Below are 47,989 nucleotides of genomic sequence, written 5' to 3'. Positions count from 1 at the left end.
AGATTTAATATAATTGTTTAAATTTTATTAACGTGCGTGCGATTAAACGATATGAAAAATATTTAAGTTTAATTTATAAGTATAAAAGACTGGAACTATTCTGTTTCTTGAGACTCACGTATTCTTTCTAGCCTAGCTTGTTCCTCTTCATAGGCTGCTTTAATTTCTTCTATGACATTATCTACATCAGCCGCTTTATTGTTGTCTTTAAACCTACCTGTGAGCTCAGTGTCAGGTGTTAGTTCGCTATTTTCATAAAGAAACCACATTTCCTCTGCATAACGACTTGAAAGTAAGTCAGGAGCAAATTGACCATAATAAGTCGTCATATTATCAACATCACGTTTTAGCATTTTACGGGCATTGTTATTTGCCGCAGCATCTACTGCCTGTGGTAAGTCAATAATCACCGGACCATATTCATCTACTAATACGTTAAATTCCGATAGATCGCCATGTATAACGCCAGCACAGAGCATGCGCATAATATAAATCATGACTATTTCATGATCTTCTCGTGCTTGCTCTGCGTCCATAACAACATCATTTAAACGAGAGGCTACATTACCTTCATCATCTGTTATTAACTCCATCAGTAATACACCATCAAAACATCCATATGGCTCTGGTACACGTACACCGGCAGCTGCTAAAAGGTACAAGGCATCAACCTCAGCATTTTGCCAAGCTTCCTCTTGTTGGCTTTTTCCGTATTTTGAGCCTTTTTCCATCGCTCTTGCTCGACGGCTATTTCTACTTTTACGTCCTTCCTGGTATTGCGCTGCCTTTTTAAAACTGCGTTTATTCGCTTCCTTATATACTTTTGCGCATCGTACTTTATTGCCACATTTTACGGTATAAACGGTTGCTTCTTTGCCACTCATTAATTGACTGAGCACTTCATCAATTAGGCCATCATCAATTAGAGGTTGTAATCGTTTAGGTACTTTCATTTAATCTCGGTAGTTAAGTTCAAGGGTTATAAATATAACCTCAGGGAAAAGCGCGATAGTATTTGTGTCATCGGTAATGATCATTTTGGCGAGTTGCTCCAAGGATCAACCGGCTTGTCTGTATTTGAAATTGTGACTTTCTGGTGTGTTTTTGAATAATTCGTTTGTTTTTTTACCTGCTCTTTATTGTTAAATGAACGATTGTCATTAACTTTTTTCGGTTTTGGTGAAGGAGCTTGTCCTAAAATTAATTGTTTAGGCTCACGCGGTTTTTGATGCGCAGGAATGATACGTTGACGTGGTGGAATTTCGTATTGCGTATCATCAGCTTTAGGTAAATTCTTATAATTGTAAAGATAAAAACGCTCTATTTTCTCCCGCGCCCATTCTGTTTTACGTAAAAACTTGAGACTCGAAGCTATAGTTGCTCGATTTTTGAAGCAATTTATATTGGTATATTCCGCCAGTATTTCAAAACCATAGTAACTTACTAATTCATTTAATAAGGTATCAAGTTTTAATCCATGTAATGGGTTATTTAACTGTTCGTTTTCGCTGGTCATAAATTTATTGATTATATTATTAAGTGAATGATTTAATTATATACTGCTAAGCTATTAAGATCAGAAAATGAAGTAAAATAAAAGTTAGAAAACTAAGATTAATTAGTTATGCTCATAGAAACGACGTCATAACAGGTTTTACCAATCATGGGTAATGTACTAAACAAAATGAAAATATATCAAACGTTACTCTTTGTACTCACACTGCTATTAAGCGTATTACTTTTAGGGTGTGAAAAACCTAATTTGTTACTTGCTAATGAACATCACCAACTTACGCAGGCGGCTTTAATTGATGGTGATTTGTCAAATGATGGTCAATATTCAGTTATACTAGATATTAAAAATAATCTATCACTTTGGCAAAACTCAAGTTATACGCTTATTAAACAGTGGCCGAGTTCTCTGTTTCCACAACAGCAATATTATGTGGTGTTATCGAATAATCAGCAGTGGCTTGCTGTTGCAGGTAAACACTCAGTAACACTACTTTCTGTTAACTCAAAACATAAACCGCTTACCTGGGAAGTTAATGGCTTTGATCGTGACGCTGAAATTAGTCAAATTTTAATTAACTCAATCGGTAATAAGGTTATTATTGGTTTAACGGAAGGCAGTGTCGTTGTTGTAGATATAACTAATGGTCTGAGATCTCAGTTCGCTTTACACGATGGGCCCGTTAATCATTTGATCTTTAGTGACAATGAACAAAAATTAGTATCTGCTTCACTCGATGGTCAAGCCATAAAGTGGGATCTAGCTTCTGGGAAAGTGATTTGGAGTAATGAGCAACCTTTTCGCATCACCAGTTTAGCGTTTGATGACTTATCACAGCGGTTATTTGTGTCAGATGCTCTCAATAATCAAACATTTTTTTCTTTAAATAAAGGTCAAGAAATTTCATCGTTGAGCTATTTCGAACGCAACCGATACTTTAGAGAAGCGATTTTCATCTCTGGAGCGAAAAAATTATTAAGCTCTTCATCAAAATATCAAATTTCTTTATGGGATGTCATGTCAGGTAACGAAATAAGCCAAGGAGAAATTAAAGCTTATAATTTTGGCAGTACCGTATTAGACTTTGCTGTAAATGAACAAAATGGTGTAATAACACTAAGTTCTGATGCTGTATTAGAGTTATGGCCAGCACCGTTATTTAAGTAAGTTATTGACTTTGCAAATTTCACATAAGAAAAATTTTTCGCTCAATGCTTTTTCGTTTGAACGCTCAATGTTTGTGAATGATTGCTTTTTTATCGACCAGTAATATTGTGTGATTTGCTTTTCAAAATAGATGAAAAGTAGTGCTAAGCTTAATGATAATACTGGGATATAGAGCAATGAATTGATAATGCTCGAAGGGTACATAACATTGAGTGTTATAGGTATAAAAACGATTAACGTTGATAACACGCGATAAAGATATTTAATCATTGATAAAAGCATAATTCCCTCTAACTTCACTTCAGTAATTTATTGATGCAAGTATGTTAGTGATAAATTAGACTAGTTTCAAAAGGATTATATTCACACTAAAGGTGAATTTCATTCACTTAATAAATGCTTAATATTACCCATCTGACTCAATCATATTTGGAGATTTAATCAACCAATTTAAGAAGCATTGAATATCATGCCTGTCTTTGTCTTCATCACGGTAAACTGCGTAGAGAGCTCGACCAAAAGGGACGGTTTTATTAAAAGGATCTATTAATACTTTTCGATTTACTAGCGAGTTTTCAATAGGCATTAATGCCAAACATAGTCCCAAGCCTTGCTCGGCAGCATGTAAGGATGATTCGTAACTGCTAAAGGTTAAATTATGCTCGACATTTATGTTTTCAAGACCTGCGGCCTCCGCCCAAGTTTGCCAAATGTTATCCATGCTAGTTAAATCAATTAAAGGAATGTTTTTTATTTGCTCTATCGATGTTAATTGATGTTTATCGGCAAATTCTTGAGAGCATAGAGCGGCAACTTTAATATCAAGCAGTTTTTTCATGCTGACATTTGGCCAATCACCGTTACCTATTCTAATCGCTAAATCAAAGTCTTCATAACGAAAGTCAGTGAGGTCTAATCCCGTTTCAATTCGAATTCCTATCTCTGGATGTGCTTGTTGAAATAATCCTAATTGGGGCAAAATGACGTTAGTTGCCATAGTGGCAAAGGTTGAAATTTTTAGGTTCGGAGATAAGTACTTTCGTTTAACTGCTTTTGTACCTTGTTCAATTTGGTCGAGGCCTTGTTGAATATAGTTTAAGTATAATTTTCCGGCTGAGTTTAATTTCACACCTCTGCTTTTTCGAATAAATAATGAGGTACCAATATATTCTTCTAATGATTTGATTTGGTGGCTAACGGCAGAAGGCGTTAGAAAAAGTTCTTCACTCGCTAATTTAAAACTTTCTAAGCGGGCAGAAGATTCAAATATCGAAAGCAAATGCAAGGGAGGGAGTTTTTTTGCCTTTGAAGTAGCCACCATTCAATTCCAATTTTAATTTAACAAAAAAGATTCAGTCAGTGTTTTTACCACACAATGATAGAAAGTGTGAAGGTTATTGATGAATTTAATTTATCTATTGAATTTACCTTTTTTGCTAGAAGCCGATCTAACAACAATCGGAAAGTTGTTTTTGTCTTATTCATGTTAGGTGTTATTTTATTGAAATTCGGATATTCTTTGTGTCACTAAATTTCAATGTTAACTGAGAAAGCCCAATGGCACGTTTGACGATAATTTTCATTTTTATCCCGTTGCTACTTATTTTACAAACAGGTTGTACTGTCGTTACGGCCACGGTTGGTGTTGCATCTGTCGTTGTAGGAGGGGCTATTGAAGTGGTTGATACCGTTACTCCTGATATTATCGACGATGACGATGACGAGGAAGAGGATGAAGATGAACAGAACAATATCGACCTTTAATATTAACTGTACGCTCATTAATACTTAAACGTGATAAAAGCGTATTAATATTTTTCAGTGCGCTTATTCCACTTTTATTCTCTTTTCATGATAAATTTTCATTCCCATTTAGTTGTGGTATTTAATCCAATTAAAATAGATCAGTTTGATAATCCACTTTTTAATCGCTAAACTCTCGAAAATTAATGCATCAAATCCGTATACATAAGGCGATAAATGAATAAACAGCAAGCTTACCCTATTGGTAAACAAGGAAAACCATGGGGAAATGAAGAGAAGCAGCAATGGTTTGCTCTTCAATCAGTGAAACGTTCATATTATGATGAAGTGATCACGAAAATTAATGCCTTAAAGAGTGATTTTGAGATTGAACAATATGGTGCTTTGCCCATTGATGAACAACGTTACCCCTTGTTTATTTTAAAAAGCAAAACATTTGATCACGCTAAAAAAACCGTGCTTGTCACAGGAGGAGTGCATGGTTATGAAACAAGCGGCGTACAAGGCGCTTTGCTTTTTGCTAAAGAACATGCACACAGATATGAGTCAGCTTTTAACTTTCTGGTTGCGCCGTGTTTGAGTCCATGGGGATATGAAACAATCAACCGTTGGAACCCTAATGCAATCGATCCAAATCGGTCTTTCTATAAGAACAGTCCAGCAGAAGAGTCTGCTGCTTTAATCTCTTACTTATCATCGTTAAAGGTTTCGTTATTTGCTCATTTTGATTTACATGAAACTACCGACTCTGATAATGCTGAGTTTAGACCTGCGCTTGCTGCTCGTGATGCGACTGTGCATGATAACTGGAATATTCCAGATGGTTTTTATTTAGTGGGAAATACGCTTGAACCACAAGCAGATTTTCAAAAAGCGATAATTGAGAATGTGAAAAAAGTTACCCATATTGCCGCTGCAGATGAAAATAATCAATTGATTGGCAGCCCCGTTACGCAACCTGGCGTGATAAATTATTCGGCAAGAGAATATGGATTATGTATGGGGTTATCTGATGCTAAATTTGTTACGACAACCGAAGTCTATCCAGACAGCCCTAAAGTTTCGAGTCAGCAATGTAATTTAGCGCAAGTGGCAGTAATCACCGGTGGTTTGGATTATATTTTGACTCATGAAACCGTTTAGTTTTTTATAGTAATAATGTCATTTTATTGATTTAAAGCATGTGAGAAATGCATTAGCGCTTGATAAAACAACTAAACGTGGTATTTTCCATTTAATTTATTTTATAGAGAAAAACTTTATGCCTAAGGCGAGTGATATTAAAAAAAATGCAGCGATTGAACACAATGGTAAAGTGTTAATTGTTAAAGACATTGAACGTTCTGTTCCACAAGGAAGAGCAGGTGGCAGTTTATATCGTATGAGAATGTACGATGTGGTCACTGGTGGAAAAGTTGATGAAACTTTTAAAGACTCAGACATGCTTAATTTTGCTGATTTAAGTCGTCGTGCGGCAATGTTCTCTTATATTGATGGTGATGAATATGTCTTTATGGATAATGAAGACTATACGCCATATAATTTGAATAAATCTTCGATTGAAGATGAAGTGGTTTTTATTACTGAAGCGACAGAAGGTTTGTCAGTTATTCTTGTTGATGGTTCACCTGTTGGTGTTGATGTGCCGGCAAGTGTTGAACTTGAAATTGTTGAAACCGATCCTTCAATAAAAGGCGGCTCTGCAACAGCTAGAACCAAGCCTGCTATTTTATCAACGGGTTTAACGGTACAAGTTCCTGAACATATATCTACCGGTGATAGAATTAAAATTAATACCGAAGAACGTAAATTTATGGGCCGTGCTGATAAATAACATTTTTATAGAATTATTAACTATGAAATTGATTGAAGGATATTTCTCAAAAGAAATATCCTTTTTTATTACTTAAAGCATGGATTACGCAATTTTGTCTGCTTTATAAACATTAAAATTCAATTCATTAACCTTGAAGCGTCCTAATAATGCGCCAATACTGAACAAGGCTAATACTTGAAAATAAAGACTATTTATTAACACTTCAAGAATATTTAATTCATAAATATTTACCCAAGAATGCATCATTAAATATATTGTCATAAAAATACTGATAAAAACAAAAGACTCTAATACAAATTTTGTTTGTTTATTTCTATCTGTATTCTCCTGGTATGGGTCACGTTTTTTACCGTATAAATTAGCCATACCAATTGCGATAAACATGATATTGGTGAGAGTCACTGTACCAATTTTAATTGCCGCATCAACATTTAATATAAAATTACATAGAAATAATTCATAAATGATAAAGCTTAAATAAGTTAATACTGCTAACGCTAAATAAAAAGGCGAGACAAAATTAAATAAAAGTCTTGGTTGCAACTCAGCAGTTCGATTTGTTTGCGTATTTTGCTGTCGCATTAACTTTAAATGTTTGTAGCCAAGTAGTTCTAAGATAAATAAGGGTATAAATTGCGCAATACCAAATAATAACGGTAAATCATCCAGAATATTGATGTGTGCTCTATAATCGGGAACGATATAAGTAAAATAAAAAATTAATCCTGCGCCAATCATCATAAATAAATAGTTCATCGTCTGATAAACAAGTTTAATAGTATGGATTCGTTTTGCAGGTACCGGATAGAGCTTGGGATAATCATGCTCAGGACAATGAGTTAACACATAGTTAATACGTTTAACTACTTGTTTTGGATAAAAATACGAGAGCAGCCAAACTTGGCTGATCACTACTAAAAGTAGAATAATAGACATGCTCATAATTGTTCCTTAATATTTGTTATTGTTCATCACATTAGTGAACGCTATTCTTATTTCGGAATCAGTTGCTCCTGATTTTTTAAGTAAAGCAACTGACTCTTCGAGTTGAGTTGTGATCCATTGATTAATATCAAAATCACTGTTTTTAACTGCATCTTCATGAATAAAAGTGCCTCGATAACCTTTCGCCTGTATAACAGAATCTCTTTCGAGCAATCGATAAGCTTTGGCAACGGTTTTACTATTTACTTCTAAATCATTGGCAAGTTGTCTAATTGAAGGTAATGGGTCACCGGGTTTGATTTTTTTATCTTTGACTGCTTGTTTTATTTGCTCAACAAGCTGAGTAAACAAAGGTGTTGGATCTTCAATATTTATTACTATTTCCATAATCACATTTTTTCTTTGGTGTACCTCTTGATGTAATGGTACAACTGGTTTTTTGATAATGCAATAAATAGTGCAAAGAAATTGGGAGAATGGCTAATAGGTGTTATAAGTACTTAGCAGTTTGAATTTTTATAGTTTTACTTATTGTAAATAAGGAATCGTGTGGCAGGCTCAAGTTTATTAGTACTCATTGATGATATTGCGACAGTTTTAGATGATGTTGCTATATTATCGAAAGTTGCGGCGAAAAAGACCGCCGGTGTATTAGGTGATGATCTTGCTTTAAATGCTGAACAAGTCTCCGGTGTGAAAGCAGATAGGGAGTTACCGGTTGTTTGGGCGGTTGCAAAAGGCTCATTTCTTAATAAGTTTATCTTGGTGCCAGCAGCATTATTAATTAGCGCGATATATCCCCCTTTAATTACCGTGTTAATGGTCTTGGGAGGGTTGTTTTTATGTTATGAAGGCGCTGAAAAAATAACCCATCAGTTCCTTTTAAATAAAGAAAAATTGCAAGAAGCTCACCAAGAGAAGCTAAAAAATATTGCTGACGAAAGTGTCGATTTAGTTGTGTTTGAAAAAAATAAAATTAAAGGCGCGATTAGAACAGACTTTATCTTGTCGGCAGAGATCATTGTGATTGTCTTAGGCTCTGTTAAAGAAGCGGCTTTTCAAACACAAATTATGGTCGTTTCTGGTTTGGCTATTGCATTCACTATCGGCGTTTATGGCTTTGTTGCTGCCATTGTCAAACTTGATGATTTGGGGTTATATTTATTAAGAAAATCAGTCTCTGGTAAGTTTAATGCACTGCAACGTAGTTTAGGGCGCACAATTTTAATGTTTGCACCAGTATTAATGAAAACCTTATCTGTTGTTGGCACTGTTGCAATGTTCTTAGTTGGAGGAGGAATATTAGTTCACAGTTTTACTTGGCTACATCATAAAGTAGAAGCTATGGTTCTTTGGACTCAACGTTTTGAATTGACGTTCTCAACTGTGATCGTACCCATGAGTATCGAAGGAATCATTGGGCTTTTAGCCGGATTACTCTTGTTTTTCCTCATGTATATTTACAAAAAATTTCAAGCACAGTAAGTACTTTTCACACAGGGATTGAGCCGACAAGTTTATTTTTAAGGGCACTTTAAGTGCTTACTGATAAAATAAATAATAAGGATTTACGGACTATCGCTATCAATAACAGATATTTTGCTCAAAGCTCTAGTGTCTTAAATAGTCATAGCGTCGTGTTTTTAGTATAAGTATGCTGTGCTGATAGTTAAAACTTGAGCTCTTTAGCATAATCGTAACTCTGGCTTGATTTATTAATTAATTGCGGCATGTGAGTTCTTTGTTCGCTATCCGATAAAATACAGCGTAAAATACCCATACGCCACGTTAGGCTCATACCAGTAGATTCTTTACCAAAATTATAGATAGGACTTTCATGAAAAAAACGTTTCAACTGACTCACCCTAAAATTAAACCGGCTCGTAGAGTTGATGCTATTAAAAGTGAAATTAAAAAATATATTAAAAGAGAGCGAAACAAAACCTTACCTGAAGGTGTTGATTATTGGGATTTTGATTGCAAATTTGGTTTAACTGAACCTACGGCGGATGTTGTGCACTTAGCTGCTATTAATAAATCAATTGATGAAGCAGTTGCAGCTGGCGCTAATTCTTTTTATGTTGAAGTGATAGTGAAAATGGCTAATCGCCAGTTTACAGCTCCTGATGAAGACTTAAGTGAAAGCCTTGATGAAGATGAAGACTAATACGTTATATTCATGAGCCATCTTGTTTTTGATCATTAGTCTAACTTATATTAGCATTTATTAAGTTTGCGATACCTTCCTGACAAGCAATAAGTAATTTATCACTCAATACTGGATCATTTATTGCTTTTGATAATGCTAAGCCACCAATCATCAATGTCGCGACTTGTAAGGCTTTTTGATCACATTTTATTTGTTGGTTGGTATTGTCAACAAAGCCTTTAAAAATATTGGTATAAGTGTCTTTAACTGTTTTATTCTGCTGATTAATATCAGTCACTAAAAATGCTAATGGACAAAGATGCTTAACTGTTTCATTGCGATGCTCACCACTTAAATAACGTTTAGTTATTCCCATTAAGCTACCGTCACAATGGCTAAGATGATCATTACTCGCTAATATTCCTGCTTTGGTAATAGCTTGGGCATATAACTCACTTTTAGAAGCGAAGTGAGCGTAAAACGCCCCACGTGTTAATTTAGCATTCTCCATGACTTGATTTATTGATACTTTTTCAAAGCCATAACGGGTAAATAAATCGGCTGCACTCGTCAGTATTTTATCTTTTGATTGTTTTTTGTGATGTTTATGCCACGCCATAATAGTGCCTTAATCAGATTTTTAAACAGTCTCTCATAAATTTAAAATATGTTCTTGAACATATTGTTAAAAGTTTTATCTTTGCTCTACATTCATCAATAAGACTTCACTTAATTAAGTTAAAGGAATAGAAAATGAACCAGCACTCTCAGGCTCCATCAAACGATAATAAGCAGATTGAAATTTTTGGCCCCAGTTTTTCAAATTTTGTTCGCAGCATTATGTTGTTATGTGAAGAATATCAGCTTGATTATTGCACAGGGTTACAGTTTTCAGGTGAGCTGGTGGAGCTAAAAAGCGAGCAACACTTTAAATTACACCCTTATGGAAAATTTCCCATTATTAAACATCAAGGGTTAATTCTCTGTGAAACTGCTTCGATTTGTCGTTATCTTCAAGCGACATTTATGCCTAAGGTGTCAACCTGTTTCTCGGCGCATCAAATGGCACGAATAGATGCGTTTAGTGCCATTATTTCTATCTATTTAGATAAAGCCCTTGTCAGAGATTATTTATTAGAGTTTGCTTTTCCTAAAGGAGAGCAGGGTAAAGTGAGACTTGATGTTGTTCAGTCAATGCAACAGCCAGCTCTGGATGCTCTGTCGATCATTGAAAATGAACTGGAGCACAGTGATACACTTAATAATGAGCAATTATCCATAGCAGATGCTTTAATTGCTCCGATACTTCATTATCTTTCAACATTACCAGAGCCTTTTAATTTGATTGATAGATATCCTTTAATCGTCAAGTATTTAAGCGCTTTAATGGTACGTGAAAATAGTAAAAAAGTATTAATTGCGCCGAAGAACTGGTGATCATTTCTCGAATCAAATAGCGAATAAATGTATGCGTACTCTTTTAATGTTATTTTAAGTAGAAAATTTTTATCGCTATGTTGATCACGGGCTATCCTTTCTTGAATAGAGGTGTTATTTTTAATAAAAATAACACTGTTGAGAGAGGATTAGTTTTATGTCTTTAACTGCTCATGAGTATGCCATTAAAGCGCAACAACTATGTGTATTACCTGATATTTATCTTAAACTTAAAGACATGTTAGCTGATGAAAGCACGACGCTTGCAGACATTTCTGCTTTACTCTCGTTAGAACCCGCTCTAGCATCAAGTTTACTTAAAATTGCCAACAGCGCGCTTTTTAATTTTCCAAAAGAAATAGACTCGATTGATCGAGCACTGATGATCTTAGGGATCAAAGAAGTTCAAACATTAATTGATACTTATGGCGTTACCGCGGCTTTTTCTGGATTAGATCCAACGATTTTAGATATGGATAAGTTTTGGGAAATTAGTGTTGATTGCGCATTATTGACCAAATTTTTAGCCAAAAAAATTAAACTTGAAAACGCTGATTCGATGTTCTTGTCTGGGCTTTTACATAATATTGGTGAATTAGCCATTGTTCACACCAGCCCCAAAAAAGTGCAGTATTGTGAAGGTTATGACAGAGAAGAAACGCCATGGGATCGTCAAATTGATACCTTTGGTTTTACGTTTTCTCAATGTAGTGCTGAGTTATTATCATTATGGCAGTTACCGACAAGTATTATTGAACCTATTGCCTTATATAAAGATGCTTATAACGAAGATCTTGATAAAAAATCGACGCTGCTTTTTATTACCACACGTTTAGCCTTGATCAACTCTCATCCTGGCATGTACTCAAAGAAAACATTTTTAGGGCAACATTTGTTAGAAGATTTATCATTAACCCTTGATGATATTGACCAAGCTCTCGAGTTTTGCAATGTGGAAGGTATGGCAATCATGTCTTCATTAAATGTTATTTAATGACTTAGTTTCGCTAATCGTCATTGATTGTTCATGTAATCGTAAAATAATTGTCATCTTTTAATTTTATCTTTCTCCTACAAATTATTGAGGAGTTCGAAAATGAATAAGTTTAATTGGGATGAATTTGATTTTATAAATGACGAAGAGTTTTCTGAAAAAGCAGTCAAAAATAAAGGTAAAACAAATAAGCGTAAATGGCGTGAAATAGAAACAATCAAAGAACAACGACGTTTGAAAAAGCAAATTGCTGAAATGGAACAATACTCTTTTTAAACGTTTAGTGTAGAGCGCTTTGTGCCATAATAAATGAAACTGAGAAGGCTCACTAATAGCAATATATATTTAACGGCATTGGGATGTTGCTGGTAAAAACTTGCTGTGTCATATATTGGTATATCAACAACAGAATAGCCATGTGTATTCTCTTTAATTTGAGAGCCTTCAACAATATTACCATAGGGATCTAAAACAGCAGTGAGCCCAGTATTGGTCACTCTTATTAGATATTTTCGATATTCAATGCTTCGAAAAAGCGAAAGGGCCATATGTACTCGTTTTCCTGAGGTATGATAAAACCAAGCATCATTTGAACTATTGATCAAAAACTCGCCCCCTTGAGCCATACCTTTGGCAACTTGCTCGGTAAAAACAGCTTCATAACAGATCAACGGAACAGCCTTGAAACTTATGTTTTGTGAGTTTTTAACTTCAAATAACGCAGATTGATTACCAGGTTTATAATTTGGTGCAAATGGAAATATCTCTCTTAGCCAAGGCAGTTGTTGCTCGAAAGGCAGATACTCACCAAACGGTAAGAGCACCTGCTTAGCATAGGTTTGTTCTACGGCATTATCGCCAAAAAGTTCCATGGTATTAAAATACCCAGCGTTATTATCTAAGGTTTCATTAAGGGGTTTAATTGTTGTTAGTAACAGCGAGGAGTTTTTTAATAATGGCTTAAAAAATACTTCATCTTCTGGGTAATAACGATAAGAAATAGGAACAGGAATTTCAGGAAAAACCACTAAATCAATGTTCTGTTCATTTTCTATTTGTAAAAGTAGTTGGTCAAGCTCTGCTTTTACCGTTAACCAATCATCCCGGGTCCTATTGGTTATATCGATATTAGGTTGGACAATTGCTACTCGAAGACTTTTTTCTTTCGATATCATTTTGGTAGATGTTGTACTGTTTGCTTGAATTGGGTAATCCCCAATCACTTCATTTTTTTTATAGTGTCCATAACCAATGTTTGCGAAAAACAAAACTAACGCCACGATAAAGCATTGCAACGCTTTTGTTTTATCTGTGTTGACTAAGGTAATACCATTGGCAATTAATAGGTTGATACAATGAATAAGGAAGAAGACTAACGCAACCCCCCCGATATCAGCTAATTGAGTGAATAACGGCTGAAGGTATAAAGCGTGTGCAAGGTTGCCTGGTAATATATGGGGAATGTAATTTACCACTACCGTAAAAAATGTTGCTGAAAAAAATGCTCCTGACAACGATTGCCCAAACTTAAAGCGTACGTGAAGCCAACAAGCACATGCATAAGGAATTGCTGAGATTAGACAAAATATAAAAACAAAAGGTAAAACAATATTCGGGGCAGATGAAGTAATTGCAGCTACGCCGTAAACTGCCCACCAAATGCTGCATAGCCAGCCTAAAGTAGCAGACAATAATCCCAACATAAAAGCATTACGTAACGTAACTTTATTGAGCGCAACAATAATTGGCACCATAGTAAACCAAGTTAAAATTGCATAACCACCGCTGGGGAAAGCGAGGTAAAAGAGCAAAACGGTGAATAGCCCCAGTAAAAGGCTATTAAATTGCTTATCAGTGTTGTGAGTATTTAATGAATTATCAGAGGATAATATAAGCGATAACCTATTTTTTATGGCGATAAAGAAAAGCGACAAAAGCCACAAGTATTAATTGCAAAACAGTATGAAGTACCGGCACGCTAGAGCCGCTGCTCGTTCCACCGCCACCGCCACCACCGCTTGCAGATACTAGTGAGGGGAAGGCCAAACATAAGATAATAAAAATGACTGCGATAATGTGATTCATTTTACGGTGCTTTGCTTCCAAGTATTCGTTCAACACCTACAATGACAAGTAGGGCGGTAACGAAGTTAATAATTTGCCAAATATACAGATGATAAAAATCAAAGTCATTATTTTCTTCTTTAATTTCATACATTAAATGGATAATGCGTAATATATTCTCTACATGTAATACCAGCACAGCCACAATCAACATGCAGATTTTATTATAAATTGGCTGGTTTAATGCCAAAACTACCGCACTAACGCTGGCGATAAGCATTAAACCGGTACATTCGTTATCGACAATTAAAAACCTTGTTGAATTGGTGTGTTTGAGCAAATTTCCGTCAACAATTATCGGCTCTGCAATTAATTGATATAGATAAGCGACACTATTGGAAAGCGCATGTTGTATGGTTTGAGATAGCCATAGATCACGATGAACCCAATAAACAATGCTTTGTAAAATAATGAGATAAAGTAAAAATCTAGGAAAATATTTTAACGCAAGTGATTGTTCATCTTGCTGGTTTACTTTTGATAATTTTGACATCACTCAGCGATTTTTTTGATGGTTTTTATTGCCACAGTGTATCTGTGAATTGATATAGGAAGCTAGGTAAATTTAATATTTATAGCTTTGTCGTGAAGCTTTTGAATTAATCATAAACACCTAGAGTTCTCCTCGATAAATTCAGAACAATTTAATACGGGTTAATAATGTGCCATGACAGCATTGATCCCATTTACTTATAAGCTTTCACTATAACCTTGAAATATTTATATACATTCGTTTTAAAAATAATTTGTTTTTACCATTGTTTTATTTTTGTAAGCCCCGAGTATATTTAATAGGCGCTAAGTCATACTGATTATCTCCTCAATATACTTTTAACTTTTAAGAAGGTTGTATTATGAAAATAACAATATCAGGTCACCATGTTGAAATTACCGACGCAATTAAACAAGCCATTGAAAGCAAATTTGCTAAAATAGCCAAACATTTTCCCGATTTAATGACAATCGATTCGGTTATTACCGTTGAGCCTCATGAACAAAAATTGGAAGTCACAACTTTATATGAGGGACAAAAAGTTTCAGTGAAAGCATCAGGCAAAGAACTATATTCTGCAATAGCTGCTGCTTCTAAAAAATTACAAGCTGCGCTGAAACATCGTAAAGGTGTGTTGAAAAAGAAATTAAATGAAAAATATCAGGTCAAACAGTCAGATGGGTTTATGCCTGTTTAACGTAAAGTAAAAAGGAATGTTAAAGTTAAAGGCTATTCAAGTGATTGAATAGCCTTTAATTTTTTAGATTTTTAGTTTGAGCAGACTACTTTTTAGGTTTAGTTGCCAATTAAACCATTGATATGCGCAACGGCGCATCGACCTAATGCCCCCAAGGAATAACCTCCTTCTAATACCGAAACAATTCGACCTTTACTGTATTGATCAGCTATTCGCTTTACTTCATCGGTGACCCAACGATAATCTTGTTCAGTCAAACTCACTTGCGACATTTCATCTTCAATATGCGCATCAAAACCTGCGGAGATGAAGATCATTTCAGGTTTGAACTTTCTAAGCGCGGGTAACCATTTTTCGGCAATTATTTCTCTAAATTCAGGCCCTTTGGTTGTGGCATCTAGTGGCGTGTTAATAATTGGTGGCGTATCACTTGCTTGCATTTCAAAAGGATAAAAAGGGTATTGGTATGAAGAACAAAACAAGGTACCTTTTTTATCTTTGATTATATTTTCAGTGCCATTACCGTGATGAACGTCAAAGTCGACTATAGCAACTCGCTTTAATTTATAATGTTTCTTGGCATATTCCGATGCAATGGCGATATTATTAAATATGCAAAACCCCATAGCTTTATCTCGTTCAGCATGATGGCCAGGCGGGCGGGTAATACAAAATGCTGATGATAAAGTATTAGACATTACTAAGTCTACGGCATCTTTAGCGGCTCCTGCGGAATAAAGCGCGGCCTCTAATGATTTTGAACTCATCGCGGTATCATCATCGAGTCTGAAAAGTCCTTCTTTAGGAACATGTTCAAAAATATGATCAATATAATCTTTATCGTGAGCGAGCAATAATAATTGACGATCGAGTGGCGTTGCATCAATTTGTTTCACGACATATTCTAAACCACTGCGAATTAATTGATCTTGAATAGCCCCTAGCCGAGCGGGAGATTCTGGGTGGTATTCGCCCATATTATGACCATTACAGCGATGATGACTCAGTAGTCCAACCGTCATTAAAATTCCTTAAAACATTTATGATTGTGAATGCTCGTTATTATTTTCTTTATTTTTATTGGTTTCGAGTAAATCAAAAGTTAATGCAACTTCATCGAAGTCTTCCGAATAACCTCGAATAAAGCCTGTATTTTCAAATACTTTTAACATTGGAGCATTATCTCGTCTAACACAGGCAAGCAATTTGGCAAGGCCTCGTTTTTTGGCTATTTTGATTATTTGAAGTAAAAGTGTTGTCGCCATGCCTTTACCGCGTTGACATTCTCTGATCACAAACGCCACCTCAGCGGCATTCGCTGATTCAATATAATAATATCGCCCGACTGCTTGTATTACCTCGCCAAGATGTTCTTGTTGAGTGAAACATAAGGCAAGATCTTTATGTTGGTCTACGCTGACTAAATTACAAGATTTTTCACGTGTCATTTGTGTTGCGTGGTGATTATATCGCATCATTAAGGTTTCTTTAGTATGAGAATAAAAAAACTCTTGAAGTTTACGTTCGTCAGCAGGGCCTAAAGGCCTTAAGATATATCTATCACCGGCAAAGGTGTATTTTTTAAATTCAATGGCGCCTAATTCGGGAACGGAAGTGGGCGTATTATCTTGGTATTCTGGCACCCAATAATTTTTACGAACGTCTTTTAATAATTGCTCTCTAAATTTAGGATGAGCTATTCTGATCAGCTCTAAGGCGCGTTCTCGAATACTTTTACCAATTAAATTTGCAATACCAAATTCTGTTACCACATAAGCTACATGTCCTCTTGAGGTAACGACTCCGCCGCCTTCTGTTACATGAGGGACAATACGTGAAATTTTACCATCTTTAGTTGTAGAGGGCAGTACAATAACAGGTTTTCCTCCTTTGCTTAGCCACGCTCCTCGCACAAAATCTACTTGTCCTCCAATGCCGCTATAAAAATGATAGCCGATTGAATCGGATACCACTTGGCCGGTTAAATCTACTTCAATAGCACTATTAATAGAAACCATGTTGTCATTTTTAGCGATATTTACCGGTGAATTGATGTGCTCTGAAGGGTAAAACTCAACATGCTGATTTTTATGTACAAAATCATATAACCTTTGTGAACCAATACAAAAAGTAACAACGGTTTTCCCTTTGTGAAAGGTTTTCTTTCGATTGTTTATTACGCCACTTAACATGAGATCTATGATGCCATCTGAGATCATCTCACTGTGAACACCTAAATCTTTATGGTTGGCCAAATAGCGTAAAACCGCAGCAGGAATTTTACCTATGCCAATTTGAATCGTTGAACCATTTTCAACCAACATTGCCGCGTACTGGCCAATTCGCTCGGAGACTTGGTCTATATCAGGCTCTGGTATTTCAGGTAAAGGTTCCTTGCCATCAAGCCAAGCATGTATTTGATTGATATGAATAAAGCTATGACCATTCGTGCAGGGCATATTGGGGTTTACTTGGGCAATAACATATTTGGCTGACTTTACCGCTGAGGCGACAACATCAACACTGACACCAAGTGAACAATAACCATATTCATCAGGTGGGCTCACCATTACTAAAGCCGCGTCGAGCGGTAAAATATTTTCCTTAAATAACGTGGGTATTTCTGAAATAAAGCAAGGAGTGTAATCTGCGCGACCTTCTGCAACAGCCTCTCGAACATTTTTACCGCCAATAAATAACGAATTGACCTTAAAGAGATCTTTGTGTTCAGGTAATGCCCAAACATTATCGGAGAACGTTAGGATGTGAACGGTTTCTATATCATGCAGCTTGGCACTGTGTTCAATGAGGTTTTGAATTAATAAATTGGGAACCGCAGCATTTGAACCAATAAACACCCGATTGCCTGACTTTAAAAAATCGCCCCATTGAACAGGAGTTCCCGCTTTATTTGTGAGTGACATAAATGTTCAAGTTCCAAAAGAGTTCAAAAGTATTAATGAACACAATACTAATCTGTTATATCAAGATTATACTTGATATAACACAAAGTTAAGACGTATTTTTATTGTTAACTAACTGTTTTCTATTCTAAAACCTATTTTAAGTGTTACTTGATAATGACCTACCGAGCCTTCTACTATATGACCACGTGTTTCAGTGACTTCAAACCAGTCCATGTTTTTAATGGTTTTATGACATTCTGCTAATGCGTTTTCAATGGCTTCTTCAATACTGTTTTTTGAAGAGCCAACCATTTCAACTTTTTTATAAGTGTGATGATCTGACATGGTAAATTCCTTAACATAAAGTTTAAACTACTTTAAATATAGTCAAAATTTATTAAAAGCCTAAGGTTGTTCAATCTAGACATTACGTTTCACAGGCTTTATGCTGGCGATAATATAACTGGTACGAACAGTAAGCTGATATAAATGTTCAGCGATAAAAAATTAAATAGGTAATCTATGACATATGCAGCAATTAAAGGTTGGGGGAAATGTTTACCTCCAGCTGTTTTATCAAATGACGATTTAGCGACATTTCTAGAAACGAATGATGAGTGGATCACCTCTCGAACAGGCATGAAAGAGCGGAGAATTTCCCACGTTCAAGTGAGTGAACTTGCCTATGTTGCATGCGAAAAAGCGTTAGCGGCTGCAGGTAAAGAAGCTGGAGATGTTGAATTGATTGTTTTTGGAAGTACTACATTTGATGAGTTATGTCCTAATGCTGCGTCTAATGTACAGCGTTTATTAGGCGCAAAAAATGCTGCTTGCATGGACGTAAATACAGCTTGTACAAGTGGTATGTATAGTTTAACGACGGCAACCGCTATGATTAAAAGTGGCGTGGTTAAATCGGCGCTAGTGATTGGCGCTGAAGCTATTTCGCCTATCATGGATTGGAGTAATAGAGATGTTGCTGTGTTATTTGGTGATGGAGCGGCTGCCTTATACCTTGAGGCAAGTGATGAGGAAGAAGGAGTATTAGCAGAGTCGTTAGGTTGCTTTGGCGAATCGCGTGATATTTTAGCCGTTGAAGGTTGGGGGATGAAATATGCCAATAAAGAAAGAGTACTGGGCGATGCAACCTGGGCTTTTCTAGGCCAAGAAATTTTTAAGAAAGCGGTTGCTGGCATGGCTCAAGGTTGTGAAAAGACGTTAAAGAAATTAAATTTTACTTCACAAGACATTGATTTAGTCGTTCCTCATCAAGCTAACTTGCGGATCATTGATTCGCTTGCCAAAAAACTATCATTAGATAAAAGTGATGTTTTTATTAATATCCATCGATATGGCAATATGTCTGCTGCCACCGCTTTGGTTGCTTTTGTCGAAGCCATTGAAGAAAAAAGAGTTAAAGCCAATAGCCATATTCTTTTACCCGCTTTTGGTGGTGGATTAACCTGGAGTGCACATATCATTAAATTTGGTCAGCGAATAACGCCTATTGGTTCCTCTCAGATAGAATTGCCGGCGTGTAATCAATCCGGACTTGAGTTGGTAGAGCAAATCATTAACAGTAAAAAGTAGCGTCATTTTTAGCAAATCTCTATATAAACTAAAATAAATGCATCCTTTTTATTATTGAACCGTCTTTATAGATGAGATTAAATAATAAAGAGGAATGTTTATGTTAACTGAATCACAAAACTCAACTGACGTTGTCGGCAACAAAATCAAGAATTGGTCGCGGGAAAAGTCAACTCAAAGAAAAGTTGAAAAGATGCTGTGAGTTTGACTTTTCTGAACATGGGATAGCCCATTATTGTAAAAGAAAGTGTGGTTGCCAATAAATGACAACCTTTGTTTAGTGTAAAGCAGCTAACACTGAGTTCTCGGTATGTGGAATTAACACTTTATAACCTTCTGATTCAGTATCCCCCCAGGTAGAACTGCGTTTGCTTTTAAATGTTTTCTTGATATTAACTAATCGGTTATTGATCTCTTTATAAGTAAACGTATTGGTTTGAGTTAAGTCCATGGTGAAAAAAATATAGGCACTGCCACTACCAGCAAAGGTAATGGATGATTGAAGTGGTGTGCCGCTTTGATTAATTAAAACGTTAAATTCACTTTTAAATTCATCCACATATTCATGCACTTCTTTGTTATCTATGATTGCTTCTAAAGGTAAGGTGAAATTAAGTTGTCGAACGTTTTCCTCGTTATGTTTTACGACTTCTTCACTAACAAACGTGGCTTTTTTTAAAGTACGCAATAAATTCGGAGCAGCTGATAACATGGTACTCATTTCGGCTACGCCTACACCATTAACGGCATTTAAAGTAGGGGTGTTTGCTTCATCATCATGTTCTTTTTGTTCGGCTTCGTGTTCAAGCTTTGAGATGGTTTCATTACTGTAAATAAGCTTTAACCCTTGGTTATCTTCACTTAAATTAACTTGTATTAAACCTTTCTTGGTTTTCTGCTTTTTTTTCTTGCCTCGTTTTTCTGTATAAGCTGACTCAACGATAGCCGATATAGGTGTATCACCGGTAAATTTTAATAAGGTTGATTTTAAATCAGTGAGTCCATCAGCGTATGCATTGAAACTTGATAGGCTGAAAAATGATGTAATCATAACGATAGATGAAAAGCGTAGTTCCACAGAAGATCCTTTATTTTCGTATGTTTTAGATTATTTAACTTATGGTGTAAATTTTTACCTGTCAGGTCAATTAAATTTACGTTAAAAAATGTTTCTAAACCTCAGAGTAAAGTAGTGTCATTTAGTTCAGAATAAAACGTATATTAAAGTGTGTCTAATTTGACCTTTTTTTAATTAACCTGTTATGGTAATAAAATTCATATCATAACTATAAGAGGATAATCAATGTCTCAAACAGCAACTAATGCAACAAAAGAAGATATTAGAGCAGCTTATATTTCTGCCGAGGATCTTAAGCTTGCGGTGTCTTTGCTCTATCAAGCATATCATGATGATCCCGTCTTTTTAGAAATTTTTAATAGTGAAAAAAGTGATTATGAGCAACGTTTGCGTTCTTCTATTAGGGAAGAATTGAATGCATTTTGGCAAGCAGAGCAACCCATTGTTGGCTTATATCTAGGAGACACTATGGTAGGTGTAGCTTGTTTGAATAGTCGTCAAACAGGTGTAGCAGCAGACAGGTTTTGGCATTGGCGATTAAAAATGTTACTCGGAGCAGGTTATTTCAGCACTAAACAGATGATAGAAAAGGAAGAAAAGGTACTGGATGCTGTTCCAATGAAGGAGTTTCATTTTCTCTCTTTTATAGCGATTCATCCTTTACATCAACACCATGGATTTGGCCATTATTTAATGGCTGCGGTTAATACCTTACTAGATGAATATTCGACAAGTGAAGGGGTCGCGGTTTATGCAACGTCAAAAAAATATCAAGAATTTTTTAAAGCCGTTGATTATGAATTTATAAAGAATGTCGACGTAGGAAATGTCTCTGGATCTCTAATGGTACATTATCGAAAATAAATCCTATGTTTTATGAGGAACACTTGCTTTATGCATTGGTATTCCTCATTTAACTTTATCCTTTCAGCTCATTCTTTTATCTATTCATGGATTTATTGCCAATAAATTTTGTCGTTCATCACAAATAATAATAAATGCGTTATACGATGAGAAAAATTAACATTTAAATTACACCAAAAAAATTTGTGACTCGTCAACGATCCGATATGGTCAGCAAAGATACGAAAGTTGACCTTAGCCTTGGTTAAGTTCACAAATACTATTACAACGTGGCAAAACTACCGAAGAAGTTGCGAACTCAATAGTATGGTTATTATCTGATGAAGTCTCTTATATCACTGGCTCGTTCATTGACATTGCAGGTGGAAAATAAATCATATGATTTATCATATTAACTGTTGTATTCTTTTCTACGTTCTATAGCCACAGGGCTTAACTTAACCCATTTGAACAAATACATTATGATTATTTTTGTTATACCACTCGTTATAGCAAGGACCATTAATGGCCATCCGTTTTCAATTCCCATACTCAAAGCAAAGGCGATAGTTGAAATATCCATCATAAAAATAAATTGACTCATTTTTAAGTCGACTGCACCTGTAGCACCAGATCTTATAATTAACTTTATTTGATGATAATAACCTTGCGCGATTAATAGTGATATGACGAGAATGATAATTGTCGACACATAACGTCCTTCGTCAACAAATGTATCACCATAAAACAGCCCCGCCATTCCTAACATTAAAGAAACTAAAGCAATTAAGACGACATAAGCAGATGCATTTGTTTTTCTATCAAGCCATATTTCATACAAAATAACGCCTACCAGTAAAGTTGCGATTAAACGAGGCCACACAATGTAATGATTAAAAGGCTCTATAGAGTAACCATAAATGAAAAACGAAAAATACGCTAAGTAACTGACAGTAAACTGATTAATAGACAACAACTCTGTAGAACCAGTGCCTACCTCTTCTTTCTTCCTACGCCAAATAGTTCTTACTTGCGATAAAACACCATACAAACTTACAAAAATAAAAACAGTATTAACAGTTCCAAAAAAATCATAAACACTCATAGTTACCTCCAATATCTAAGTGAGGCTATTAAATCACGTATTGTCGACAATATATAGTTGCACCTGCTTTTAAATTGAAATATCAGGTCGAATACGTGCAAAGTGTCGACAATAATTTGTGCAAGGTCAAATATGACTGCCAAACAGCCTGCCTGAAATTAATAGGATTAGAGTGATGGTTTGGGTCTTATCGGCAACTTCTGCTTTTTGTCACAAAATGTTCATTACAATAATCTCTCTAACGACCACTAGAGGTTGGGCTAGCTAGAGAATATTCAAATTAACATCGCCCAGATGTTAAAAAAGATACGAAAGCGGACGTTCAATACATAGTGCGATGAACATCACCTTCTATGCTCTTAACATCACTCACTATTATACGGTCTTTACTTACATCATAACTTGAGAAGTCATTCAATAATATCTTACTGTTTTCATGTTTTTTATTTAAGGGCACCGCGTAAAGGTATTCGTTTCCTTTTTCGTTATTAACATAATACAAAATATTAGAATCTATCTTTACATGATAGAAATCAGTTGGCAGTGATATTTGCGTATTGAAAAAACTTAGCTGACTAGTAAAAGGATTATCTTCGAGAGACAAATAACTTGCTTGGTACAAAAGGTTAGTTTGTTGCTCAATAAAATATATAAGTTCTGGTTGTTCGTTGTCCATCAAACCATAAGCCCATCTTCCGTCAAATTTTAGCTTTTTCTTGTTAGTTACTTGGATTACTACCAATTCAGGTGTTCCATTAATTACGTTAGTAATAGCCGCAGTCTTGTTTGTAAACCAATCCAAAGAAATGATCGGATTTTGACTTTCATAAAGTAAATGTTCCTGTTTAAATTCAGTCAAAAGCTCATTTTGATTTAATTCATATATGGGAACCAGGTACACCTTATTTTCAATATTTAACAAAAGATGCTTATCGTCTTCAGAAATCACAAGGTGTCTGAACGAATGAGACTTAGGTAAATTCGTGACAATGTTAGCTTTCTTATTTTGACTATTTGCTAGATACAATTGCTCGCGACCGCTTCTCTTTGAAACGAATAAATATTGGTCATTTTTGTGAAATAGTGCAGGAAAAACATCAGGTACTGATGAATTATCAATAGCGTTGCTGTTGTTAGAAGAAGTTAACCAGCGACTGCTATAGTTTTTGTTTTCTGTACTAAAAAGTACATTTTTACCGTCAGGCAGCCTTGAAAGTTTTGGTAATATTTCCTCTGATATATTGATAACTTCAGTAGCATTCTGGCCATCGATATCACTTCTTATGATTCGTTGAGAAGGTGAAGAAGCAAAGTAATAAACCTGTTTGGAGTCATGGTGCCAAATAGCTTCATACACTGGCTTTTCAAACTTAATACCCTTTGTAATTATGTTATTTGACAAATTCAGCGACAGTAAATGCGTTTTGTAATCACTATCTGTACTCATTATTAAAAGTTTTTCACCGTTCGGGGATATATCAAGGCTATGATGACCCCAGCCTTTGGGTTGTGATTGGGTAACTATTCTGTGTTCGCTTGTTTCAACATCAAATGCATAAATTTGATTCGGCCAATAATTCTGAGGTTGAGCAGCATAGTAAAAGGCATTTTGACCAACATGATAATCTATATCTTTGATTCTCTTATCACTGCAATCAAATAACTTTTGGGGCGCTTTACTTGCCTGATTTAACTCTTCTGGCGATGGCAGAAATGCTTGATAAACTCCGCAATTATTCGCCAATATATCAAGGTAAAATATGATAGTTTGATTGGCATTAGCGTCTTCAATGACAGAAATAATTTGACTAATATTGCCGCTTACATTTGCTTGCCTAGTGATGGAAGTGTCAATATTCTTTAGCCATAGTTCATGACCTGTGTGCTCATCATTTACTTTTAAATAATACAAGTGCCTATTATTTGGGTGCATGATAGGAGACAGCTCTGCACCTTGGTCTCGTGTTAATGCTACAGAGTAACTTATATTTGAGGAACTGTTGTAACTAGAGTTAAGTATGATGAAAATGCTTAAGACAATGGTCAAAATAACAGCGAAAGAAACTCCAATATATGTTTTCCACTTTCCATCCAAAAAGCCAAATGAAGCAGTTTGGGCTGAGTCTGCATTAATTAAGTTTGAATCATTTAGGGTTGAATCGGTGACTTCTAGTATTTCAACATTACAAACTAGACGATACCCTCGTTTAGGTACCGTTTGAATGTAATTCGGTTTTTTCGCATCATCAGCTAGTAACTTGCGAAGGTTACCTATTAATTTATTGATGGCATTGTCGGTAACTACAGAGCCTGCCCACAATTGTTCAAGCATATCTTGCCTTGAGATAACAGCATTTGGGCGTTCAATGAATAGCAGTAGTAATTCAAATATTTTGGGCTCTATAAGTATTTCAGAATTATCGCTAGCATTCAGTAAGCGTGAATGTTCTACATCGAGTATATACTCGCCAAATTTAATCATAACCTACTGTAATAATTCTCAAATTAATCAATCTCATTCAAACGATATCACACTGAAAGTTATATTGAAAAACGAATTAGTTTCACTTCTCTAATATGCTGACTAATTTTTAAAATTCACCTTTTCATCACCTTTTTTCACAACATCTTCATTACTTTTCTCTGGTTAATCGTCACATTAACCCTCTAATATTAATAAGATAATGGAAACTTTTATGGTTAAACAGATAGCAACTCTACTCTTCGTGTTTTTAATTAGCTCTGGGGAAGTAAATGCTAATGTACGAGGCACTTCAATAACTGACAGCTTGTATTCAACCATTTTGTCAGAGCAACGGGACTTGTTAATACATTTACCTAATAACTATAAAGAAAATAAAATGCTTAACTATCCCGTTCTGTATTTATTGGACGGGCAAAGAAACTTTGCACATACCATAGGCACTTTAGATTTACTGAATCAATCTAGCATGGCACAAGAGATGATTATCATTGCGATAAAAAATACACATCGCACAAGGGACTTCACGCCCACCTATGATGAAAGCTACAACGAATGGGGTATTTCAGGTGGCGCAGATGACTTTCTTGATTTCATTGAGAAGGAACTTATCCCATATGTTGGTAAAAAATATCGGGCAAACAATTTCAAAACAGTCTCAGGCCATTCCTTAGGTGGCTTACTTTCTATCTATGCATTGCAGTCGAGACCTGAACTATTTCAGGCACACTTCGCCTTTAGCCCCAGTTTATGGTGGCATAAACAGATCCTATTCAAAGAGGCTGAAAGCTTTTTAAAACAACCAGACGAATTAAACACGTACCTGTATGTAAATATGGGGAGCGAAGGTGGTCATATGCTAAGTTCATATGAGCGATATACAAAATTGCTCAAATCACATAACCGAAAAGGGTTCAAATTTAATTCTGACTTAGTTACCTCAGAAACTCATAATACAACAGCACTTGCCGGACACTCATTAGCTTTTCAAAAGCTATATATTGCATTGCAACCGAGTCACGAGACTATATCTAAAGGTATTCCTGAGATCAAAAAATTCTACAAAAAGCAATCAGAAATTTATGGTTATGAAATAAAGCCAAGTTATGGATCTATTAATAGAGTAGCTTATAACGCCCTGAAGGAAAAAAACTTTACTACTGCGATAGCGATTTTTGAGCAAAATGTTAAAAATTACCCCTATAGAGCTGACGCCTATGACAGTTTAGCTGATGGCTATGAAGCTAATGGTAACTTAGATAAAGCGCTAGAAATGAGAAACTTAGCTATTAAAAAAAGTATTGTCGAAAATGTTGAAAATAACGCCTACAAAACTCGTCAATTGAACCTGTTAAAATCAATTAAGGCCAATAAGCAATAGAGTTGAAATTACAAAATCGGTATTTGTATCTTACAAAAATGAATATGTCATTTTTAACAATACGCGGATACATTAAATGTCCGCTTTTGGCTATCGGTTGACCTAAGTAATCAAAAATAGCTTACTTGTGCATTGCGCACTGAGTTACCATTTTTTAGCCTTTTGTGACGTTTCTTGATGATTTTCTGGCAACTGCTAACGCAGAAACTCTGCTCATTTGTTATTAATTTAATTACTACTCAGGAAGTTCGATTCAAGAATTGTGATAATTTCTGATGATCCACAATTGGGAATTCCCTGAACGTTAGGACTGTATCTTAATACCTTGTAAGACATCTCCTACATTCTCGTAAGATATTATGTCTTTATTGTTACAAGTATGTTAAATCTCAGGTGTAAGAGGTTGTTTTGTAAGGGGATAATTGTTAATTCCCTTGTGGGCGTTTTTTCGACGTGATTTTATTTTATTTTTATCTCTACGAAAATTTCAGATATTGCGTAATATTAATCATGTCAGGAAGACAAAGGGCAGGGAGTCCTCAAGCTTAGGTTAGCTTATTAAGGATAATAATTGGAGACTTAAGGATAAAGTCATCGGTAGAAACCGAAAGGATTTTATAAGGATGTACTTGTCAAGGAAGAGCGTTAGGATAACGCGTAAGGACGACAAATATAGCTCAGGATGATGCTATTTAAATGGATTTTTGGACTTCGAAGGATTTGTTAAGTAAGGAAAGACTAAGGATAGTCATTTAAGGATGAAAAAGCGGGAAACTAAATTATGCAGGATGCATTAAGCTAGTTAAAGAAATGCGGCTCTTTGAGCCGCATTTTTTATTTTTATCGTCTTGTTAAATGTTAGATATTATTGTGCTAATAAATCAGCATAAAAGTTACTTTTCCCTAATGTAGCTTGACTGCCTTTTAACGAAAAAGAATATCCACATAAAGTAAAATTACTTCTTAAAGCAATATCCTTCAAAATTTTTCGCGTATCTAATGGAGAAAACTCTGCAATATATTCAACAGTATTTTCAACGTAAACCTTTGTTGTTCGATAGCTATTGTCATTATTAAAGCTGATGCTTTTGCAACTATCATCACCTGTGGCTCGACTAATATCCCATAGATTTAATTCGTGAGTACTATCGGCTTGCCAATGTACAATTAAGCCATTAAATGGCGTTGTCATAATTGAAAAATCATCCGGTAAAGTGACTTTATTGGTGCGCTCATTTATTGTAGTTTGTGTAGATTTTTCTTCGACTAATTTTTCTTGTCCTGTCATAGTCGTTTCTTGATTTTTTGATGAAAATGAGAGGATCAAGCTAGTGAGCATGGCTATGACTATAATCGTTAGTAAGCCTAAAATAACGAATTTACTATTATGATTGTTTAATAACTTTTCTCGAATAAGCTCTCCAATATCTTGAGCTGAGTTATTAGCGCTAGTTTTATCATTGTAATATGAGTCTTCAAAAGATTGTGTCGGGGGATGATTGAAACTAGTAGTGTTTTCGACATTCAAGTGTGCATGTTGACTTGTTAATGTTGGCTCTATTCTTTGGTTTCTCATTGTTGTATTTTTTACTGGGGATAAGTTAATAGGACCCGAGTAACCGTAGTTGTATTGGCTATTATTTTGGCTAGGATAGGTTAATAAAATACTAGATAATGCCGCAGGGAAAAGCGTTAACCAGTAGAGTGGCTGATAATTAAAACTTATAATTATCAGACCTATAATTGCAAATGAAATAGCAGGAGTATAAAGCCAGTTTTTCGTCAACCTTGCATCGTTAAGTCGACGTTTAGTTGTGCAGGTTAAAATAATTGTCGATAACATTAAGATAATACAACTGAGAAAAAACGATGTATGAAATACGGCACTGAATACAATAAAAAATAAGTGATTAAAAGCAACAATAAGCGAAAAACGATACCGATTATCGGCACCAACCCAGCAAAATAATGACTGTAAAAAAAACACGAAATCTCCAAGGAAGTAAACTGACTTTACGCTTTCAATAGAAAACGAGATATCTAAACAAAACTTGATTACATAATGGAATAGGGTAATCGTTTTATTGAGAAATGTCAGGGATTATATCGTTAAATTATCCCTGTTTGTCTCATTAAGAAATTAGTAAATTCTTTTGTAAGACATCGTCACTTTTTTTGTCAGATAGATAAAGTCGTTTCGTGAGCTATTTTTAGTGGTCGATATCTAATTTGTTGAATTTTAAGAATAAAAATGTAATTTAAACTTATGTCCAATAATAGCATGAAGGTTCTTTTATTTTTACTCACTAAACTATCGCGTAGTAGTTGCTACACTTTATTTTGTCAGGAAGACAATGGTTATGGAAAACCAAGACAAAGATAAGCAATGGATGGTCTTTATCTTTGTATAGCTCGAGAATAGCAATCAATGGAATTGATTTGATAACGGAAAATAAACAAAGGATGTTTTTACCAAACAATGCCGAACAGGATGTTCATTACGGATAAAAGTGCATATTTATTATGTATTGTTCAACAGGATGTTGGATCAAGGATATGGCCATTGTTTGAACTAAGGAATAGTTTACCTAAGTAAATGGAATTAAAGCCAGGAAGGCTCAGAGCGAATAAAGGCACAGGAAGTACCTAACCAAAAAGAAAAAGCGACTATTGTCGCTTTTTCTTTTTGTGAATTTAATTTTAACAAAATCAACAAGCTGTTTGGTTTAGCTCCCGTTTACTAGATACGATAAGCCGGTATTTCAATATTTAGTAATTTGTAATTTTCTAAAGACACTTTTCCCGTGTACATTGATTCACCGTCACCACTAAATTCAAACTCAAAAATACTGAGCCAATAAATGCCTAATCGTTTACTAAAACGTAAACGACTTGATTTTCTCGCAATACTTAAATATTGCAACTTTTCTTTCTGACAGTATTTATTAATATGTAAACGGGCAAATTCAGCGACTTTTCTTAAATAAATGAAGTACCAAAAGGCCAAACATACTGCTAATAATATATAAATATTTTCCATTGGTTTTAACCTTGTGCTGTAAACAGTTGGCCAATTGCAACTGAAAGCGTTTCACTACGTTCTGTGCTTCTCATACATTGAAACAAAATAGGACGAATAGTAGGTATCGCAACTAAGTCTTTAAAAATAGCGGTAAACAATTCGAAATCCTGTTTAGCAGCTAAGTGCTCTAAAAATAGCATAATACGTTTATCATTGTTTAACGTTGTCCAACACCTACCTGAGATGCAAATTAATAAATCAGTGTCTAATTGTTCTTTATTTAACAAATTAAGAAAATAGTTATCTACTAACGTATGTTCAGTGGATGAAGCTAAGCTACGCAATAACATTTGTTGTTTATCGAGGTTATCCGAAGGAGTCTTTGATAGTAAGTGAAGTAAAGATTCAATAATACATAAGGATAATGTTTTATTTTCTAAGGCGCCACATAATGGACTCAATACTTCAAACGGAAGATCAGCTAATGAATTTGCGATTAATTCATCATGCTCTTTATCGCCAATTCTTGCGACAAAATCCGTGATACCTTGTACACCAATAGTTTGCCATTGCTGCCAGTTTTTATCGGTTAAATAACGTTGAAAACTTTGATAATGTTGACTGGGTGGCGATTTCAAATCGAATGAAATTAAACTATTTAACATAGCTAATTTATATTGTGAAGGAGTAAATATATAAGGATTGCTCTTTAATAATTCTTCCTGCTTTTCGGTGGGATCTACTGATAAATCCGCGCCGAGTGCTTCAGCAATAATTGCGACAAAGTGATTTCTAGCCCCTTGGTTTAATAAACCCCTCTCATCTAATGGTAATTTCACAAACCATAAAAAGGGTTGTGGAGATTGTTTTTGCCAAAAAGTAATAGCTAAATGTGCATGACCTTGAAAAGGAGTAGGATAGGGAAGTTGATTTAGCTCTACTTTATTGAATGTTTCTTTTGATAGTTTATCAATTTTTCTTCCTAGATCGTAAACACGAAATTGGCAGTTAGAAAGCGTCAAAAGTTCGGAAATAGAAGCAATGGTCGTCATAAGTAAATTAACTATCGAATAATGGCGGCATTATAGAGATAATAGAAACTAAACTCCATCACCGTAAGAAAAAATTGTCCGCTATTATTACTGAAAAGCCAGAGTTAACTATTCTTTATCAAGATGAATATCTAGTCGCAATCGATAAACCTCCTGGACTTTTTGTTCATCGCAGTTTTATGGATAAAGACGAGATATATTTCGCCTTACAGTTAGTGCGTGACATGGTTGGTCAATATGTTTACCCCTTGCATCGATTAGATAGACCTACGTCCGGTGTTTTGTTATTTGCTTTAACCGAAGAAGTCGCTCGAATTATGGGACAAGCCTTTACAGATAAAACCATTCAAAAAACTTATTTTGCATTAACGAGGGGACACTTATTTGGTGAGGATACCCTTGACTATCCCTTAAAAGAAAAGCTAGATAAATTAGGTGATAAAAATGTGAATCCAAATAAAGAGGCGCAAAGTGCTATTACTCAATATCAAGCCGTTGCTCATGCAGTATTGCCAATACCATTAGGGCGATATGATAGTGTTCGATATAGTTTGCTGAAATTATTACCCGAAACCGGAAGAAGACATCAAATTCGCCGACATTTAGCACATTTGCGTCATCCTATTATTGGCGATATAAATTATGGCGATAACAAACAAAACCCATTTTTCAGTCAGTATTTCGGATTTAAACGATTAATGCTTATTGCCAAATCGTTATCGTTTGCACATCCCATTCATCAAAATCTGCTGACTATTACTTGTCAATTTGACCAACAATGGCAAGGTGTTTTTGAGCAATTATCATGGAAGCTTGCAGACATTGAAATGTCAGTTTGATTTATTAGTTCATCTTAAATGGTTTAATAAGGACCACTCATACGAATGGCATTAATATCTTCAGCGATCAAATGGCTATAAATAGAGGTTGGTTGCTGACGAGAAGGTTGTTCGGCTTTGTTGCCTGTTATCATCACAGCATTAACAAAAACGGGCGCTAATTGCTGTTGATATTTATCTTGTACTTGTGCAAAAGCTAGCATTAGTTTTTGATCTTCTGTCACCGGTCTATTTAATAATGACATCATCAAATAATGATCAGAGATTAACGGTTTTTTTTCAATGGCTTGGTATTGTACCGTTTTCGTACTGCTACAACCGATAGCAGTAAATAGTACAAAAAATAGTATTAAGTAAGTTAGTTTTTTCATATAGCACGCGATTATTTGTTCATGTCATTACTGACATCGCAAGCGGTATGCCAAAATAAAAATAAAGCAAAATTTATGTCTTGTTTAAATGCTAGCTATCTGAAAAATAAATGAAATTAATTAGGTGCGTTTGATTCAACTTTCATTTTAACTACGGTAATTTAGTCGGATGTTGAAGTTGATTTTACAAGTGTCAAAAAAATAACGCTAGCACGACACTAGCGTTATGTTGACCAGAGTATGGTTGTGATTATTCTTCAGAAACTGATCGAAGTAATGCGTTTATGCCAACTTTAGCACGTGTCTTGGCATCTACTTTTTTAACGATAATCGCGGCATATAAACTATATGTACCACACTTACTAGGAAGATTTCCCGGTACAACTACTGAGCCTGCTGGAACTCTTCCGTAGTGAACTTCACCGGTTTCACGATCAAAAATGCGCGTGCTTTGACCGATATACACGCCCATAGAGATCACGGCACCTTCTTCTACTACTACACCTTCAACGATTTCAGAACGAGCGCCAATAAAACAATTATCTTCGATAATAGTAGGACCTGCTTGTAAAGGCTCTAAAACACCACCGATCCCAACACCACCTGATAAATGGACGTTTTTACCTATTTGTGCACAAGAGCCAACCGTTGCCCATCCGTCAACCATACAACCTTCATCAACATAAGCACCTATATTGACAAAGCTTGGCATAACAACAACATTCTTACCAATATAGCTACCGGTTCGTACAGAAGCTCCAGGTACAACTCTTACGCCATCTGCTTCGAACATTTCTTGTGTATAGTCGCTATATTTCATTGGAACTTTGTCAAAAAAGGTACTTTCAGCCCCATCAATTACTTCGTTATCCCATATACGAAATGATAGTAATACCGCCTTTTTAAGCCATTGATGCACAACCCATTCGCCAGCAATTTTTTCAGCGACACGGGCTGAGCCATCATTCAATGCAGCAAGGGCATCAAGCACAGCGTTTTTTACTTCTGTGGTGACGGTGGCCGGGCTTATATTCATACGATCATCAAACGCTTGTTCAATGATTTTTTGTAGTTCAGACATATTTCTTCCTAAATAGCTTTAAAAATAAATGGTTACATAGCTGTGTCGTCGCACAACTTGGTGGATAATTCTTGCTGTTCTTTAGCGGTTAATGCTTTTTCATCCAAAGTTGAAACAATAAACATATCTTCTACTTTTTCGCCAAACGTGGTTATTTTGGCGGAATGGATATGTAATTTACATTCTTGGAACACATTGGCAAATTGTGCTAACAGTCCCGGTCTATCTAACGAGGTAATTTCCAATAACGTATTTTTCTTCGACTTGGTTTCGATAAAGCTAACTTGCGTTGGCACATGAAATTGTTTAAGTCGATTTGAAATAGGTTTAAATTTAATATCGGCAGTTTTACTTTCTAGCACTTCTGTTAGTGATCCTGCTAATTCTAACGCGCGATATTTATCATCGATAGCGTTTCCTTGCTGATCTAAAATAACAAAAGTATTGGCAGTATAGCCTGTTTTGCTGCTGATAATTTTTGCATCATGAATAGAAAAACATTTTGAACCGAGTAATGAAACAATTTTAACAAAAATATTTGCTTTATCTTTAGTGTAAACAAAGACTTCGGTTCCTCCTCGATAAGGATACGGGCTTATTAACACTAAAGGCTCATCTTTATTGTGTTTTAGGATGTGCTCGGTATGCCAAACAATTTGTTCTGGTGCATAGCGTAAAAAGTAATCCGCTTTAAATTCTGACCAAAGAGTTTTTATTTCCGTTTGGCTAATATTTTTCCCGATTAATAAGTTGATGGCTTGTTGTTGGTTTTCTCGTATTTTTGCTCGTAAATCAACCGGCTTTTCTAAGCCTCGTCTAAAGGCACGTTTAGTGCTGTTATATAACTCTTCTAATAAGTTTTCTTTCCAGCTATTCCATAAACTTTCATTGGTTGCGCGCATATCTGCAACGGTTAAGCAATATAGGTAATCAAGATGTGCTTCATCTCTAACGATATTGGCAAATTTAGCAATAACTTCTGGATCAGAAATATCTCTTCGTTGAGCCGTTACCGACATCAACAAATGATGCTTAACCAACCAAGAAATCATTCGGCCATCGTGATCACTTAATTTATGTTCTTTACTAAATTCTAAAGCATCAATGGCCCCTAAATCGGCGTGACTACCCCCTCGACCTTTCGCGATATCATGAAAAATTCCAGCTAAAAATAATAATTCAGGCTTTCTGATCCTTTGAACAATTTTACTACACAGTGGAAATTCATCATTGTGCTCTTTCTGATTAAATCGATAGAGGTTTTTGATCAACCGATAGCTATGTTCATCAACTGAATAGGCATGAAAGAGGTCAAACTGCATTTGTCCGGCGATGTTTCTCCAGGCAGGTAAATATGCTCCTAAGATTGAATGACGGTGCATTAAGGTAAACGGTAAACCTAATCCTCTAGGATGTTTGATGATTTCTAAAAATAATTGACGACAACGTTCATAATCCATCATTCCTGAAACTAAGCGTCGTCTTGCATTCCTCATTAAACGTAAAGTATTCGGGTGTAAATCGGTAATTTCTTCGTGTTTAGCAATCAACAAAAACATTTCCATGATCTTCGTTGAACGCATAAAGGTGCGATGGTTGGTTACTTTTATTTGTCCGTCGAGAATAATAAAATCATCATTTATAACCGTCGTTTTATCATGTACTTTATTTTGAATAATGGCATATTCAAAATACTGTAATAACATTTTATTTAATTCGGCGACACGACCAATAATACGGAAAAAGCGTTTCATCATTCGCTCAACCGCTATTTTTCCCTCTGCACCAAAGCCCATCATATCTGCTACATCTGCTTGGTAATCAAATAACAATCGATTTTCGCTTCGGCCAGCAATAAAATGCAATGCGCCACGCATACGCCATAAATAATCCTGACACTCTAATAATTCAAAGTATTCATTTTGTGTTAGATATTTATGTTGCACTAACTCCTCTAATGAATCTGCTTTAAAGTGGCGTTTTGCAACCCAGCCAATAGTTTGTATATCTCTTAAGCCACCAGGGTTAGCTTTTAGGTTAGGCTCTAATGTATAGGCGGCACCATTATATTGTTTATGACGTTCTAGTTGTTCTTCTCGTTTTGCTACAAAAAACTTTTTCGAAGTCCAAAACACATCTTCATTTAACAAGGGTTGTAAATGCTGGGTTAACGCTTCATTACCGCAAACTTGACGCATTTCCATTAAATTGGTGGCAATCGTGACATCATTAACGGCTTGTTTAAGACACTCTTTGATACTACGAACACTATGGCCAATATCGAGTTTTACATCCCAAAGCTGTGTAATAAATGCCGATATTTTTTCTTCAAGCTCAGGCTCTAAAATTTCTTGCGTGAGTAATAATATGTCTACATCTGAACAAGGATGAAGCTCGCCTCGTCCATAACCACCAACGGCAATAAGGCTAATTTGGTATTCATCTAAATTATGTTGACACCATAATTTTGTAAGCACCTGATCGACAAATTCTACACGCGCATTTAAAATATTTGTGATGTCATCAATAATAAATTGCTCTTTTTGCCATTGATGAAAGGCATCGTTTAGCTGACAAATCTCCTTTGATGACATTTGTGGAGCACTGATAGAAAGTGATTCAATAAACTCTAGTGGTACTAATGATTGAGTATGCAATGTCAGATATTCTCTTTGCTAAACAAATAAAAAGCCTGAAATGGCCAGACTGATAATGTGATTTTAATTATGTAAAATTCTACTAATAGTATCGTCTTTTCGTAATGTTAAGATTTCACAACCTGTTCTTGTCACTACGATAGTGTGTTCCCACTGTGCAGATTTTTTGCCATCAATCGTGTAAACCGTCCAGTTATCTTCTTTATCAAGGACAGTGTTTGCGCGGCCAAGATTGATCATAGGTTCAATGGTAAAGCACATGCCTTCTTGCATTTTTGTTTTGTCATTGTTTTTATAATGAACGATTTGTGGATCTTCATGAAACTCAGTACCAATACCATGACCACAATACTCTTTGACAATAGAATAGCGACCAGACTTTTTGATGAATTTTTGAATGGCAGCGCCAATTTCACCAAATGTATTACCCGGTTTGACTTTCTTTAATCCCACATAAAGTGCTTCTTGGGTAATACGACATAATCGATTGTCCTCAGCAGATACATCGCCAATTAAAAACATTTTACTGGTATCACCATGAAAGCCATCTTTGATGACTGTAATATCAATATTTATAATGTCGCCATCTGCAAGGGGAATGTCATTAGGGATCCCGTGGCACACAACATGATTCACAGAAGTACAAATAGATTTAGGAAAACCGTGATAATTTAATGGGGCAGAAATCGCGTCTTGCACCTTTTCGGTATATTCGGCGCAAATGGTATTTAGTTCATCCGTTGTAATGCCAGCTTTAACATGTGGTTCTATCATTTCTAACACATCCGCTGCTAATTTTCCGGCAACACGCATTTTAGCAATTTCTTCCTGATTTTTTATAACGATGGTCATTTATACCTCAAAAGGGATCGTTTCATGTTTATATGAATAAAGGTTAATTTTACCTGTTTTTTGTAGGGATAGACAATGGCGTTCGGTGTTGTTTTATCCAATATCTTCACATTTTCTGCGAATAAGCTTTAACAAAATAAAAATATAGCGCGTTAAACAGTATTGATCTCGTAAAATTACAAAATCAATACTGAAAACCAGCCCCTTTTAGTCTTTTTGGCGCATTGTTAACTTTTATTTCTAAGGGTTAATGCAACTTTTTCCACGTCATCTAAAACGCGTAATAAATTACCTCCCCATAGTTTTTCAATCTGTTGTTCAGTGTAACCTCTTTTCACTAATTCAAGTGTTACATTGAAAGTTTCAGACGCATCATTCCAACCAAGAACACCGCCACCGCCATCAAAATCGGAACTAATGCCGACATGTTCAATACCAATAAGGTTGACCATATAATCAATGTGATCAACAAAATCACTCACATTCACTTGTTGAATCTTTTTGCTTATTTTTGCTATTTCAGGTTCACCTAACTGACTTATTTTGTCATAAAAATCCCAATATTTATCTAAATCGTCAGCCGACAGTGCTTTACGTTGTGCACGAGTTAAAATGCTTTTACCTTCTTTTTCGGCTATTTTTTGTAATATTTTAGTTTTAGCAGCAGCGAATACTTTTGATTTTTCACCATTTAAATACGATCTAAAGGCAACCGTTTGCACAACTCCACCATTTTCTTTTAGCAACATTAACTCTTCATCGTCTAGGTTTCTGCTATGATCATACATTGCTCTACTTGCCGAATGAGAAGCAATGACAGGGGCTTTTGATAATTTCATCATTTCAATATTGGCAGCTTTAGATGGATGTGAAATATCAATCATGATCCCCCATTTATTCATTTCTTTGATCACTTCTCGACCTAAATCACTTAAGCCATTGTGTAACCATTCTTGCTTGGCATCACCAGTATTTGAATCACTCAGTTGGCTATGACCATTATGAGCTAACGACATATATCGTGCGCCTAAGTCATAGAATTTTTTGACATTATTGATATCAGTCCCAATAGGGTAGCCATTTTCAACACCGATCATCGCAACTTTTTTACCACTTTTAAAAATGCGGCGAACATCATTTGACGTTAAAGCTAGCGCTATTTTATCGGGGGCAATTTCATTGGTTAGGCGATGGATAGAAGCAAATTTTTCTAGCGCCTTTTGATGAGCTGCTTGATAACCTTCAGGCGTAAGTTCGCCTTGTCCGGTGTAAACAATTAACCAAGATACATCTAAGCCACCTTCTTGCATCTTAGGCAAATTCACTTGGCTTTTTAAACGCATAGTATAATTTTTATCTTTAGAAAAATTTGCATTACTAAAGTCATTATGAGTATCTAAAACAATAACTTTGTCGTGAATAACTCTCGCTCGTTCTGCTAATGATAAGGTTGGGGAGGTAGAATTACATCCTGCTAGAATTATCGCCGTGATGGCAAGTACCGTGTTCTTTAATGTCATTATGTTGTTCTTTATTTACTATTTAAGAGTAGTGCTAAGCATAAATTGTTTTACCAGCAAATAAAGTAAATTGCGATGAAATACTATTTAATACGGCTAAGTTTAAAGGCGTAAATTCTTTTCCTACGTCTAAGCACTATTATCGCTAGGATCACTTCTCTGTTAGAATGATGAACAATAAATAAATTTGATGAATAAAAGATAATGAACAGAAAAAAGAAAATCAATAATGCCTTAAAAAGTAAATTGAAAAAAGCCAATGCAAAATTACATAAAAGTAATAAACCTCGTTATATTTCAAAGGCTGAACGAGCAGCGATGGCAGAGGCTGAAGCGTTAGAAAAAGACGTTTAAATTTAGCTTGACGGTATGTTGTGTATTTGACTAAAAACTGATCGTTTAAACGAATTATGTCTGAATTTAATGTTTTAATTAAACTGATAATCACCTAACTCATTGATATTTATCTTCTTTAATCTTTGGTTCGTAAATTGCTTGTTTACCCCGTAAAAGATAGCTGGCCAGAAAAAGGAAATACTTATGCCTGTTGCAATAGAAGACAGACCGATTGAAACTGTTCGTGAAGAAGTCATTGATCAACTGATTATGAATTATAGCCATGGAAAGCTATCTTATGAAGCATTTGAGCGTCGTTTAGATACTGCAATGGCAAGTCAAAATCACAAAGAAATAGCGGCATTAGCTGAAGATTTAGACTTAAATGTAGACAAAGAATACCAAGATAAAAAACAGCGCGACTTTTACGCAAATGTTGCACCGAGTGAACATGAAAATACTGAATATTTGGTAAATATTTTTGGTGGTAGCGATCGTAGCGGTGCGTGGACAGTGCCGAAAGAATTACGTTCGCTCAGTATTTTTGGAGGAAGTAACATCGACTTTAGTGACTCTAAATTCTCGCAAAAAGTAACGAGGATAAAAGTACTCTGTATCTTTGGTGGCGATAATATTTATGTACCTGAATACGTAAATGTTGTCTCAAAAGCATTTTGTGTGTTTGGTGGTGTAAATAATAAAGCGCCTTCAATTGCTGATAGAAATGCCCCTTGTATTCTTATAGAGGGCTTTTGCCTTTTTGGGGGGATAAACATTAAGTTAAAACGAACCATCAAAGAAAAGTTTGTCGCTTTTGCCGATAGTATGAAAAGTATGTTCCATTAGATTTAACGAGTTTACTTGGGTTTTATCTACTGTAATGAATCGCAGATAAAACCCATTTAGTCTCGCTTTTTGATGTTAAAACATTTTGTGTTGTTGAAGTCGAGCAAGTAAAACAGTAGCAAATAAAGCCGTATATATACCATAAACAACAATCATCCATTGTGGCATGCTATAGCCTAAAAATTGCCAATCAATATTTCCACAATCTCCCGTCGCGGCAAAAAGTGCTGGTAGCCATTCGTGAAGAGGTGCCCAACTGGGGAAGTTTGGTACAAATTCACAACTGAATAAAAATGACATCGTTGCGCTTTGCATTTCTACATGCTCTAAAGCTATTAATAATCCCCAAATAGCACCTGTCCCCCACAGTGTATAAGCGATCAAACGACCAAAAATGTATTGGTGTGAGAAACTACCAATAACTCCAGCAAAAAAGATCGCCCAAATAGCAACACGTTGATAAATGCACATAATGCAAGGCTTTAATTCCAAAAGATATTGAAAGCATAAAGCGGTAATTTCAAAAACAAGCGCACTGATTGCCAGTAATTGCCAGGCTTTTTTATTAGAGATCAAGTTACTTAAAAATTGCACAGAAAGTCCTAAAGAAAATTTAGCTGAAATTCAGTTTCTTAATTAACTTACGTGAAACAGAATTCAGGTGATAGATTATTTTTATCATAAGAGTATAAAACGACTGAAAAAATTTCACTATGGCTTTTATTATAAAATGTAAACATTCATGTGTGAATAAATTTACAAGCAGTACATTTATTTTTAAAGGTCAAAAAAAACGCCTAATGAAAAAACATCAGGCGTTTATCAGTTTAATGATTAAAATCGAGAATATTAATGACCACTTTTAACGGGGCCTATCTCATCAGCACTGTGGTGGTTGATTATGCCAGATTCATAATAATCCGCTGTCTTTTCTTCAAGAAATCCTGATGAAATCATCAATAAGCCGACAATGGTTAAAACAATCGTATAAGGGAAAGCCATAACCACCATTCGTCCGTACGATAATCTTACTAACGGAGCCAATGCCGAAGTTAATAAGAATAAGAAAGCAGCTTGGCCATTAGGAGTTGCAACACTTGGTAAGTTAGTACCTGTGTTAATTGCAACCGCTAGTAAATCAAACTGATCTCTGGTAATAGTACCAGCGACTAAGGCTTTTTGAATTTCAGTTATATATACGGTACCAACAAAAACATTATCACTGACCATAGACAATAAACCGTTAGCTAAATAAAACATCACTAACTGCATATTACCTTCATAAGTTAATACCCAAGTAATTACAGGAGTAAAAAGTTGTTGATCAATGATCACCGCGACAACGGCAAAGAAAACGGCTAATAAAGCTGTAAAAGGTAAGGCTTCTTCAAAAGCGTGGCCAATCTGATGTTCTTCAGTAACCCCAGTAAAAGTTGTGGCTAAAATAATTACCGATAACCCAATTAAACCAACGGGTGCTAAATGAAGGGCTAAACCTATGATTAACCAAATGGCAATCACACCTTGCATTACGAGTTTAATATTATCGCTTTTGGTACGTTTTTCACTTTCGGCGATATCGAAATCATTTAAGTTTTGATGAACGTTGCTGGGTAACTTTACTCCATAACCAAACCATTTTAATTTCTCTAATAAAACACAAGTGATCATACCTGCGACAAAAACAGGTGCCGTAACAGGTGACATACGTATCGCAAATTCAACAAACTCCCAACCGGCTTGCTGACCAATAATTAAGTTTTGCGGTTCACCTACTATGGTGCAAACCCCACCAAGTGCAGTACCAACACCAGCATGCATTAATAAATTGCGTAAATAACCACGAAATTGTTGTAAATCGTTACGAGAGTACTCTGTTACTTCGTGATCGGATGTGTGGTCATGGGCAATATGGTTAGCCTTACCTGAAGCGACTTTATGGTAAACCGAGTAAAAACCAATCGCGACACTGATTATCACAGCGATAACTGTCAAGGCGTCCAAAAATGCTGAAAGAAAAGCACCTGAAAAACAAAATAATAGTGAAACTAACGTTTTAGACCGAACTTTCGTGACTATTTTAGTAAACAAGAACAGTAATAAGTTTTTCATAAAGTAAATACCTGCCACCATAAAAATAAGCAGTAAAATTACTTCAAAATTCACGATCATTTCGTGCATCACTTGAGAGGGGGTTGTCATACCCATAGCAACCGCTTCAATGGCAAGTAGACCACCCGGTTGTAGTGGATAACACTTTAAAGCCATCGCGAGAGTAAAAATAAATTCAATTACCAACGCCCAACCTGCGACATAGGGGTTGATAAAGAAAAATAAAATTGGATTGATAATTAAAAAAGCAATAATGGCTAATTTATACCACTCAGGCGAGTTTCCGAGGAAGTTCTTATAAAAAGCACTCATAGATGATTGTTGCATATTGACCCTTTTAAATAGGTTAAACAAACGGCTAACTAGCGTTAATTGTTTGTAGTTATTATTAATTATTAGACACTTTCAGTAGTTTAAGCATTAATCCTTAGCTTGTAAAATAGAATCATCTTAACTTTAAAATAACTTTCTTGTACCAAAAAATTCTTCTGGTACAATCAGTTTCATTAATTTTTTAGAAGTTGCGTGGAGCCTTATGGTTATTAAAGCACACAGTCCTGCAGGGTTTGCGGAACAGTACATTGTCGAATCAATTTGGAATGGAGGATTTCCTCCTGGCTCAATACTTCCTGCAGAGAGAGAGCTGTCGGAACTTATTGGGGTCACAAGAACGACATTACGTGAAGTATTACAACGATTAGCGCGCGATGGTTGGTTGACGATAAAACATGGTAAGCCAACAAAAGTGAATAACTTTTGGGAAACATCGAGCTTAAATATTCTAGAAACATTAGCTCAACTTGATCAAGAAGGTATCCCTGATTTAGTCGATAATTTAATGTCAGCACGTACCAATATTAGTGCGATTTATGTTCGTGGTGCGATTAAAAATAATCCTGAACAAGCAATTAAACTATTAAAAGAATATGAAACGATAGAAGATAACGGCGAAGCTTTTGCTGAATTTGATTATCGTTTAAATAAAGAACTAGTTGTAGCTTCAGGAAACTCGATTTATTTATTAATTTTAAATGGTTTTAGAGGACTCTATTCTCGTTTAGGTAGTTTGTATTTTGCCCATCCAATGGGCCGTGAAATTACTCGCCGCTATTATGAAAAACTTATTGAACTTGCCAACGAAGGTAAACATGATGAGTCTGTTTATACTGTTCGTAAATATGGTATTGAGTCAGGGAAGTTGTGGTCAGAACTTAAAGATGATGTATTAAAAGAGTTGGCAGAATAGTCCCCTTTAAATAACTTAATTGTTAATATTGAACCAAAGGCTGCTGTTATAGGTGCAGCCTGCTATTTCTCTATTGATGAATCACCGCAAACGCTAGCTCATCTTATCCCCATTTATTTAATCGATTTAATCAATCATGCGCTTATTAAAATCAACCATTCATCCTGATATCCAAAATTTAACCAACAAGCAATTTACTCGAAAAGCGGCCCGTGCGATCGTTTTAAAAGGTGAAGAAATTCTGCTTTTGTACACTAAACGTTATCATGATTATAGTTTACCTGGCGGTGGGGTTAATGACGGTGAAAGTATTATTGACGGACTTATTCGCGAATTAAATGAAGAAACAGGTGCACATAATATTCAAAACATTCAAGACTTTGGTGTCTATGAAGAGTATCTACCTTGGTATAAAGATGACTTTAATATTGTGCATATGCTGTCGTATTGTTTTACATGTACCATTGATGAAAAATTACATGATACGTCATTAGAAGTTCATGAAATTAATAATGGAATGCGTCCAGTCTGGATTAATATTCACGAGGCGATTAAACATAACGAGCACACCATTGAGCACAGTGACAAAAAAGGACTTTCTATTGAAAGAGAAACCTTTTTACTTAAATTAATTGTGGCAGAGTGTCTGGTTAATGCGAATCAAGAAAAAAGCGCATAAAAATTAATTTATGCGCTTATTAGCAAAATTTAACTCACTGTGAGAGAAGCGGTTAGGCTATTTTCAAATAGTTTTTGATGATTTCAGCCCCATTATCAGCTTGAATCGGTTTAAAGATAAATCCTGAAACGCCAATTTGCTGACATTCATCAACTAAACCTTTGTCGGTAACCGAAGACAACATAACAACAGGTACGTCAGAGCCAATGGCTCGAATAGTTTTTAAAGCCTCATTACCGTTCATATTTGTCATAACAACATCCATAAACATAAAATCAGGGTTTTCATTCTTAACGGCTTCAACGGCGGTAAGTCCATCGTCCGCTTCAATAACATTGTTATAACCTAAACCTGCAAGGAAACGTTTTAACGCTTTTCTAATCATAGCGCTGTCATCAACGAGTAATACTTTACTCTCTAATGGTAATGGTTTGGTATGAGGGTTAGAAATGCCAGTACTTTGCTCACGTTCAACATTAGTGGTTTGAAAATTAACATTACGAACAAGTAAATTAAAATAGTATCTTCCCACGCCTTCAACGCTAATTGGCACAGTTACAATTTCTTTTACTCCTTCTAAGTATTTTTCCATGTCATTAAAGTTATGGATAAAATATGGACTTGAAAAGTCAAACTTTAGGTTGTTTCTACTAAGTAAGTCTGTAGCTCGGCCCACAATAGTATTGCCCCATTCAGCTAGAGCATTACTCAGTTCTTCATTAATCTCTTGATAATCATACTTTTCGTCGAACATATTTTGACAAACTGAATTTCCGATTGCGACGGCTGTTTCAGGGTAATGATGCATCATTATAACCCCATCTAAACAACCGGTAATGTTTGAACAAACGGCATAACCTTTAAAACGAAAATCTTCAACTTTATCCAAAAATGTTTCACCAGCACTACCTGATAAACTGGTCATCGACTTTAAGCTGGCGATAGATTCGTTAATGAACGGGTGTAATGTAACTTTGTAAATAGTATTAATTGACATGAATTACCTTCAATTTTTATTGTTATTAAGTGAATAAGCTACTAGAGCACATTAGTTTTTGCAAGGCAGTTGCTTATATTTTAAAGACTTAGCATGATTCGTTTTAATTTTATTAACCCTTGTTCGATTTTCTCTTCACTTTGGCCACTAAAACCTAACCGAAGATATTTATTGAGATTATTGCGTGCAGATAAATGAAAAGCTTTTTCAGCCAATATATAAATGTCTTGTTGTTGTGCTTTTAATGCTATTTTTTCTGCATTAAAGCCTACATCAACCCATAGCGCCATGCCGCCAGGCGGTGTATTAAAATGGATGTTCATTCCTTGATTTTTAAATTCATTAAGCATGTGTACCATACATTCACGTCTTTTCTGATAAACTCTGGTGACCTTTCTTAAATGGCGTTCAAATGCACCTTCTTTCATCCATCTGGCGACTGCATCTTGCATTAAGATATTCGCTTTATGATTGATAAGCGTACGGTAATTAATTAAATGACTGGCCAATGATTTATCAACTGCCATAATGCCTAACCGTACAGCTGGAAACATTAGTTTTGAAAAACTAGAGATATAGATTACTAAGCCTGCAGGGTCATTTGCGGCTATAGGAGCTAATGGCTGGGTGTCGTAGTGAAATTCATGATCATAATCATCTTCTATAATCGCAAAGTTATATTGCTGAGCTAACCGATAAATTTTCATCCGTTCACTTACGGGTAAAGTTGTGGTTGTTGGGTATTGATGAAGTGGAGTTAAGTATAAAAGCTTGATGCTATGTATTTTCAGTATGCTTTCTAAATGGTCAACATCTATTCCTTGATTGGTTTGTTTTATTTCTATTAATTGTGCCCCAGTGTTTTCAAATGTATTCCAAGCAGGGCGATAGCCTAAGCTTTCTACTGCCACTTTATCTCCTTTAGTTAATAACACTTGAGAAAGAATATACAGCGCTTCTTGCGTACCATTAACAACAATGATCTCTTTATCATTGATTGATCGCACACGACGTAAATAAGTTGAAACTTCCTTGATAAAAGGAGGGTAACCTGCGTTATCACCATAATTTAAATCTTTTATTGCGGGACGGTTTAATGCCGTATTCATAGATGAGCGAAAATCATTAAAAGGAAAAAGTGATATATCTGGGTTGCCGCCGGCAAAATTAAACTGATATTGGCTAGCGGATTTTTTCTGCGCAGTGTTATTTTTTTTAATAATTTGCCAGTTATGTGACACCGTTTCATGTGAAGAAGAGTGTTTCTTATGACTTGCTTGGATAATCGGTAAGTTTTTAGTGACGCGATACCCTTTTCGTAATTTAGACTCTACCCAACCTTGTGCAATTAATTCACGATAAGCAGCCATAATCGTATGGCGATTTACTTGTAGTTGCTCCGCGAGTTTTCTCGCTGAAGGCAACAACTCGCAAGGGGTAACAAGTCCTTGTTCAATTGCCTTTCTAATGGCATCGGCAATATTTAAATAGTATTTTGAATGGTTATTCTCTAAGACTAAGTTTAATGGAATCACTGGTATAGTTAATATAAGTAATCTGGTTGTTTTATTTATACCACAAATAAAGATAATAACGATATCTAAGTGAGGAGATAACAATGACATTACGTGAAAATTTTAGCCCTAAACCAACTATATTGTCGACGAATAAAGTAGAACTGCGTCCTTTAAGCGTTGATCATCTTACTAGCTTTTATCAAGCTGGCGCCTTTCCTGAAATTTGGCGTTGGTCATTACCTGATAAATGTGCTTCTTTGCAGGTCGCAAAAAAGTGGTTAACGTACTCCGAAGTAATGATGAAAAAAGGTGAGCATATTGCCTATGCTATTTTTGATAAAGCAAGTGGTGAGTTGGTTGGTAGTACACGATTTTGTTCAATAAAACCCGAAGATAGAAATATTGAGATTGGCTTCACCTTTATAACGCCAAAATACCAACAAACATATGTTAATACTCATGCAAAATTCTGTTTACTTAAACATGCTTTTGAACAGTTACATGCAATACGTGTTGAATTTAAAACACATGAACAAAATGAGAAATCTAGAAGTGCGATTACTCGTTTGGGGGCAAAATTTGAAGGTATATTACGTCATCAACGAATATTATCTGATGGTAGTTTTCGTAATACTGCTATTTTCTCAATTATTGACACAGAATGGCCTAAGGTTAAACAAACTTTAGAAAGTAAAATGATAACGGTAAAAAATGACCTGTAAAATAATGAGTGCACATTTAACATTTTATTTACAATGAATTAAATATAAACTTTGATAAGTGTTTAGTATTTAAGCTATCCTTTATTCAATAGTGCTGATTTAGTATTTGATTAATATGCAATTAAAAGTTTCTCATAAAGTTATTATAGGTTTTGTTGTTGTTTTACTCTTGTTATTCGTCGCAAGTATAAGTTCAATAAATATCTTGTCTGGAATTAAAACCGCGACATCTCAAGTCGATAAATTTGCTATCCCAGTTCAAAATTACAGTAGTAAAGTACAAATCCATTTGTTAAAGCAAGCGAAGTTATCTTCTCTGATCCCATACGTTACTGATGCTGATAGATTAGCCGAATTAAAAAAGCAGTTTACTGTGGTCGGTAACGAGCTTAATCAAGAAGTCTTAAAAATAGACAAGTTATTAGCTAAGCATGAAAGTGCTAGTTTTCTAAAAGACTTTAAGACGTATTATTTACCTTATTCAAATACTGTTAAAGTCATGTTTTCTGGTAAAGAATCGATACTTTCTCAACAAGTTGAAATCACTCAACAAAAAGATATTTTAGTTGAAACGCTTAGAAGTGTAGAGGATCAATTAGTTGAATTATCGTATCTTGAAGACCCTGAACAAGAAAACTTACTTGAACAACTTTCTTCAGTTTCAGTACAAGTTGAAGGTTATTTAATTAGTTTAAGTGAATCAATTGAAACTATTCCTAGTATCAACACCATGGAAAATGCACTTAGTGTTGAAGAGTCCGTTGTTATTGGTTTTGATAACACTAAACCATTGTTAGATTATTTAAAACGCTTAAGTAAAGGTCATGTCAGTTTTGAAATTGTTGACAAAGTTGCCGTTGATTTTGACACCTTAACGCCGTTAATTTCAGGCGAGCAAAGTTTATCACAAATGAAAATAGGGCAGTTAACTCAAGTGGATGTGCTTGAACAACAATCCATTTTGTCTGAAAGCCAAGTGAATAGCTCTATTGTTGCCATCGACAAATTATTAGTTGCTTTTAATAATGAAGTAAATCATTTACAGAATAATGTTCTTAAAGATGTCGACAAAGGCCAGACTTCAACTTGGATACTTTTATTAATTATTAGTATTGTAAGTACGATTATTTCTTTTGTTACAGTGCGATCGATGAGCCTACCATTAGTGCGCATTAATAAAGCCTTAGCACACATTGCAAAAGGAGATCTTTCACGCCAGCTTAAAGTTGAATCTGAAGATGAATACGGGATTCTATCTAAAAATGTAAACTTAGTCGTGGAAGACTTACGTTCTTTGGTGGGCGAAATTAGTAGTAATTGTCATTTACTCAGTAACGCGGCAATTTCATCGACGAATGAAGTTGCTGAAATTGTTAGCTCTATTGAGCAACAACAAAATACCGTTGCACAAGTAACCGATATCACCACACAGTTAAATGTCAGTGCCGATAATGTGTTACAACAAGCGAAGTCTGCGGAAGAGCAGATGACGGCTGCTCTTAATCAAAGTGATGATTTAAAGGCGATAGCAAATAATACCAATAAACAAATTTCAGGTTTATCTAACGGTTTAGACACAACCAGTAATCTAATCAATGAATTACAGCAAGAGTCTACCAACATTGGTGGGATCTT

At 35.3% G+C, this 47,989-nt stretch carries 47 protein-coding genes and 1 pseudogene (1 of these 48 only partly in view); 21 read left to right on the top strand and 27 right to left on the bottom strand.

Features of this window, described 5'->3' with window-relative positions; genetic code table 11:
* Window positions 1–95 precede the first annotated feature (95 nt).
* Both ABXH06_RS15385 and ABXH06_RS15380 read right to left on the bottom strand, forming a co-directional pair.
* Entirely contained in the window at window positions 96–953 is an 858-nt protein-coding gene (locus ABXH06_RS15385; RefSeq protein WP_311583843.1) for a PA4780 family RIO1-like protein kinase, read from the bottom strand.
* 80 nt (window positions 954–1,033) lie between these two features.
* Entirely contained in the window at window positions 1,034–1,516 is a 483-nt protein-coding gene (locus tag ABXH06_RS15380) for a VF530 family protein (protein WP_311583841.1), read from the bottom strand.
* Between the two features lie 168 nt (window positions 1,517–1,684).
* Between ABXH06_RS15380 and ABXH06_RS15375 the strand changes: the two genes are divergently transcribed.
* A complete protein-coding gene (locus tag ABXH06_RS15375; RefSeq protein WP_353518774.1) occupies window positions 1,685–2,680 on the top strand; it encodes a WD40 repeat domain-containing protein in 996 nt (331 codons plus the stop codon).
* On the opposite strand, the gene ABXH06_RS15370 is transcribed toward ABXH06_RS15375, so the two are convergent.
* Both ABXH06_RS15370 and ABXH06_RS15365 read right to left on the bottom strand, forming a co-directional pair.
* The gene (locus ABXH06_RS15370) at window positions 2,669–2,950 is read right to left on the bottom strand and encodes a hypothetical protein (protein WP_353518773.1); all 282 of its coding nucleotides are present in this window, start codon (window positions 2,948–2,950) and stop codon (window positions 2,669–2,671) included. The two genes, ABXH06_RS15375 and ABXH06_RS15370, sit on opposite strands and share 12 nt — an antisense overlap.
* Window positions 2,951–3,086: 136 nt before the next feature.
* Window positions 3,087–4,001, bottom strand: coding sequence for a LysR substrate-binding domain-containing protein (locus ABXH06_RS15365; RefSeq protein WP_311583837.1), 915 nt, complete (start codon window positions 3,999–4,001; stop codon window positions 3,087–3,089).
* A gap of 236 nt (window positions 4,002–4,237) precedes the next feature.
* On the opposite strand from ABXH06_RS15365, the gene ABXH06_RS15360 reads away from it, so the two are divergent.
* From ABXH06_RS15360 to efpL, 3 genes are all read left to right on the top strand, one after another.
* A complete protein-coding gene (locus ABXH06_RS15360) occupies window positions 4,238–4,444 on the top strand; it encodes a hypothetical protein (protein WP_353518772.1) in 207 nt (68 codons plus the stop codon).
* Window positions 4,445–4,660: 216 nt separating this feature from the next.
* Entirely contained in the window at window positions 4,661–5,587 is a 927-nt protein-coding gene (locus ABXH06_RS15355) for a M14 family metallopeptidase (protein WP_353518771.1), read from the top strand.
* Window positions 5,588–5,705: 118 nt separating this feature from the next.
* Window positions 5,706–6,278, top strand: a complete 573-nt coding sequence (gene efpL / locus ABXH06_RS15350) for an elongation factor P-like protein EfpL (RefSeq protein ID WP_311583851.1) — start codon at window positions 5,706–5,708, stop codon at window positions 6,276–6,278.
* Between the two features lie 84 nt (window positions 6,279–6,362).
* Here the strand turns inward: efpL and ABXH06_RS15345 are convergent, their stop codons facing one another.
* Window positions 6,363–7,223, bottom strand: a complete 861-nt coding sequence (locus ABXH06_RS15345; protein ID WP_353518770.1) for a hypothetical protein — start codon at window positions 7,221–7,223, stop codon at window positions 6,363–6,365.
* A gap of 9 nt (window positions 7,224–7,232) precedes the next feature.
* The gene (locus ABXH06_RS15340; protein ID WP_311583829.1) at window positions 7,233–7,613 is read right to left on the bottom strand and encodes a GntR family transcriptional regulator; all 381 of its coding nucleotides are present in this window, start codon (window positions 7,611–7,613) and stop codon (window positions 7,233–7,235) included.
* A 162-nt stretch (window positions 7,614–7,775) separates the two neighbouring features.
* On the opposite strand from ABXH06_RS15340, the gene ABXH06_RS15335 reads away from it, so the two are divergent.
* Complete coding sequence (locus tag ABXH06_RS15335; protein ID WP_353518769.1) at window positions 7,776–8,711, top strand: DUF808 domain-containing protein; 936 nt, start codon at window positions 7,776–7,778, stop codon at window positions 8,709–8,711.
* A gap of 352 nt (window positions 8,712–9,063) precedes the next feature.
* Window positions 9,064–9,393 carry a DUF6172 family protein gene (locus ABXH06_RS15330; protein WP_353518768.1) on the top strand — a complete coding sequence of 110 codons (330 nt, stop codon included), beginning with the start codon at window positions 9,064–9,066 and terminating at the stop codon, window positions 9,391–9,393.
* Window positions 9,394–9,433: 40 nt separating this feature from the next.
* Here the strand turns inward: ABXH06_RS15330 and ABXH06_RS15325 are convergent, their stop codons facing one another.
* Window positions 9,434–9,994: a TetR/AcrR family transcriptional regulator gene (locus ABXH06_RS15325; protein WP_353518767.1), complete on the bottom strand. Its 561-nt coding sequence runs from the start codon at window positions 9,992–9,994 to the stop codon at window positions 9,434–9,436.
* A 134-nt stretch (window positions 9,995–10,128) separates the two neighbouring features.
* On the opposite strand from ABXH06_RS15325, the gene ABXH06_RS15320 reads away from it, so the two are divergent.
* From ABXH06_RS15320 to ABXH06_RS15310, 3 genes are all read left to right on the top strand, one after another.
* Window positions 10,129–10,812: a glutathione S-transferase family protein gene (locus ABXH06_RS15320; RefSeq protein ID WP_353518766.1), complete on the top strand. Its 684-nt coding sequence runs from the start codon at window positions 10,129–10,131 to the stop codon at window positions 10,810–10,812.
* A 157-nt stretch (window positions 10,813–10,969) separates the two neighbouring features.
* Window positions 10,970–11,806, top strand: coding sequence for an HDOD domain-containing protein (locus ABXH06_RS15315; RefSeq protein WP_311583819.1), 837 nt, complete (start codon window positions 10,970–10,972; stop codon window positions 11,804–11,806).
* A 102-nt stretch (window positions 11,807–11,908) separates the two neighbouring features.
* Entirely contained in the window at window positions 11,909–12,082 is a 174-nt protein-coding gene (locus ABXH06_RS15310; protein ID WP_311583817.1) for a DUF3545 family protein, read from the top strand.
* On the opposite strand, the gene lnt is transcribed toward ABXH06_RS15310, so the two are convergent.
* On the bottom strand, window positions 12,079–13,617 hold the full coding sequence (gene lnt / locus ABXH06_RS15305) for an apolipoprotein N-acyltransferase (RefSeq protein ID WP_311583815.1): 1,539 nt from the start codon (window positions 13,615–13,617) through the stop codon (window positions 12,079–12,081). The genes ABXH06_RS15310 and lnt overlap by 4 nt on opposite strands.
* A 275-nt stretch (window positions 13,618–13,892) precedes the next feature.
* On the bottom strand, window positions 13,893–14,423 hold the full coding sequence (locus ABXH06_RS15300; RefSeq protein WP_311583813.1) for an archaeosortase/exosortase family protein: 531 nt from the start codon (window positions 14,421–14,423) through the stop codon (window positions 13,893–13,895).
* Between the two features lie 361 nt (window positions 14,424–14,784).
* Here ABXH06_RS15300 and hpf point away from each other — a divergent pair, with 361 nt between their 5' ends.
* Window positions 14,785–15,120 carry a ribosome hibernation-promoting factor, HPF/YfiA family gene (gene hpf, locus ABXH06_RS15295; RefSeq protein WP_311583811.1) on the top strand — a complete coding sequence of 112 codons (336 nt, stop codon included), beginning with the start codon at window positions 14,785–14,787 and terminating at the stop codon, window positions 15,118–15,120.
* Window positions 15,121–15,218: 98 nt separating this feature from the next.
* Here hpf and ABXH06_RS15290 read toward each other — a convergent pair whose 3' ends face one another.
* The 3 genes from ABXH06_RS15290 to ABXH06_RS15280 form a co-directional block, all read right to left on the bottom strand.
* On the bottom strand, window positions 15,219–16,142 hold the full coding sequence (locus tag ABXH06_RS15290; RefSeq protein ID WP_311583809.1) for a histone deacetylase family protein: 924 nt from the start codon (window positions 16,140–16,142) through the stop codon (window positions 15,219–15,221).
* Window positions 16,143–16,160: 18 nt separating this feature from the next.
* On the bottom strand, window positions 16,161–18,044 hold the full coding sequence (locus tag ABXH06_RS15285; RefSeq protein ID WP_353518765.1) for a GNAT family N-acetyltransferase: 1,884 nt from the start codon (window positions 18,042–18,044) through the stop codon (window positions 16,161–16,163).
* A gap of 111 nt (window positions 18,045–18,155) precedes the next feature.
* Complete coding sequence (locus ABXH06_RS15280) at window positions 18,156–18,371, bottom strand: dodecin (RefSeq protein ID WP_311583805.1); 216 nt, start codon at window positions 18,369–18,371, stop codon at window positions 18,156–18,158.
* 177 nt (window positions 18,372–18,548) lie between these two features.
* On the opposite strand from ABXH06_RS15280, the gene ABXH06_RS15275 reads away from it, so the two are divergent.
* Window positions 18,549–19,616: a ketoacyl-ACP synthase III gene (locus tag ABXH06_RS15275; RefSeq protein WP_311583804.1), complete on the top strand. Its 1,068-nt coding sequence runs from the start codon at window positions 18,549–18,551 to the stop codon at window positions 19,614–19,616.
* Between the two features lie 277 nt (window positions 19,617–19,893).
* Here ABXH06_RS15275 and ABXH06_RS15270 read toward each other — a convergent pair whose 3' ends face one another.
* Window positions 19,894–20,694 carry a hypothetical protein gene (locus ABXH06_RS15270; protein ID WP_353518764.1) on the bottom strand — a complete coding sequence of 267 codons (801 nt, stop codon included), beginning with the start codon at window positions 20,692–20,694 and terminating at the stop codon, window positions 19,894–19,896.
* A gap of 225 nt (window positions 20,695–20,919) precedes the next feature.
* Between ABXH06_RS15270 and ABXH06_RS15265 the strand changes: the two genes are divergently transcribed.
* On the top strand, window positions 20,920–21,558 hold the full coding sequence (locus tag ABXH06_RS15265) for a GNAT family N-acetyltransferase (RefSeq protein WP_311583800.1): 639 nt from the start codon (window positions 20,920–20,922) through the stop codon (window positions 21,556–21,558).
* Between the two features lie 259 nt (window positions 21,559–21,817).
* A pseudogene (locus tag ABXH06_RS15260) lies at window positions 21,818–21,931 on the top strand (SDR family oxidoreductase); the annotation flags it as partial.
* An 18-nt stretch (window positions 21,932–21,949) separates the two neighbouring features.
* On the opposite strand, the gene ABXH06_RS15255 reads toward ABXH06_RS15260, so the two are convergent.
* Together ABXH06_RS15255 and ABXH06_RS15250 are read right to left on the bottom strand one after the other, a co-directional pair.
* The gene (locus ABXH06_RS15255; protein ID WP_353518763.1) at window positions 21,950–22,642 is read right to left on the bottom strand and encodes a hypothetical protein; all 693 of its coding nucleotides are present in this window, start codon (window positions 22,640–22,642) and stop codon (window positions 21,950–21,952) included.
* 322 nt (window positions 22,643–22,964) lie between these two features.
* Window positions 22,965–25,124 (bottom strand): winged helix-turn-helix domain-containing protein, encoded by a 2,160-nt coding sequence (locus ABXH06_RS15250; protein WP_353518762.1) that lies wholly within the window; start codon window positions 25,122–25,124, stop codon window positions 22,965–22,967.
* A 214-nt stretch (window positions 25,125–25,338) separates the two neighbouring features.
* Here ABXH06_RS15250 and ABXH06_RS15245 point away from each other — a divergent pair, with 214 nt between their 5' ends.
* On the top strand, window positions 25,339–26,505 hold the full coding sequence (locus ABXH06_RS15245) for an alpha/beta hydrolase-fold protein (protein ID WP_353518761.1): 1,167 nt from the start codon (window positions 25,339–25,341) through the stop codon (window positions 26,503–26,505).
* Window positions 26,506–27,370: 865 nt separating this feature from the next.
* Here ABXH06_RS15245 and ABXH06_RS15240 read toward each other — a convergent pair.
* The 3 genes from ABXH06_RS15240 to ABXH06_RS15230 form a co-directional block, all read right to left on the bottom strand.
* Window positions 27,371–28,492, bottom strand: coding sequence for a hypothetical protein (locus ABXH06_RS15240; RefSeq protein WP_353518760.1), 1,122 nt, complete (start codon window positions 28,490–28,492; stop codon window positions 27,371–27,373).
* Window positions 28,493–29,245: 753 nt separating this feature from the next.
* The gene (locus ABXH06_RS15235; protein ID WP_311583785.1) at window positions 29,246–29,545 is read right to left on the bottom strand and encodes a DUF3301 domain-containing protein; all 300 of its coding nucleotides are present in this window, start codon (window positions 29,543–29,545) and stop codon (window positions 29,246–29,248) included.
* Window positions 29,546–29,550: 5 nt separating this feature from the next.
* A complete protein-coding gene (locus tag ABXH06_RS15230) occupies window positions 29,551–30,579 on the bottom strand; it encodes a DUF3549 family protein (protein WP_353518759.1) in 1,029 nt (342 codons plus the stop codon).
* 74 nt (window positions 30,580–30,653) lie between these two features.
* On the opposite strand from ABXH06_RS15230, the gene truC reads away from it, so the two are divergent.
* Entirely contained in the window at window positions 30,654–31,418 is a 765-nt protein-coding gene (gene truC / locus ABXH06_RS15225) for a tRNA pseudouridine(65) synthase TruC (protein ID WP_311583781.1), read from the top strand.
* 23 nt (window positions 31,419–31,441) lie between these two features.
* Here truC and ABXH06_RS15220 read toward each other — a convergent pair whose 3' ends face one another.
* The 5 genes from ABXH06_RS15220 to ABXH06_RS15200 all read right to left on the bottom strand — a co-directional run bounded on the left by ABXH06_RS15220 (window position 31,442) and on the right by ABXH06_RS15200 (window position 37,899).
* Window positions 31,442–31,789, bottom strand: a complete 348-nt coding sequence (locus ABXH06_RS15220) for a hypothetical protein (protein ID WP_353518758.1) — start codon at window positions 31,787–31,789, stop codon at window positions 31,442–31,444.
* A gap of 250 nt (window positions 31,790–32,039) precedes the next feature.
* Window positions 32,040–32,870: a 2,3,4,5-tetrahydropyridine-2,6-dicarboxylate N-succinyltransferase gene (gene dapD, locus ABXH06_RS15215; protein WP_311583777.1), complete on the bottom strand. Its 831-nt coding sequence runs from the start codon at window positions 32,868–32,870 to the stop codon at window positions 32,040–32,042.
* A gap of 32 nt (window positions 32,871–32,902) precedes the next feature.
* Complete coding sequence (glnD, locus tag ABXH06_RS15210) at window positions 32,903–35,527, bottom strand: [protein-PII] uridylyltransferase (protein ID WP_353518757.1); 2,625 nt, start codon at window positions 35,525–35,527, stop codon at window positions 32,903–32,905.
* 63 nt (window positions 35,528–35,590) lie between these two features.
* Window positions 35,591–36,379 carry a type I methionyl aminopeptidase gene (gene map / locus ABXH06_RS15205; RefSeq protein ID WP_311583773.1) on the bottom strand — a complete coding sequence of 263 codons (789 nt, stop codon included), beginning with the start codon at window positions 36,377–36,379 and terminating at the stop codon, window positions 35,591–35,593.
* 227 nt (window positions 36,380–36,606) lie between these two features.
* Complete coding sequence (locus ABXH06_RS15200) at window positions 36,607–37,899, bottom strand: dipeptidase (RefSeq protein ID WP_353518756.1); 1,293 nt, start codon at window positions 37,897–37,899, stop codon at window positions 36,607–36,609.
* A 204-nt stretch (window positions 37,900–38,103) separates the two neighbouring features.
* Here ABXH06_RS15200 and ABXH06_RS15195 point away from each other — a divergent pair, with 204 nt between their 5' ends.
* Both ABXH06_RS15195 and ABXH06_RS15190 read left to right on the top strand, forming a co-directional pair.
* A complete protein-coding gene (locus tag ABXH06_RS15195) occupies window positions 38,104–38,253 on the top strand; it encodes a DUF2986 domain-containing protein (protein ID WP_311583769.1) in 150 nt (49 codons plus the stop codon).
* Between the two features lie 186 nt (window positions 38,254–38,439).
* Window positions 38,440–39,081 carry a DUF1707 domain-containing protein gene (locus tag ABXH06_RS15190; protein WP_353518755.1) on the top strand — a complete coding sequence of 214 codons (642 nt, stop codon included), beginning with the start codon at window positions 38,440–38,442 and terminating at the stop codon, window positions 39,079–39,081.
* A 75-nt stretch (window positions 39,082–39,156) separates the two neighbouring features.
* Here the strand turns inward: ABXH06_RS15190 and dsbB are convergent, their stop codons facing one another.
* The gene (dsbB, locus tag ABXH06_RS15185) at window positions 39,157–39,675 is read right to left on the bottom strand and encodes a disulfide bond formation protein DsbB (RefSeq protein ID WP_311583765.1); all 519 of its coding nucleotides are present in this window, start codon (window positions 39,673–39,675) and stop codon (window positions 39,157–39,159) included.
* A 255-nt stretch (window positions 39,676–39,930) separates the two neighbouring features.
* Window positions 39,931–41,520, bottom strand: a complete 1,590-nt coding sequence (gene nhaB, locus ABXH06_RS15180; RefSeq protein WP_353518754.1) for a sodium/proton antiporter NhaB — start codon at window positions 41,518–41,520, stop codon at window positions 39,931–39,933.
* Between the two features lie 208 nt (window positions 41,521–41,728).
* Between nhaB and fadR the strand changes: the two genes are divergently transcribed.
* On the top strand, window positions 41,729–42,439 hold the full coding sequence (fadR, locus tag ABXH06_RS15175; RefSeq protein ID WP_311583761.1) for a fatty acid metabolism transcriptional regulator FadR: 711 nt from the start codon (window positions 41,729–41,731) through the stop codon (window positions 42,437–42,439).
* A 136-nt stretch (window positions 42,440–42,575) separates the two neighbouring features.
* The gene (locus ABXH06_RS15170) at window positions 42,576–43,118 is read left to right on the top strand and encodes an NUDIX hydrolase (protein ID WP_353518753.1); all 543 of its coding nucleotides are present in this window, start codon (window positions 42,576–42,578) and stop codon (window positions 43,116–43,118) included.
* Window positions 43,119–43,170: 52 nt separating this feature from the next.
* On the opposite strand, the gene ABXH06_RS15165 is transcribed toward ABXH06_RS15170, so the two are convergent.
* Together ABXH06_RS15165 and pdxR are read right to left on the bottom strand one after the other, a co-directional pair.
* Window positions 43,171–44,115, bottom strand: a complete 945-nt coding sequence (locus ABXH06_RS15165) for a response regulator (protein WP_353518752.1) — start codon at window positions 44,113–44,115, stop codon at window positions 43,171–43,173.
* A gap of 80 nt (window positions 44,116–44,195) precedes the next feature.
* Complete coding sequence (pdxR, locus tag ABXH06_RS15160; RefSeq protein ID WP_353518751.1) at window positions 44,196–45,740, bottom strand: MocR-like pyridoxine biosynthesis transcription factor PdxR; 1,545 nt, start codon at window positions 45,738–45,740, stop codon at window positions 44,196–44,198.
* Between pdxR and ABXH06_RS15155 the strand changes: the two genes are divergently transcribed.
* Window positions 45,734–46,354, top strand: a complete 621-nt coding sequence (locus ABXH06_RS15155; RefSeq protein WP_353518750.1) for a GNAT family N-acetyltransferase — start codon at window positions 45,734–45,736, stop codon at window positions 46,352–46,354. The genes pdxR and ABXH06_RS15155 overlap by 7 nt on opposite strands.
* 115 nt (window positions 46,355–46,469) lie before the next feature.
* Window positions 46,470–47,989 carry the 5' portion of a methyl-accepting chemotaxis protein gene (locus ABXH06_RS15150; RefSeq protein WP_353518749.1) on the top strand. Its footprint extends 502 nt past the window's final position, so the window shows 1,520 of its 2,022 coding nt (coding positions 1–1,520); its start codon is at window positions 46,470–46,472; its stop codon lies beyond the right edge, outside the window.

The sequence above is a fragment of the Thalassotalea sp. SU-HH00458 genome, assembly GCF_040362795.1.
In the GTDB taxonomy this organism is placed as follows: domain Bacteria; phylum Pseudomonadota; class Gammaproteobacteria; order Enterobacterales; family Alteromonadaceae; genus Thalassotalea_H; species Thalassotalea_H castellviae.
The sequence above is the reverse complement of the archived record's forward strand: the minus strand, read 5'-3'. Positions and strand labels throughout refer to the sequence as shown.

Bases quoted from the DNA above. Each gene is read 5' to 3' on its own strand.
- ABXH06_RS15245 (WP_353518761.1), top strand. From the start codon at position 25,339: ATGGTTAAACAGATAGCAACTCTACTCTTCGTGTTTTTAATTAGCTCT.
- ABXH06_RS15265 (WP_311583800.1), top strand. From the start codon at position 20,920: ATGTCTCAAACAGCAACTAATGCAACAAAAGAAGATATTAGAGCAGCT.
- ABXH06_RS15195 (WP_311583769.1), top strand. From the start codon at position 38,104: ATGAACAGAAAAAAGAAAATCAATAATGCCTTAAAAAGTAAATTGAAA.
- ABXH06_RS15320 (WP_353518766.1), top strand. From the start codon at position 10,129: ATGAACCAGCACTCTCAGGCTCCATCAAACGATAATAAGCAGATTGAA.
- ABXH06_RS15255 (WP_353518763.1), bottom strand. From the start codon at position 22,642: ATGAGTGTTTATGATTTTTTTGGAACTGTTAATACTGTTTTTATTTTT.
- ABXH06_RS15325 (WP_353518767.1), bottom strand. From the start codon at position 9,994: ATGGCGTGGCATAAACATCACAAAAAACAATCAAAAGATAAAATACTG.
- ABXH06_RS15365 (WP_311583837.1), bottom strand. From the start codon at position 4,001: ATGGTGGCTACTTCAAAGGCAAAAAAACTCCCTCCCTTGCATTTGCTT.
- ABXH06_RS15315 (WP_311583819.1), top strand. From the start codon at position 10,970: ATGTCTTTAACTGCTCATGAGTATGCCATTAAAGCGCAACAACTATGT.
- ABXH06_RS15285 (WP_353518765.1), bottom strand. From the start codon at position 18,044: ATGTCACTCACAAATAAAGCGGGAACTCCTGTTCAATGGGGCGATTTT.
- fadR (WP_311583761.1), top strand. From the start codon at position 41,729: ATGGTTATTAAAGCACACAGTCCTGCAGGGTTTGCGGAACAGTACATT.
- efpL (WP_311583851.1), top strand. From the start codon at position 5,706: ATGCCTAAGGCGAGTGATATTAAAAAAAATGCAGCGATTGAACACAAT.
- ABXH06_RS15200 (WP_353518756.1), bottom strand. From the start codon at position 37,899: ATGACATTAAAGAACACGGTACTTGCCATCACGGCGATAATTCTAGCA.
- ABXH06_RS15360 (WP_353518772.1), top strand. From the start codon at position 4,238: ATGGCACGTTTGACGATAATTTTCATTTTTATCCCGTTGCTACTTATT.
- ABXH06_RS15340 (WP_311583829.1), bottom strand. From the start codon at position 7,613: ATGGAAATAGTAATAAATATTGAAGATCCAACACCTTTGTTTACTCAG.
- ABXH06_RS15165 (WP_353518752.1), bottom strand. From the start codon at position 44,115: ATGTCAATTAATACTATTTACAAAGTTACATTACACCCGTTCATTAAC.
- dapD (WP_311583777.1), bottom strand. From the start codon at position 32,870: ATGTCTGAACTACAAAAAATCATTGAACAAGCGTTTGATGATCGTATG.
- ABXH06_RS15290 (WP_311583809.1), bottom strand. From the start codon at position 16,142: ATGACGGTTGGACTACTGAGTCATCATCGCTGTAATGGTCATAATATG.
- map (WP_311583773.1), bottom strand. From the start codon at position 36,379: ATGACCATCGTTATAAAAAATCAGGAAGAAATTGCTAAAATGCGTGTT.
- ABXH06_RS15250 (WP_353518762.1), bottom strand. From the start codon at position 25,124: ATGATTAAATTTGGCGAGTATATACTCGATGTAGAACATTCACGCTTA.
- pdxR (WP_353518751.1), bottom strand. From the start codon at position 45,740: ATGTCATTGTTATCTCCTCACTTAGATATCGTTATTATCTTTATTTGT.
- ABXH06_RS15280 (WP_311583805.1), bottom strand. From the start codon at position 18,371: ATGTCAGATCATCACACTTATAAAAAAGTTGAAATGGTTGGCTCTTCA.
- ABXH06_RS15330 (WP_353518768.1), top strand. From the start codon at position 9,064: ATGAAAAAAACGTTTCAACTGACTCACCCTAAAATTAAACCGGCTCGT.
- ABXH06_RS15310 (WP_311583817.1), top strand. From the start codon at position 11,909: ATGAATAAGTTTAATTGGGATGAATTTGATTTTATAAATGACGAAGAG.
- ABXH06_RS15385 (WP_311583843.1), bottom strand. From the start codon at position 953: ATGAAAGTACCTAAACGATTACAACCTCTAATTGATGATGGCCTAATT.
- ABXH06_RS15375 (WP_353518774.1), top strand. From the start codon at position 1,685: ATGAAAATATATCAAACGTTACTCTTTGTACTCACACTGCTATTAAGC.
- nhaB (WP_353518754.1), bottom strand. From the start codon at position 41,520: ATGCAACAATCATCTATGAGTGCTTTTTATAAGAACTTCCTCGGAAAC.
- ABXH06_RS15370 (WP_353518773.1), bottom strand. From the start codon at position 2,950: ATGATTAAATATCTTTATCGCGTGTTATCAACGTTAATCGTTTTTATA.
- ABXH06_RS15190 (WP_353518755.1), top strand. From the start codon at position 38,440: ATGCCTGTTGCAATAGAAGACAGACCGATTGAAACTGTTCGTGAAGAA.
- ABXH06_RS15220 (WP_353518758.1), bottom strand. From the start codon at position 31,789: ATGAAAAAACTAACTTACTTAATACTATTTTTTGTACTATTTACTGCT.
- ABXH06_RS15355 (WP_353518771.1), top strand. From the start codon at position 4,661: ATGAATAAACAGCAAGCTTACCCTATTGGTAAACAAGGAAAACCATGG.
- ABXH06_RS15235 (WP_311583785.1), bottom strand. From the start codon at position 29,545: ATGGAAAATATTTATATATTATTAGCAGTATGTTTGGCCTTTTGGTAC.
- ABXH06_RS15275 (WP_311583804.1), top strand. From the start codon at position 18,549: ATGACATATGCAGCAATTAAAGGTTGGGGGAAATGTTTACCTCCAGCT.
- ABXH06_RS15380 (WP_311583841.1), bottom strand. From the start codon at position 1,516: ATGACCAGCGAAAACGAACAGTTAAATAACCCATTACATGGATTAAAA.
- ABXH06_RS15155 (WP_353518750.1), top strand. From the start codon at position 45,734: ATGACATTACGTGAAAATTTTAGCCCTAAACCAACTATATTGTCGACG.
- hpf (WP_311583811.1), top strand. From the start codon at position 14,785: ATGAAAATAACAATATCAGGTCACCATGTTGAAATTACCGACGCAATT.
- ABXH06_RS15170 (WP_353518753.1), top strand. From the start codon at position 42,576: ATGCGCTTATTAAAATCAACCATTCATCCTGATATCCAAAATTTAACC.
- ABXH06_RS15345 (WP_353518770.1), bottom strand. From the start codon at position 7,223: ATGAGCATGTCTATTATTCTACTTTTAGTAGTGATCAGCCAAGTTTGG.
- ABXH06_RS15230 (WP_353518759.1), bottom strand. From the start codon at position 30,579: ATGACGACCATTGCTTCTATTTCCGAACTTTTGACGCTTTCTAACTGC.
- ABXH06_RS15300 (WP_311583813.1), bottom strand. From the start codon at position 14,423: ATGTCAAAATTATCAAAAGTAAACCAGCAAGATGAACAATCACTTGCG.